Raw genomic sequence first — 52,020 nt, 5'->3', positions numbered from 1 at the left:
CCTGTTCGGGGAGCCATATGGAGAGGTGTCCGAGCTGGCCGAAGGAGCACGATTGGAAATCGTGTAGGCGTCACAAGCGTCTCGAGGGTTCGAATCCCTCTCTCTCCGCCAGATAATTTTTTTAGCAAGGCCCGTTGGTCAAGGGGTTAAGACACCTCCCTTTCACGGAGGTAACAGGGGTTCGAATCCCCTACGGGTCATAATATGGAGGCTTAGCTCAGCTGGGAGAGCATCTGCCTTACAAGCAGAGGGTCGGGGGTTCGATCCCCTCAGCCTCCACCATATAACTTTATAACGACGCGGGGTGGAGCAGCCCGGTAGCTCGTCGGGCTCATAACCCGAAGGCCGCAGGTTCAAATCCTGCCCCCGCAATTAACTTTCCTTGAGAAAGTACTATGGAACCGTGGTGTAGTTGGCCTAACATGCCTGCCTGTCACGCAGGAGATCGCGGGTTCGAATCCCGTCGGTTCCGCCATTTTTAATTAAATATACACCGTGCCGGTGTAGCTCAACTGGTAGAGCAACTGACTTGTAATCAGTAGGTTGGGGGTTCAAGTCCTCTCGCCGGCACCATTTTTAGTATTTACATCTGGATTTGTGATAGAATGTATATTATAGATGCAGTTGCTAATACTAAGATACTCTTAGTGGATGAATGGCTTACTCTATGGCGATCGTGGCGAAGTGGTTAACGCACCGGTTTGTGGATCCGGCATTCGGGGGTTCAATTCCCCTCGATCGCCCCATGATTTTTTAATGGGGATTAGCCAAGCGGTAAGGCAACGGACTTTGACTCCGTCATGCATAGGTTCAAATCCTATATCCCCAGCCATTTCATTACGAGTCATTAGCTCAGTTGGTAGAGCACCTGACTTTTAATCAGGGTGTCGAAGGTTCGAGCCCTTCATGACTCACCATTATATTTTGCGGTCGTGGCGGAATTGGCAGACGCGCACGGTTCAGGTCCGTGTGGGCTAACCCCCCGTGGAGGTTCGAGTCCTCTCGACCGCACCATATGTTTTGCGGAAGTGGCTCAGCGGTAGAGCATCGCCTTGCCAAGGCGAGGGTCGCGGGTTCGATTCCCGTCTTCCGCTCCAATATTTGCGCCCTTAGCTCAGCTGGATAGAGCGTTTGACTACGAATCAAAAGGCCGGGAGTTCGAATCTCTCAGGGCGCGCCATTATTTTCATAAGTATCGGGATGTAGCTCAGCTTGGTAGAGCACCTGGTTTGGGACCAGGGGGTCGCATGTTCAAATCGTGTCATCCCGATTTTCTTATTTTGCGGGTGTAGTTCAATGGTAGAACTTTAGCCTTCCAAGCTAATAGCGTGGGTTCGATTCCCATCACCCGCTTCCGAGTAACATACAGAAAAGTCTTTGCTTATAGCAATGGCTTTTTTTTTGCGTTAAAAAGAATATGTATATTCTATTTAAAATAGGGTCAATTGTCATTTGATTAAGGATGAAATCTTTGTTTAAATAAATAGAACAATTCGTATCTGATTAACCGCATTTATTTATAAAGGAGGACAAACAGTAATGAAAAGAGCTCTGGTCATTGGTGGAAACGGAACATTAGGTAAAGCCGTTGTTGCGAAACTGAGAGATTATTCCGTTGAGGTTATTACAGCAGGTAGACAATCCGGGGATGTCCAGGTGGATATGACGTCGACAGAGAGTATTACTACCCTCTTCGAAACGGTGAAAAATATTGATTACGTCATTGTGGCGGCGGGCCAGACCCATTATGCGAAACTCGAAGAACTGACACCTGAGAACAATATGATTAGTGTGCAGGGTAAACTGCTTGGACAGGTCAATATCGTATTGATTGGACAGCACTATATTAACGACAAGGGGAGTTTCACGCTGGTCAGTGGCATTATACAAGACCACCCTATTGAGCAAGGTGCATCAAGTGCTATGGTCAATGGGGCTATTGATTCGTTTGCCAGAGCGGCAGCGTTTGAGTTACCAAGAGGCATTCGTTTGAATTCGGTTAGTCCTAATCTGTTTGTAGAGTCGGCGGAAAAATATAAGGATTTCTTTATTGGATTTAATCCCGTACCTGTAGAGAAAGTAGCTAATACGTTTATCCAGAGTGCACTTGGGATCGAAACAGCCCAGAACTTTAAGATTTATTAAAAGCCTGATGTGAATGAAGAACTGCTGAATGAAGCCATCTGAAATATAAAATTAAAGGAGAACAACAGAATAATCCTGTTGTTCTCCTTTTGTTTTCCATGAAACGGACTGGTGTGTGGAATTAGGGAGCAGATGCTCCAAGAACTTCGAGCATTTCTTTACGTTTGAGCGATTCGGCAATGGGGCCGTCAATGAGCCATTTCTTAGCATTGAGGACATAGACATGACCATTTTGGACAGCGGGCAGGCTTTTCCACACTTGGAGTTGCTGGATTTCGTTGAGTTCATCTTTTGTTTTTTTGCAATGCTTCAGCTGACCCATCTGAGCTAATGGACACGATAAACAGATAGTCTGCTTTGATTTCAGGCAAAAGCTCTAGTAAAGGATTAACCTCATCCGGTGTATATTCTATCGCTGTTCGTGGCAGGATCAGATACATTTTGCCGAGTGCGGCATGATTATGCCTATGCCCAATACGGATATCGGCTTCACCGCCAGTGCAAATGAGCAGAAGATGTGTATCCGTTAATACAAATGGTGGAAAAAACGACGCTTGATCGATCATTTCAGATGTCTTGAATCTTGCATATAGGTCACGGGTATGGTCACCGTTAGATATCAGTGGAAAGACTTGCAAAGTCACCAGAATCCCTCCTTAACTTGCAATAGTAACATTACATATGATGTATTTGAGAATCATTATCAATTATCACATATTGTCATACAAATAAGAAGTCCATATGATAATATGAAATGATATACAGAAGAGAAAGCGAGGGGGGGATATAGAATGTGGTTTATACTTGGTTTTATTATCTTAGTTTCGATATTTGGTATTCGCACGACGGGTCGATCTAATAAACTAAAACAGCAGTTCCAATCAAGGTTACATGCAGTAGGGATTCATCAGTCAGGGCTTCCACAAGTTGCGGAAGGCAGGCGGGTGGATGTGCTGTTAGGTAATGGGAACTTATATATTCAAAGTGGTCAGCAAACGTTTGAACTCTCATTAAGAAAAATTGGGAGTGCAGGATATCCAAAAAGAACAGGTAGCTCAAATTCGAGAAATTATCTCGTAATACACTACGAGATGAATGGTAGGGTACGTCCGATAGTATTAAGATTTATGAAGCCTGCGCACGCTAAAGCATTTCTATGGGAAATCGAGGGCCAGCTATTCGCGCGAAACTCAAGTGATGGAATTGTAAGACTTTAGAAACTCTGATCATTGAACCGCGTAACTCTCCACTATAAATTGAATTGAAATAGGTTACGAGTTGGAAAATAGCCAATACATAGTTCCCATCATCTAAACCATTGAGCGAATAACCAGTAAAATCGCAACCGATGTTAATCGTAGAATTACTCAAATAACAGATCATTTAATTCACTACGCAAAAAAAGACAAGCCCTCTCCTACGATGTCCGCAGGAAGAGGAGCTTGCCTTTTTATTAAGAGCCAGCGATTAGTATCTTTCAAGAATCGTCTGTGTCTTCAAGCCATCAGCCGGAATCAGCCAGTTGTTGTTCTCCAGCAATTGCAGCAGTTGGGTACGCAGTCCGGATACGGCTACAGTATCATCGGTTTTGAAAGAAACCTCTACGATATTCCCAATACCTGTACCTGCTGCGTCACGGATCGGCCATACTTCGAGTGTAAGCTCTTGACCATTCCATGTACCTTCATATCGTTGGAATGTGATAGGGCCATATGCACGGGATTGAGTCAGTTGCTGCTTGCCCCAGTTGGAGGCAGACCAGTTTTTCAATTTGCCAGGGAGCTTGTCCAGTAACATGTTCAAGGCTTCTTGCTCCGAAGGAAGTTCAACACCTGTCGTTTTGGTATCGACTTTTTTGGTGTTGGAGAAGCTCAGGGTCTGTTTTTCGTATCCCCAATCAATCTCAGCCTCGTAATTATCATCAGACTTATCAAATCCTTCTTGGTTAGCCAGTGTCAGCGCTGCATTGATGTCACCATTGATGACAGAGTACCGTTTTTTATAGGTCAGTTCATAATTATTTTTGTCATCCTTTTTGCGAAAACGAACATTCCATCCTTGCTCATCCAGTCCGAGCGCATTGGTGTCAAAGTACTCTACGTTAATGTTTTTTGGCGTGGAACTTAGGCCGAGGGTCTGAATCACTTCACTGCGTGGTGTCCCATCTGTATTCAATACCAGTTCCGGTTTGGCCAGAAACTTTACTTCATAAGCAGGAACGGCATTGGCAGCTGCTGAAGCCTGGGGTGCTCCCAGAAACGTCAGTCCACTTCCCAATGTTACGATGCTCAGCATGAATGAGGCGGTTACCTTTTTCCACTTTTTCAAAACCAATCACTCTCCTAATCTGGATTAACGTACAGATCTCACTTTATCGCCCGAGTATCTGAAAGCGATTAACGGGGAGCGCACATTGCGTTAACCCTGCATAGATTTGATGAATGGCAAACGATAGTTTATAGAGGATGAGGGCAATCAGCCATGGGAAATGGGGAAGCCGTGACTCACCTCTCGCAGCACTTCTTTGAAGCGGTTTACCTGAACTGAAGGGTGGCGGTCCTTGTTATGTACCGTATAGATATGGCGCGGTGCCTGCTCTCCCGGAATGGGAAGAACTTGAATGAGCCCGTGCTGTTCCTCCCACTGTACTGCCATCCGAGACATGAATGAGACATGCCCCCCGATTAACACGAGCTGTTTGATCGCTTCCAGAGAATCCATCTCCACCGTGCTTCGCAAACGAATGTCATGTTGCGCGAGCCATTGGTTGGTTAGCCGCCGAGTACTGGATTCATTGCCATGTAAGGCAAAAGGAATTTGCGCGATATGATCGGGTGTTAATGTATCCTTCTGGGCCAACCCATGCTGCGGAGAACAGATCAGTACCAGGTCGTCTTCACATAACGTCTCAGCTTGCAGCGCGGGTCCAACAAATGGCTCAGAAGAGATCACACCCAGATCAATCTGATGCCGAATTAACATCTCGCGAATAACAGGTGATGGTTTGACGGATAAGACGATTCGAATGCCTGGAAATTCCTGAGAAAAGGTGTTGAGTATGGCGGGCAGCAGATATGTAGCCGGTACATAGCTTGCCCCAATGTGCAGGGTGCCCCGATAGAGACTGTCATATTCCTTCACTACCCGCCTTGCCTCTTGGGTAAGAGCATTAATTTTGACAGAATAGTGCAGCAGAGCTTGTCCCGCCTCGGTTAGAAAGGTCTTTCCACTGCGCGATTCGAATAATCGCACGCCCATCTCTTCCTCCAATGACTTCATATGAAATGTAACGGTTGGTTGTTTGATCCCCAGTAACTCGGCCACACTGGTCATGTGATGATGCTTGTCGATCAGCTCAACAATTTGCAGTTTGATCAGATTCAATGACCCAACACTCCTCTCATTTCTACTAGCCCAATATATAAGATGATCTAATATTTTTCATAAAGACGGAGAGTACAGAACCAATCTGAAGAAGCGGAGCGTTCGCCTTTATCCCCGGATTTCTCCCTTTATAAAGGGAATATAAGAAATCTGGGGATAACAGCGATCGGAAGATGGTGCTGTAATCGGAGCGACAACATGAAAATTAATTTAGTTCACCTACTATAGATTTAATCTATGAACATCAACAGAATTCATCTAAAAAGTTAATTCCAATTTTACATACAAGACATACAACTCGCGAAAGCGGACGTTAAACTGAGAACAGTGCAAGAGATCAAGTAACAGAAGACAGGCAGGGATGCTTATGAAATTAGAGATAACAGGAATTCAAAAATCATTTAATCAAACACCCGCACTGCTGCCAACAGATCTAACGCTTGAACATGGAAAGTTCACGACACTGCTCGGCCCATCGGGCTGTGGCAAAACAACACTGCTCCGTATGTTGGCCGGGCTGGAACAGCCGGACGCGGGGGAGATTCGTGCAGATGGTCAGTGTATCTACTCTGCGGCGAAGCGGATTGATATACCAACACACAAGCGTAATCTGGGCATGGTGTTTCAGGATTTTGCATTATGGCCGCATATGACCGTATACGAAAATGTAGCGTTTGGCCTGAAGGCCGGAAAACAGAAATCTGATCTCCGGCAAAAGGTGAACGAGGCGCTTGGTATGGTTCGCCTGCAAGGCATGGAAGATCGATATCCTCATCAGCTGTCTGGTGGACAGCAGCAAAGGGTTGCTTTTGCCAGAGCCGTAGCGGTCAGACCTGGTGTGATCCTGTTCGATGAGCCACTAAGTGCATTGGATGCTGTACTCCGGGAAGAGATGCGGATTGAGATGATGTCCTTGGTACGGGATATGGGACTGACTGCGCTGTATGTCACACATGATCAGATTGAGGCGATGTCGATGTCGGATGAGATTGTGGTGATGCAGAAGGGGCGGATATTGCAAAAAGGAAGTCCGGAAACGATCTACTCGGCGCCAAGTGATCCGTATGTCGCTTCGTTTATCGGAAAGTCCAACTGGCTCACGCCTAATCAATCGATGGTGCGTCCAGAGCATGTCACCTGGAACAAAACAGGTCATGACGATCTGTGTTATCCAGGGACGGTACTTAGTGTCAGCTATGTAGGTGAGCGCTATGAAGTACGAGTGCAGATGGAAGGGCTTGGCGTATGGACAGCCTATATGAACCAAAGAGTGCGCGTAGGGGAGCGGGTGCAGCTCTATGTAACACCTGAGCGGATATGCCGAATGGACGGGTATGACCACCCGAGTATGAAGCAGAACGAAGCGATCGCAGTGGCATATTAAATTGTTAAACGAGCACGCAGTTGAAAGCAGGAGTACACATTTTATAAGAAACCAGGGGAGATGGACGAATATGTTGGGTATGAAAACACGGAAAAAGAGCGCAATGCTGTTATTAACAGCGGTCATGAGTATCAGTTTGTTCGGATGTAGTACAGGGAACACAACCACAGGCAATGCGGCACAACCCGCAGGTGAAGGAAACACAGCAGCAGCGGCGGAAACAACGAAACCGGCTGGCGGCAAGCTGGTTTTGTACAGTGCTGGCCCACAGAAGCTGGCGGATAACATCGTGAGCGGATTTACGGACAAAACGGGGATTGAAGTCGAGATGTTCCAGGGAACGACAGGCAAAATTCTGGCTCGTATGGAAGCAGAGAAGTCCAATCCGGTTGCAGACGTTGTAATTCTAGCCTCGCTGCCTTCAGCACAGGCTTTGAAAGCAGACGGACTGACCATGCCTTACCCTGAAGCAGCCAATGCAGACAAGCTGAACAAGGATTGGTCGGATGCAGAGGGCAACTATTTTAGCAGCAGTGCTTCCGCACTGGGTATTGTGTATAACACCAAACTGGTATCTACACCACCAACAAGTTGGGCAGAGCTGGCTACGCCTGCGTGGAAAGATGCAGTGAACATTCCCGACCCTACATTATCAGGTTCAGCACTCGACTTCATCACAGGATACCTGAGTGCGAAAGGTGAAAAATGGGATATGCTGAGTGCCTACAAAGCCAATGGTGTAGCGATGGCAGGCGCCAATCAGGAAGCACTTGATCCTGTCATTACGGGTGCCAAAAGCATCGTAGCAGCAGGTGTGGATTACATGGCGTATTCCTCAAAAGCAAAAGGTGAGCCACTGGATATCGTATATCCTGAGGAAGGCACGGTAATCAGCCCAAGACCGGCAGCGATTCTGAAATCCAGTCCAAATGTAGAGAACGCCAAAGCGTTCATTGACTACCTGTTATCCGATGAAGCACAGAAACTCGTTGCAGATGCTTATCTGATCCCGGGCCGCGAAGACATTGAAGCGACTAACCGTGCCAATGTGAAGGATATTCCACAGCTTAAAGTGGATTGGAACTGGATGAGCGAACATGGCGAAGAGACAGCAGCACGTTTTTCCGAGACTTTTAAGTAAGAAGAACAAGTATAGAGACAACTAGGCAAAAGGAATACCTGCTGTCTGTGGAAAGTCATGTGAGGTGAACGTAGTGAAACCTGTTGTATTGGACAACAACCGAATTTTTCGGAGAGTGGGCGTGATTCTGGCCCTCTTTCTGCTGACCATAAGCATTGGCGTGCCGCTCTTGCTGATCTTCTGGCAAAGTGTGTATCCGGACGGACAATGGGACTGGATGGCTCCGATTCGCACGATTACAGGTCATCATCTATCGGGTGTGTTGCTGAATTCCGTCTGGCTTGGTATCTGCGTTGTAGCAGTAACCACGCTGCTGGCGCTACCGCTGGCCTGGATGATGGCGAAGACTCGGATGGGCGAGCATCGCTGGGTGGATGTAATCCTGATGATTCCGTTCATGACCCCGCCGTATATCGGATCGATGGGCTGGATTCTGTTTATGCAAAAAGGGGGATACCTTCAGCAATGGGTGCCATCATCTGCGGGCTGGAGTGAGCTGTTCTTCAGCTTCTGGGGCATGGTGCTCATTATGAGCTTGCACCTGTTCCCATTCCTGTATCTGCTGCTTCGGGATGCATTGATCCGAATCGGTGGCAATCTGGAAGAAGCGGGAGCTGTGCACGGTGCACGTGCGGGGTATCGTTTCAGACGTATTATTTTACCCTTATTGTTGTCGTCCTACGGCATGGGGATCATGCTGGTCTTTGTCAAAACGATTGCGGAATTCGGAACACCGGCGACCTTTGGGCGCAAGATTGGCTATTATGTCATGACCTCCGAGATCCATAAGTACATCTCCAGTTGGCCGATTGACTTCGGCAAGGCGACTTCGCTGGCATCGGTGCTGTTGTCCGTCTGTCTGGTGATGTGGTATATGCAGTCTGCCATGAGTCGAAAGTTCACGTATCGTTTGGTTGGTGGCAAAGGGCAACGTTCGAAGCGATATTCTCTTCGTGGCGGAGCAGGATGGTTGTGCGGGGTGTATCTTGCAATCCTGTTGATCCTGTCGATAGGTATTCCGTATTTCTCCATCATCGCCGCTTCGACCATGAAGTTACGGGGATCGGGAATTGCTTTTGATAATCTGACCTTGGATCATTACAAGGAGCTGTTATCATGGGGATCAGTGAGTATGAAGGCGATCGGTAACAGTCTGGGATTATCCCTCGCGGCTTCAACCGTTGCTGTTATTATCGGTACGGGTTTTGCGCTCGCGATCGGCAGATCATCTTCATTCATGCAGCGTGTGATTGACTTGTTCAGTTTGTTGCCTAATACGGTGCCGGGTATCGTGATGGTCGTGGGTCTGATTCTGTTCTGGAACTCACCCTGGATGCCAGTCACGTTGTATAACACCTACGGCATGGTTGTTCTCACGTACGTTGTTCTCTTCTTGCCTTACACCGTGCAGTATGTAAAATCGAGCTTTACCCAGATTGACGGAACATTGTTCCAGGCTGGGCAAGTATTTGGCGGGAAGCCGCTGTATATTCTGCGGCGTATCCTGATCCCGCTGATCCTACGCGGCATGTTGGCGGGTTGGATGATGACCTTTACGATTGCAACAAGGGAACTGGTCGGATCGTTGTTGATTCTTCCGCCGTCGATGCAGACGTCGGCTACGTATATTTTTGCCCAGTTTGAACAAGGTCAGGTATCACTGGGAATGGCGATGGCCGTGGTGACTGTAGGTATGACGGTACTGATGCTGCTGGGAATCGAACTGCTGAATTCAAAGAGAAAGTGGAATGCATCATGATCAAACTGAACGTATGGGGCGGTGCAGGGGAACATGGGCGTTCCGCCTATCTCCTGAGCGGGAGCCAGTTTCGCCTTTTGCTGGATTGTGGTATCAAAAAAGAAGGCACGGGCCAGTATCCGCTGATTGACCCGGAGATTGTCCCGCAACTGGATGCGGTGTTTTTGTCCCATGCCCATGAGGATCATTCGGTCGCCATCCCTTTGCTGTATAAGATGGGCTACCAGGGTGAAGTTTGGACGACGAGGGAGACGAGGGCGCAGCTGCGTACGTATTTTGCCAACTGGCGAAGATTTGCAGAACGTGTCGGAGAGAAGCTCCCTTATGATGAAGCAGATGAGCAGGCTATTCGTTATCGGTATCTGGAGGATGAGGTCGTATCCCAAACTTGGTTCGAACCGATTCCCGAAGTAAAAGTGATGTGGGGCCGGAGTGGACATCTGGCTGGATCGGTGTGGTTTGGGGTTGAAATGGAAGGTAAGCGGATTTTCTACTCCGGGGACTATACGTCCGAATCGATGCTTTTACAGGAGGATTGTCCAGCGGAGGGGTTCTGGCAGATAAGCATGCTTCGTGAGAATCCTGTGTCAGATGCTCTGAGCAGTGAACAGTGGGGCGCGGAGGAATTAATTGTTATGAACAGTGGGCAAAAGGCTGGAGAAATCATAACGTCACAAGATCAGACATCTGTTGCATCAGAAGCATCGTCAAGAACACTTGTATCCATGGAGATACCCATAAAGCAGGGAAATTTCACATCCAACGGAGCAGATGGAGCAGTCAGAGTAGGCAGAGCAAACGTAGCAGACGCTGCGCCAATATCTTCCGTCGGGCTGGTGGATCTGGCAATTGTTGATGCGGCCTATGGTACGGACCAGGATACACAGGCCGACAAACTGGAACAGCTTGAACGAGCCATTCGCCAGACGATGGCTCAAGGTGGAAAGGTGCTCTTACCCATGCCTGTCGTAGGGCGTGGACAGGAGATCATATTGTGGGCACAGCAACAATTCCCGGATATCCCAATTGTAGTGGAACAAGGACTTGTGGACGGCATGCAGCAGCTTATGCATGTTCCATATTGGTTGAGGGAGAAGGGAGAGCATGTCATCGGAAGTTCGTTGAGAGACAAAATTGATGGCTTTCTGACCGGACGAGGATGGGATCTGCCTACGACCACCCTAGAGCGGGAACAACTGTTGGAACATCATGCTGCTTCGCTATGGTTTATTCCGGACGGCATGATGCAGTCATCGCTTGCTCGTTGGTACTATAGTCAATTATCGGACAGGGAGGAGAATCTGATACTGCTCACCGGGCATGTTGCTCACGGCACATTTGCTGATAAGTTGCTACGGGTTCCTGACAAGTGTGGAGTGTGTGTGGTGCGGAAAATACGTTATAAAGTGCATCAGGGCTGGAAGGATGTTGAACGGATGCTGCATCAGATTCCAGCAAGGCATACGGTCCTTGTGCATGCTGACCAGGCAGAGACGGACCGATTAAAAGAAGGTTTGCTCATAAATAGCCCGTCACCGGGAACAGTTATACATTCACTGTCTGCTGGTGACGAGCTGTATGTGTGAATTGTGCAAGAAACGAAGTGTTGCGTTCGTTATCTGAGAACGTCCATGGGGACGTTCTTTTTCCATTGTTGTCTGATCATTTAGGGTTCGCGATGAATGGGGTGCTCCAGTTCGGCATGACCCATCAAACTATCAACGGCTTCACCATCCACCAATATATCCAGGCTGTTCACTTCATCAAATTGAAACATCGTTGTTGTTAAAGCTTCCAATGCGAGCAATTCTCCACTGGTACCGAGATTGGCTTCAGCGGGGATATGAACATCCAAAGTCACCGTGCCCTCAGCATATTGGATAGAGAGCAGTTCCACCTGCTCCCAGAGGGAAACAAGCTCCGAATCGGTGTTCGTTTGCAACGCTGCAAATGTTTTTTCATATTTTTCGGAATCATCCTTGTATTCAATTTCCTGCTCTGTTTTCTCCAGCTTAAGGACCTGAGAATCTGCCAAATATACATCGACGACTTGTGTATTCATTGTGCCCAGATCCACCTCCGTTTTGGCTGGGTTTGGCGCCTGCGTCTGTCCTCCCTGAACAGCAGGTTCATTTGAACCGGATTGGCTCACTGGCTTCTGAGCGCATCCAACTCCGATAAGGATCAAGCATGATAATATCAGTGCGCAACCTAGCTTCTTATTCAAAGAATCACTTCCTTCATCTGATTTATTTGATGATTTACAGGCCCAAATACTCCTTGATTCCATCGGCTATCGCTTGAGCGGCTCTCATCTGAACGTCATCGGACGACATCAGTTCTTCATCAAGCACATTACTCAGGAATCCCACTTCCAAAAGCACCGCAGGCATGGTCGTGTCTCGGATCACTTCCAAGTTGCCATTTTTCACACCACGATCTCTAAGCCCCATGGCTTTCAACAAACGTTGATGAATGATATTAGCTAATTCCTTACTGTTACTGCGTTGGTAATAATATGTCTCCGTACCTGTGGCTTGGGGGGCGGACTTCACACTATTACCATGGATAGATACGAATACATCCGCATTTAATTGATTGGCGAGTTGAACACGCTCAGGGCGGGTCGGATAGGTATCACCTTCACGAGTCATCACCAATTCGATATTAGGTTCATTAAGCAGCAGGGCTTGTACTTTGTGAGCTAATGCCAGATTGTATTCCTTTTCGGGTTTGTTCGTGATGCTGATCGTCCCTGGATCACTGCCACCGTGTCCTGGATCGATGACCACGACCTTGCGTCCTGAACCGCCTACTGGAGTGACTGGAGCAGGTGTGACATTGTCTCCCGCAACATTCAGATCAATAATCAGTTTGTCGGCAATCACATTGTGGCTATACTGGACATTCTTCACATTATTCAATTCTACGACAATGCGAACTTGTGCCGGTTCTCGTTTGAACAGCGAATATCTCACTTCTGTCACATTGGGATAACCGCTCACATCCAACTTGCCATTGAGTCCTTGATCCAGCGGTTGGGAGATGTCACCAAAGGTGGCTCCGGGCAAGTCCACAACCAGACGATCAGGGTACTTGAGGGTCGTTACTACCGGCTGAACGGCCCCGTCGGTGGATAAAACGAGCTGATTATTCGCAAATTGGATATCGGTAACCTGGGCGTTAGACGTTGAATCCCCTTTTCCAGAACTGTTGCCTGGATCGATAACAGGTTCCTTACTGGTGTTTGTTAAGTAAACGATCTTGTCTTGATTGTTCCATCTTACCTTAAGCCCCATTTGTTCACTGACAAATCGAATGGGCACCACCAGCGTTTTATTCAAAATCTGCGGTGCTGTGTTCAAAGTGACTTGTTTGTCAGCAACCATGGCTTGCTTTTGATCCACGGTTAGGGAAATCGTCTGTTGATCTTGCTGAATTTTTACAGTGCGTGCTTGTTGGTTCCAATCGACTTTGAATTTCAAATTTTCGGCAACGACACGAATCGGAATCATCACGTTTTTATTGATAATCTTCACCTGTACATCACTTGGGAGGACTAATTCCTCTCCATCCATAAAGATTTTCGACGTACTTGCAGCGGCATTTCCCTGATTAGGGAGCAAAAAGAGTAAGAACAGGCTCAAAAACAGTAGTAAAATGGTTTTCTTCATTATGCACCTCGACTAGTATTAGATCTATATCTCGCTTCCAAAATATACCTACATAGTATAAACGGTAAAAATGTAAAAATGTTTCTCTTCTGATATCTAATTATCAATTGATGGAAGAAAACATGATGTGTGATCGCAAATGCGATGAATATATCTCTTTTTATTTTCAATGATGTAATTAAATTTCATATAATGTTTGACTTGTGAAATTTAATATCATATACTGGGTGAAATTATGGCAGGATGACGTGTTCATCGGGTCTTGCAGGAGGTTGGAAGTGGATGGATACAGGCAGCTATCCGATGTGGGAGAAGTATCGCTTGAAGCAGGAGCATCTGGTCATCGGACTAATGTCAGGAACGTCACTTGATGGAACTGACGCGGCACTGGTGCATATCCAAACGGATGAGAGCGGGGCATTACAGCAGATCGAGCTGGTTGATTTCGTCTGTGTGCCGTATTCGAATGGATTGAGAGACGTACTGATCCGGTTATGTTCACCGGGTACGGCGCGTGTCGACGAGCTGACAGCCGCGCATTTTGGTGTATCAGAGTGGTATGCGCATAGTGTTACGGAACTGATGCAGTCTGCCGGTATCTCAACGCAGCAGGTGGATGTGATTAGCATGCATGGGCAGACGGTATGGCATGCGCCTGTAGCATCTGCATTTCCAGGGCCAACGGGAGCAAGTATTGATGTGGTATCGACATTGCAGATCGGTGAATGTGCTGTCGTTCGAGAACGGACAGGACTGCCAGTGATTGGCAACCTGCGGGCAAGGGATATGGCCGCTGGTGGGGAAGGTGCCCCGCTTACGCCTTATGCGGATGCTCTGATGTTCCGAAGCCCGACGGAAGGGCGGCTGGTGCAGAATATCGGTGGCATTGGCAATGTGACGGTGCTTCCCTCCGAGTCATCTACCGAAAGTATTTCGGCATTTGATACGGGACCGGGTAATATGGTGATGGACGCCATTGTGCGACAGGCAACGGATGGGCGGCAGCATTATGATCCGAATGGAAGTATTGCCGCACAGGGGAAGGTCGATCAGCGTCTGGTAGAACTGTGTTTGGAGGATGAGTATTTCAAAAGACTTCCACCGAAAAGTACCGGGCGAGAAGTATATGGAGCCGCGTATGCAGTGAGACTGATGGAGATGGCCGCAGCGCGTTCCTTAACGCTTGAAGATACGCTGGCTACTGCCACCTGTCTGACCGCGGAAACTATCGTGCGTGCAGTGAAGGATTTTATTCTGCCCAAGGTGCAAATATCGGCCATGCTCGCGTGCGGTGGTGGCACATCCAATGCCACGTTAATGGAGATGATCCGTCAGAGACTACCGAAGGATATCCGTTTGGAGCGAACGGAAGATTATGGTATACCCGATGATGCTCGGGAAGCCATTGGATTTGCTTTACTTGGCCATGAGGCACTTATGGGAAGAACCAATACACTTCCGGCCGTAACCGGCGCGAAACACGCCGTAATCTCTGGCAATCTCACACTTTAGTGAGACCTGACTTTAATATGAGTTCAGTTATGGAAGGGCGAGGAATTCGATTAGACGCGAGTGGAATTATAAGATAAAATGCTTGTACATGAATGCAGTATGGAAAGGAGGAGCGAATGGAAGGCATGAAAGGTGGACTTGTACGTTTACGCGCATTAATGGATGACTTGACCCCGTCCGAACGGAAGATCGGAGCTTATATTCTCGATCACCCGCAAGAAACTGTTCAATCCTCGGTGGCCCAGTTGTCTGAACGGAGTGGAGGCAGCCCAGCTGCCATTATCCGTCTCTGCAAATCCCTGGGTGTAACAGGTTTTCAGGAGCTGAAGCTGAAGATTGCCGGAGATTTGCAGACGAGTGAGCCATATCAATATACGGAGATTCGTCCCCAGGACTCCATGGAGAGCATTATTCAGCATGTGTCCGCAAACAATATTCAGTCGGTGAAGGATACGGTTCATATTCTGGACCCACGTCTGGTAGAAAAAGCCGTGGACGTGCTTCATCAGGCGAACCGGATCTTTTTCTATGGAGTAGGGGCCTCCAACCTGATTGCGCTGGATGCACATTACAAGTTCATGCGAATCAATCGTACAAGCTTTTCGTTCGCCGATCCGCATATGCAGATTTCGTCCGCAACGACGCTTCGTGAAGATGATGCGGTGGTATGTATCTCGTATTCAGGGGAGACGTCAAACGTAATCTCCTGTCTCAAGCATGCTCATGATGGTGGTGCAGCGACAATCAGCATTACCAAGTGGGGCAACAACACACTCAGTAGTATGGCGGATGTGCCCCTGATGATTACTTCCACCGAAAGTGATATTCGGAGCGGAGCCACATCGTCACGGATTGCTCAGTTGAACGTGATCGACATTTTGTATCTGGCGATTGCCAGTCGGGATTACAACCAGTCGGTGGAGTATTTGGAGAAGAGCCGACAGGCTATTCTGGAGCACAAGTGAAGTAGAACCATATGAATCCCTTTCTTTTATACAGGAGGGGATTTTTTGACGGATTATATCCGCTTTTAGAATAAAAAAAATAAAAAAAGAGCCCATACTAATGTTGGGCTCCTCTCTTACCACCTATAATGATATCCCTGTACGGCTCAGGAAGGCCCCGCAATGGCGCTGCGGACAAATCCGTCAGCCAAATCAAGCCTGTGCTGGGCTTCTGTTACGTCCACGCCTGCCATCAGCATGACGATTGCCGTTTTTACATGACCGTCTGCACCGGTAAAAGCCTCTTCAATATCCGCTTCATTTGCTCCGGTTGCCAGATGGATCATGCGTTTGGCCCGATGGACAAGCTTCTCGTTCGAAGGGTTCAGATCGACCATGAAATTACGGTAAACCTTGCCCAGACGAATCATTGCGGTAGTGGTGAGCATGTTCAGAATCATTTTCTGGGCGCTGCCTGCCTTCATACGTGTTGAACCCATGACAACCTCTGGGCCGACAACAGCCTCAATGCTTACATCAGCCAACAGGGTCATCGGCGTGCCTGCATTATTGCTCAGGCTGATCACCGTAGCCCCGATCTCCTTGGCGTGTCTCATCGCACCCAGCACATACGGCGTTCGTCCACTGGCTGCAATGCCAACCACGACATCGTTTTTGTCTAAGCCATGTTCATCAAGGTCCGCAGCTCCCAACTCCTCACTATCTTCAGCACCTTCAACCGGGTCCTTCACTGCCCGGAATCCCCCTGCAATAATACCCTGCACCATGGAGGGCGGGGTTCCGTAGGTAGGCGGGCATTCCGAAGCGTCAAGTATTCCTAATCGTCCACTGGTACCTGCGCCTACATAAAAAAGCCTGCCGCCAGACTGAAAGGCCTCCAAGATCCGATCTGCAGCCTGAGCAATGACCGGAATTAGGGGCTGAATGAGCTCCGCAATCCGTTGATCTTCCTTATTAATGAGCTCCATAATTTCTGCCGAAGGCAATTCATCTATATGATCCGTTAGTGGATGGGGTTGTTCTGTTATTAGTGAATTCAGCATGTGATTCATCCGTATGGCCTCCTTCTCTCTTTTAAAATGATTCATTCAGGGAACGGCGTTTTCTTGCCAGTTGTGCTGCACCAACCGCTGGAGCGGGGGCATCTTCACGATATACAAAGTCCAACTCTCCATAATATCCCGATAACTTCTGAATAAATGTATTTCGGAAAAGTGTAGCGTATCGAAACATTGATCCGGACAGGACAACCGGAGTGGATGCAAATTCGGGATGACGGGCAATCAGCGCCTTGGCGGTATCCGCCAATTGTGAGGCTTCGTCAATGATCAGTGCCCGGGCGGCCTCATCTCCGAGTTCAGCTGCTTCTATAGCTAAGCGGGCGATGGATGCGGTCTCGGTTTTGCCCCAATCCGTCTGATACACTCGCGTCTTTAGCTCCGATATATCCCGAAGGCTCAGATTCTTTAGAAGAAGCGGGGTTAAACAGGTTGGAAGAAGAACACCGTCATAACTCTGCATAACCACTTGGAGTGCACGCTGCCCAATACGATAGCCGCTCCCCTCATCTCCGAGCAGGTGACCCCAGCCACCTGCACGGTATCGCTCGCCTTTCTGCGTAAATCCGTACACGATGGACCCTGTTCCAGAGATACACAACACACCGTGCGTATGTCCGAGAGAGGCCATCAGAGCAATCTCTCCTTCGGATACAACCCAGACTGGAAAACCTTCTGATGCATGTCGATTACGACTCTTCATATAGTTATTTACTGCTTCGGTTATAAGTTGCCGTTCTTGGATCGTATCTACACCTGACATACCAAGGCATATACCCTCACAATTTGTCGATAAATCACTTATTAGATTAAATAGCTGTTCCAGCACTCGTTGCAGTTCGGAAATGGCCTGTTCAGTTGATACGCTGTGAGGATTCGTGGGACCGCCGCTGAGTCGGGCGAGAATTTCACCAGATTCAGAAATGATTGCTGCATCAGTATTGGTACCGCCTCCATCTACGCCTACATACACTCGCAAAGTGGCTCACCTCGCTTGCTTGGGTTTTCTTTTTACATAGTATAGTTGCATGAAAAGAAAAAGTAAAATTAAATTTTATAATAAAAAATAATGTTGAATTTTTATTTTACAACTCATATAATGAATTCAATCTACAATTTTGGAAGGAATTAATACTGTTAATGTCAATTAAGTTGACGTTAATATTGCATTTAAGAGATTTTGCCTGCGACTGGCAGGCCCAATCTACAGGGGAGGTGCTTTTCCTTACTGCCGCGGTATAGGTGGATGGCGTTTGAAGGCCGAACGATCACAAAGGGGTAGCATGGTTAGGCAATGAAAGAATCGGATGATGACATGCAAAGGAGATGAAGGGATGAAAAAGAAGGGTCTGGTATGGACGATGTTGTTGATGATGGTCTTGGTTACTGCCTGTGGGAATAGCGGAGGTGCTGCTTCGGATGATCCGAATGCCGATGATACGGTAACGGTATGGACCTATCCTGTACATGGCACATATGAAGATGAACTGAAGGATCTAATCTCTGATTTCAATAAAGAACACCCGAACATTACCGTGAAGACGGAAATGCTCTCCTGGGCGGAAGGGCCCAAAAAATTCGATGTCGCTCTGAACGCGGGCAACCCGCCGGATCTTTACTTTCATAGTGTAGACGGCACATATGTGAATACGGGATTGGCACTTGAGCTCGACAGCTACCTGACACCTGAGATCAAGGACGACTACCTGCCGGGTACGCTGGATTTGGGCCAGATTCAGGGGAAACAGTACGGACTGCCGTTGTATCAATTCCAATGGGCTTGGGGTGGTAACAAACGCATTCTGGAGGAAGCAGGCATTGATTGGAAGTCCATTCAGCAAAATGGCTGGACCTGGTCCGAATTCAACGATGCTGCTGCCAAGCTGACCAAAACGCTGGATGGCGGGGCCAAGCAATATGCACTGGTTACCGACGGAACCTCGCTTGACTTCATTGAAATGCTGTCCCGGAACAACGGGATGATCGATGTTCTTGATAAAGACGGCACGTTCCAATGGAATGATGGTCGCATTCTGGATACCCTCTCTTTTATCAAAAACCTGATGGATCAAGGGTATATGCCGAAGGAAACGGCGGCTCTTGCTCCAGCAAAACGGACGGATATGTTCTACGCGGGGGAAACGGCGATTATCTCCAAAGCAATTCCTTATTATGATGTGATGATTCAGAACCGTAACAAGGACATCGACGATGGCAAGGTGCAGGGAGAGAAGATTGATTTTGTCTTGTTGCCTGTACCGCATAATGATGCTCAACCTGCGGCCACAACGATGGGCGGCGAAGGGTATGTAGCCTTCAAACAGAAGAAGGACAAGGGCGAACAACATGCCAAAAATACGTTCCTGGTAATGGAGGCACTTAGTGGTGCCAAAGCAGGGAACTCGGCCAATGAACTGGCGCTTCCATTCGTAAGACAGTCCCAGGTGGATCTGTTTAAAGGGAAAGAACTTGGGCAAGCGGATAATCTGGCTGCTGCAAAAGTCATGGCAGAGAATATCGCGATGCCGGTTGTACTGGAACTGGATATCGACAAAGCATCCCAGCAAAAACAATTCAAGGAACAGGTTGTGAAGCCAAACATCCAGGCGCTGTTCTCGGGTGAGAAAACACCGGAGCAGATCGCAGAAGACTTCAAGAGCAAAGGCCAGCAGATGTTTGGACAATAACTCGGACCATCAAACATAACGTAAAACCACACTGATTAGGAGAGGAGGATTCGCCATGCAGACCGCCCTTGCGCCAAAACCGTCAGTGCCCCGGACTTCCCGGGTTGCCCGGTTTTGGCGAGACTACGGGTGGGCGTATTTGTTTATTTTGGCGCCTGTCCTGCTGTTTCTCATTTTCACACTGTATCCTGTTCTGACGGCTCTTGTGATGAGCTTCCAGAAATACAACATTATGAACTCAACGTGGGTTGGATTGGATAACTACGAGCGACTGGTGAAGGATGAGACGTTCTGGAAGTCGATTAAAAATACGGTCATCTTCACCGTAGGCACAGTCCCGGTCAATATTCTCATTACATTTGTACTGTCCTATTTCATCTATCAAATGAAAAGCAAATGGCAGACATTTTTCAAAGCTACCATGTATCTGCCTGCGGTAGCCTCCGGGGTGACCATCTCCATTGTATGGCTGGCGATCTTTGACCCGACGGATTCAGGACTGCTCAACCGTTTCCTCGGTCTGTTCGGCCTTGACCCGGTAATCTGGCTGGGTCAGTCGGGAACGGCACTCTTTTCCCTCATTCTAATGAACTGGCTCGGATCACACGGAGCGGGCATTATTCTGTATCTGGCAGCCATGGGTGGTATTCCGAAATCGCTGTACGAAGCGGCGGATATTGATCATGCCAGCGGCTGGACCCAGTTCAGCAAGATTACATGGCCGCTGCTCAAACCAACGACGCTGTATCTGCTCGTTACAGGTGTGATCACGTCTTTCCAGGTGTTCATCTCGGTATATCTGATGACACAGGGTGGACCAAACTTTGCGACAACTACAATCGCTTATCTGATCTATGAGACGGCATTTAAGTTCTATGAGTTCGGTTTGGCTTCGGCTCAGTCGTTCGTACTGGCGATTATCATCATTGTCATCTCCGTCATACAGTTCAAATATTTCTCCAGCGATATTGAGTATTAGAGGTAGTTCAAAACACGTACGATTAGAGCACGTTGCATTAAGCATCCGGGGGTGAATGAAATCCATGAAATCAACACAGAAAAAGATACTGCTCGTTGTTGCATCGATTCTGTTGGTGGTCTGGGCGCTGGTGACGGTCATTCCGATGTATTGGATGCTCGTTGGTTCGGTGCAGGATAGCGCGATGTCGGCTTCCTTCAAACCGCAGATGATCCCGGAGCAATTGTCGTTATCACCATATGAGCGCTTTTTTGCCAAAACCGATGCCTGGCGTTGGTTATACAATTCGCTGCTCATCTCGATTATTCTGACCGTCACGAATGTATTCTTCGCCTCCCTGGCGGGATATGCGTTCGCCAAACTAAAGTTTCCGGGTAGTCAGGCGGTATTCTGGACTTTGCTTGGGACAATGATGATTCCGGCACAGGTGACGCTAATTCCTTTGTATATTCTGATGGTCAATGTATTTGATCTGGGGGATACATATACGGCCATTATTCTGCCTGCTGCCGTTAGCGTAGGGAACATATTCTTGATGAAACAGTTCATGTCCACGCTGCCCACATCGCTGATTCATGCGGCACGTATTGATGCATGCAGTGAGTTCGGCATCTTCTGGAAAGTTATTTTGCCGATGGCGAAGCCAGGAATCGCGGTGCTGGCAATATTCACGTTTGTAGCTTCGTGGAATGAATTCTTCTGGCCGTTCCTCATTACCAATTCCAACGAGATGCGTACCATCCAGGTGGGGCTGGCCTCGTTTGTATTTGCCGAATCAACTGATTTCGGCGCAATGATGGCGGGGGCGACAATAGGTGCGCTGCCCATGATCATTCTGTTTTTCTCACTGCAACGTTATTTCCTACAGGGCATTACGATTGGTGCAGTTAAAGGTTAATTCCTATACATGTTCAACTAAACATTTACACCATAACGGAGAGGACAGAAATAACCTGAAGAAGCGAAGGCGTTCGCCTAAAGCTTTCTAAAAGAAAGCTACATCGGAAGCATACGCTATCACCGGATTTCCCCTTTTTATAAAGGAATCAAAGAAATCTGGGGATAACAGCGATCGGAAGGTTGTTCTGTCATCGGAGTGCCCGTGTAAATATTCGTTAGTGGAGCTTATATAGTTCAGGACAAGTGACAACGTAAAGGGGGATCTACCTATGGCACGCGTGGAGTTTCGCCAAGTGCGCAAAGAATTCAAAGACGATCATAAAGGAACGTTCACGGCTGTGGCCGGCTCGGACTTTGTTATAGAAGATAAGGAATTCGTAGTGTTTGTGGGTCCTTCGGGCTGTGGCAAGACAACGTCACTGCGGATGATTGCCGGACTTGAAAAGCAAACGAGCGGTGATATTGTGATCGGGGATCGACTCGTTAACGATCTGCATCCGAAGGATCGCGATATAGCGATGGTATTTCAGGATTATGCGCTTTATCCGCATATGACGATACGTGAAAATCTGTCCTTTGGCCTGAAAAATCTGAAAAAGCCAAAGCCCTATATTGATGAACAGGTACAGAATGCGGCCTCCATTCTGGGACTGGAAGCGATGCTGGAGCGCAAACCACGCGAGCTGTCTGGTGGTCAGCGCCAGCGTGTTGCGGTAGGACGGGCGATCGTCCGTGATCCGCAGGTGTTTTTATTCGACGAACCACTGTCCAATCTGGATGCCAAGTTGCGGGTACAGATGCGGGTGGAGTTGGGAGAGCTGCATAAACGTCTCGGTGCCACGATTGTGTACGTGACGCATGATCAGGTAGAAGCCATGACACTTGGGGAACGCATCGTGGTCATGAATCATGGAGATATTCAGCAGGTGGCTTCACCGAAAGAACTGTATGCGAGTCCGCGGAATATGTTTGTTGCCGGATTTATCGGTTCCCCGGCGATGAACTTTATTGATGCCCGGATTGAAGGCACGCAGGTTGTCGTGGACGGTGCATCATTCACCTTGTCAGAGGATGTACTCGCTCGTCTTCAGAGTTATCAAGGGAAGCCGGTGATTATGGGTCTGCGTCCAGAGCATATTTTTGGTGAGGATGTCGCTCCGAATATCCCGACAGACCACATGCTGCAGGCGCGAGTTCAGGTTGTAGAACATCTGGGCTCCGAGAATTTGGTGTATTTCCATTCTGGTGCTCGTACCGTTACGGCCAAGGTTCATCCGGAAACACATGCTTATGTAGGTATGGACAAGAATTTTGTACTGGACCTGCGTAAGGCTCACTTTTTCGATCCAGAGACGGAGCTTGCGATTGGACGAGAGTAAAAGACGAGGCCTGGTGAAGAAGGAACGGTGAGAAAGGGGAGGTTGAAAATGCGTAAGTTGAGTGAAGTGTTGATCAAGTCGGGCGCGGAAATCTATCGGGATATTATTCCGGTGGCCTTGTACAGTGTCGTTAGCTCCATCGTATTGGTTCCCATTCTGATGTTTGCTCCGCTGCCGATCGCTATACTGCTTCTGGCCTTGATGTATATGCCCATCCTGTTCGGGGTCTGTTATGCCGTGCATCACAGATTGGAACGTAAGGAACGGCGCAATGGACTTAAGGATATCTGGATCGGAACGTTGAAGGGAATAATCCCTGGAGTGTCGGTGGGTGTGCTTTTCGCGGTGCTTGGCTTCATTTTATGGTCAACCTGGTGGTATTACGGCGGACAGGGTGGAATTACAGGTACGGCAGTGAGCGCATTCCAGACGTTCTTTGTTCTCATGGCGCTGATGTCACAGTTCTATACCTGGCAGCTTGTTTTACAAAAAAACATGGGCATCGTTCAGGCAATGGGGGAAAGTGTAAAGTTGTTCTTCCGTCACCCGGGGTACACGATGGGCGCTTGTTTTCAGGCCATGTGCTTAACTGCTTTGCTGATGCTGACTGTCGTTGGTTTCGGAGCGCTGTTTGGAGGTATGTTTGCCATCTATCAGCATAAGGTTGCTCTTAATGTGCTGGAGCCTGAAGAAGAGCCTGTCGTAACAGGTGGTAATGATCACCAGCATACAGGCTGGATCAGCCAAGGGAATGTGTGATGGGTCAGTTAAATGGGACCGAGCAGATCCCTGCTGTAAAAACGGGAGTTGATCTTCTGTCCGGAGGGCTGTCGCATCCATGGATAACGGGTAATCGAATCGGTCTAATTACAAACCCGACTGGTATTACAGCGGATTTTGTATCGACAATAGATGTATGCGCCGGACTGGCTAATGCCGAGCTTACAGCGCTCTATGCTTGTGAGCACGGACTGGATGGAGAGCTTCAGGCGGGTGTCAGATTCGGAGACATGCTTCATCCACGTCTGGACATTCCGGTGTTGAGCCTGTATGGAGATTACAAGAGACCTACGCCTGCAATGCTGGCTGGAGTGGATACGGTGCTGTTTGACATTCAGGATGTGGGCATCCGTTATTACACGTACGCCTCAACCTTGTTCCATATGATGGATGCCTGTGCTGGAGCAGGCAAACGCATGCTGATTCTGGACCGTCCCAATCCGCTGGGTGGAAACGTTGTGGAAGGCGGTGTGCTGAACGCGGGGTATGAATCACTCGTTGGCGCTTGGCGTGTACCTGTACGTACCGGATTGACGGTAGGTGAACTCGCCCTGATGGTAAACAGCGAGATGGATGTACCTTGCGAATTGGACGTGGTTGCCATGGAAGGATGGCAGCGCTCCATGGAGTTTGCGGATTGTGGGCTTCCCTGGATGTTGCCCTCTCCCAATATGCCCACGCTGGACAGTGTGCGAGTGTATGCGGGTACGTGCCTGTTCGAAGGCACTAATGTATCGGAGGGCAGGGGCACGACCCGCCCATTCGAGTGGATTGGGGCCCCCTGGGTTGAGGGTGAACGTTTGGCGGAACGATTTCGGGAATACAAGCTGGAAGGTGTGCATGTGCATCCAGTGTACATGTCGCCAACATTCTCCAAACATGCAGGTGAGCTGTGTGGTGGTGTAAGGATTTTTGTAACGGACAGCAGGAAATTCCGGGCGGTAGAGACAGGGTTGGTGCTTTTGCATGAACTGGTTTCACTCTATCCGGAGCAATTCTTCTGGCTGGAACCACCAGAGCCGGGTTCAAGGTACTTCATCGACCTGCTGGCAGGGGGTAAGGAAGTCAGGGAAACAATTCATGACCGCGCGGAATTCGTTCGTTTAATGGAAGCGTGGAATGTACAGGCAGCGGAATGGAAGGAGCGGCGAAAGCCGTTTTTGTTATATCCATGAATGGATGTTTGTTATCGGAGGGAGGCATGAAATGAGTGGGCCAAAAGAGTTATACCAGTCGAAGCTGAAACAGATGACCTTGCGTGAGAAAATCGGGCAAATGCTGCTTTGTGGCTTTCATGGCACCGAAGCTGCTGGCGATGTGGAACCCTTTCTCCGAAAGTATCCAATCGGTGGCGTAATCTACTTTGCTCGCAACGTTGAGTCGCCAGAGCAGGTAGAGCGGTTATCGTCAGGGCTACAGCAGATTGCCAAAAGCAGCGGTAATGTGCCGCTCTGGATCTCCATTGATCAGGAGGGCGGCATGGTTGCTCGAATTACCGAAGGAATCGCCTTGATGCCTGGACAAATGGCTATTGCCGCTGCGGGTTCCATTGACGATGCGTATCAGGCGGCATATATCAGTGGGTTGGAGCTGAAGTCCATGGGCATTAACATGAACTTTGCTCCGGTATTGGATGTGAACAATAACGCAGCCAATCCGGTCATCGGTGTACGATCATTCGGCGAATCTCCACAATCCGTTGCAGAATATGGAGCCAGAACCATTGCGGGAATACAGGACGCTGGGATTGCAGCCACAGCCAAGCATTTCCCGGGGCATGGGGATACGGATACTGATTCCCATCTGGACCTCCCGATCATCACTCATGATCGGGAACGGGTAGAGCGCCTGGAGTTGATTCCATTCCGAGCGGCTATCGCCGAAGGTGTAGATGCCATGATGTCGGCGCATATTTATTTCCCTGCACTGGAGCCAGAGCGTCTGCCCGTAACGCTATCGCAAACCGTATTAAGCGGTCTGCTTCGCCAGGAACTGGGTTATGGGGGCATGATCGTGACAGATTGCATGGAGATGGATGCCATTGCCGTGAATTATGGCACTGTCGATGCAGCCGTAATGGCGGTAGAGGCCGGGGCAGATCTGGTGTTAATTAGCCATACGGCTAAGCTTCAGGCAGAAGCATTTGAAGCGTTGTTAGCGGCTGTGAAGAGCGGGCGGATTAGCGAGAGACGTATTGATGAGTCGGTGAGTCGCTTGCTGATGTACAAGGCAAAACGTGGTTTACTGGAGAGTGGAATGGGCGGCGCAAGTGATGAGGAAGTGAATATTGTAGTATCGAATGTACCTTCGTCAAAGGCATCAAACGATCCTGCTCATTCCAGTGGGCCTGAACGCAACAGTTTGCTTCATCAGAAGGTTGCCCGCCGTATTAGCGAGAACAGTATCACACTCGTACGGGATCAGCTAAATATGCTGCCTTTGAAGCCTGAACGCACGCTGGTCATAACGGTTGCCACATCCGTAACAACGATTGCAGACGAACAGCTGACTCATACGTTCACCTTGGGCTTAGCCTTATCCAATTATGGTCTGGATGTTGTCGATCTGACGGTCACGCCTGAGGAAGTCGCTATTCGTTCCGCCCGTCTGCTTCAGGCAGCGGAAGCAGATGACATTCGGCAGATTGTGGTGGGAACCTACAATGCAGGAAGCCCGTCCGGCGATCCACAGTGCCGACTGATTGGCTGGTTGCAGCAACTGGGCAAGCCATTGACAGTTGTGGCACTGCGAAGCCCCTATGATCTGCTCGCGATTCCGGATGCCCAAGTCTATGTAGCGGCTTACGAGAGCCGGCCACTTGCCATGGATAGCGTCGCTCAGGCGCTGATGGGGAGCATTCCTTTTGCGGGGAAACTTCCTGTAACATTAAAGCAGACAGATGATGAAAGAGCGGATGTCTCCTAGGCAGTGATAAGAATATGAGTTAATCTGCCTTTTGCAGGATGAAGAAGAGATGGATTGTGGGTTGAGCGAAACGGAAGTGTGAGTCGTTAAAATGAGAACATATACAACACAAAGAGACGATCCTTTAAAGGACCGTCTCTTTGCTCATTATAAGCTATTAATTATAGATTATTGCAATTGCAGTGCTTTGGCTGTCTGTGCCTCAACTTCATCCAAAAGTGAAGTCATGTCCATACCTGCATGGTTGCCGAGCAGGATAATGGTGATATCATCGGACAGATTACGTGAAAAGGCTGTAGCAAACCCGCCACCACTACCGTTGTGGAAGACGGTACGGTTTGTGCCATTCTCTTTGAGAATCCAGGCGTAGCCGTAGTTTTTATCGGAGTAAGGCTCATACATCTGTTCAATCGTATCTTGGCTTAGAATCTTGTCTGTATAGAGCGCACGATCCCATTTCAGCATATCGTCCACCGTGGAATAGATGGTTCCTGACCCGGATTGAGACACATAATAAGGCGCAGTTACCCAGGCGTCATCTTGTTGAACAAAACCACTAATCGTATGCACTTTACGGGAGGCCTCTCCCGAATTCTTCATACCAAGTGGTTTCAGTATAGTCTGCTGTACGTAGTCGGCATAACTCATGCCGGATACCTGTTCAACGACGTATGCAAGTAAAACATACCCGCTGTTGCTGTACAGATAGGCACTCCCCGGTTCAAATTTCAGCATTTTGTGGCGAATCTCCTCTACAGTCTCTTCCATAGAAGTTCCTTCACCCCGACCAAATGCGGATGGCAGACCTGAAGTCTGAGATAAGAGCATGTGCAGTGTGATCTGATCTCCCTTCGGTATACCTGAGATATACTTGGAGATTGGATCTTGCACAGTAATCTTACCCTCCTCCACGAGACTCAGAATGGACGCGGCCGTGAAGGATTTGCTCAGCGATGCGATCCGGGTCTTCTGATCCGGGCGATTTAGCGTCTGTTCATCGGCAAGTCCGTAGCCTTGTCTTAGCAGAACTTCACCATCCCGGGCAATCAGCGCCATACCTGGATAGTTAATCTCGCGCAGATACGTATCTACGCTGGCAACTTCGCTGTTCAGCAGGCTGACCTGATCAGTGACCATATTTACACTCATCTGACCCGTGGCTGTGCGTTGGACCTTGATGTCTGCCTTGATTGCATTAGCCATGGCCCGGACAGGGACCATCAACGTACCGTTAACGGTACGTGAATTCACACCAGTAGCCAGATCGACCTGGTTTACCTTAATGGAGTTGCTGCCAGCCTGATGGATCAGTTTGTCTCTGCCAACAGTAATGGTAGCCGTCTTGGTGTGATTATCCCATTTCAACGTGCCTTTAACCGATGTGACCACATCCCTCAGTGGGACAAACGTTGAGCCTTTGATTATAAGTGGAGCGTTCTTCCAGGATTGCTGCTCACCATTCACTTCAATGTGAACTGCTTGCGTTGCCTGCGCTGCGGATGCCGTGATACCGGCTTGTCCCAGAATCGGGCCTGCGCACAGGATGAGCGCTAACAGGATACGGAACATGGATGAATATACCGTGGAAACAGGTTGTTGCACGTGTGACTTACGTAAGATTTGAATCCTCTCCTTCCAATCGTTTCATGAATAGCCAGCTTATGAGCATTGTAAACGATCTCGCGTAGAGGGTCAAAACGATTAAGCGGATATAATCCATATCATCTGATCAGATAAAGTAAATTAAATTTGTATTAATTTAGTATTGATACATAATATTTTTACAGCGATTGTCCGATAAAAGGATGGGTGAAGATTATGATGGGGGATAGTTAAATGAAGAAAAGGATTCGAAATTGGTTTACTTTAACCGTAAAAAAACGCCTGATCGCTGCATTGCTCCTGTTCCTGATAGTACCGAGCATTACCGTTGGTTGGTTGTCTTATCAAAAAGCTGCTGACCAAGTTAAGCTAGAAATTATTAGTTCCGCACAGGCCAAAACAGAAATGCTTAGTCTGCAGATAAATCAAATGCTGGATATGGAGAAGGATAACGCAGCGCAGATGGCCGCGGGTATTACTTCAAACGATATTATTAATAAATCCCCTGCACTGCAAAGGCAGATGGATCGGATGTCTCAGAACCATAAGGAACTGGGTGTACTCACCGCAGGAGCGGAAGATGGCAGCTGGATGAAATCTCCTGATCCCGGGGAACAGATCTATGATCCACGTGAACGTTCATGGTATACGATGGGTATGTCCCAGGACGAACCTGTAATCTCGGATACGTTCCAGTCGGTCACGACAGGTGAATGGGTTGTAACGGCGGCTGTCAAGCTGGCTGATGGCAAAGGGGTATTCGGGGCCAATGTCAGTCTCAATCATCTGAAAGAATCCGTTGATCAGATACGTATTGGTAAAGAAGGCAAACTGTACATGCTGGATAACGGGGGTAAATTCCTGTTCCACTACAATATTGAATCCGGTACACAGTCGGATGAAAGCTACATTAATGAGATGTATACAAAGGAAAGTGGAACAGTGAAATATACATATGATGGTCACGAAGTGGAAGCTGTGTATTTCACCAATCCGGTGACAGGTTGGAAGATTGTTGGCGAGATGGTTCCTTCCGAAGCAAGTGAAGCCGTAAGGCCTATTTGGATCCGTGCAATTACAATTGTGGCATCTTCATTGGTTATTGGGTTAATTCTGCTTATTTTCATTATCCGCAGCATTCACCGGCCATTGCTACAACTAACACAGGCAGCATCCAAAGTAAGTGCTGGTGATCTCACCGTTCGGGTAGGTTTACAGCGCCGTGATGAGTTCGGACAGCTCGGGGAAAGCTTCGACACGATGACGACTTCACTACGTAGTGTGCTTGGAGAGGTGCATGATACGTCCAGCCAGCTGGCGGCATCTTCTGAAGAGTTGATGGCAAGTTCCGAGCAGACATCCAAAGCCACAGAACAGGTGGCCGAACTGATGCAGGATGCAGCTGCGGGAACGACTTTGCAAAACAATAGTCTTGCTGCTACAGGCCAACTCTTGGGCGAAATGTCCATTGGAGTGAAAGGAATCTCATCAAGTGCTGAAGACACCGCTCGTATCGCTCTTGATGCTTCCACCAAGTCGCAAGCGGGTATGGTTACAGTGGAAGAAGCGGTTACCCATATTCAGCAGGTGAATGACGAGAGCAAAGCCATGTCTGTAGTCATTGAGGATCTGCGCGCGAAAAATGAAGAGATTCTTGTGATTGTGGCCGAGATTACGGCCATTGCCAAGCAGACGAACATTCTGGCTTTGAATGCATCTATTGAAGCTTCAAGAGCTGGCGAGCAAGGGCGCGGATTCGCGGTCGTAGCCAACGAAGTGAAGACACTGGCTCACAGTTCAGGCGCTTCAGCCGAGCGGATTAATGAGCTTATGCATGAGATGCAGGAGAGAACCAATGCGGTGCAATCAACCTTTGCCCGTACAGGAGAAGGTATGATCAAGAGTTCGCAGATGGTTACGGAGGCGGGCGAAGCCTTCCAGAACATTCGTACTGCGGTACAATTGGTGGCTGCACAAGCTGGAGAAGTATCCGCGGCTTCCCGTCAGATTGATGGCGGCATGAGTCATATCAACAAGGCAGTAAGTGATACAATGGTTCTGTCGGACAGGATTGCCTCTGGAACGGAAGATGGATCAGCGGCGGCTCAAGAGCAGTTGGCTACAATGGAAGAGGTTGCAGCTTCTTCGGCAGCATTGTCACGTATGGCTGAAGATCTGCAAAGCATGATTGAACGGTTTAAGTTGTAACAGTGATCGAAATGGGACAATGAGTGAGGATAAACGTTTATGGAAGGAGCTGAAATGCCCTTTCTGCGATGAGACTGCAGGGTTGCGACCCTGCGGTCTTTTTCTGTTGAACAAGGGGTATCCGTTATGTCTTCAAACACAGTCCTTTTCCGTTAAGTTGACATATAATAAACAAAATTATATTATGTCTATAAATAAACAAACATAAATATAAAATATTTGATTAGTGTTCGGTGGAATGACCATAACAATGATAAAAAGGAGCTTTACCATGAAATCATCGGAATCCTGGTTGCAAACAGCTTCATTGGAAGAGATCAAGCGTGGTTATATAGAGGAGGGTCCCGCCTATATATGCGTCTGCTGCGGATACAGGACGGAAACGGGGATTATCTATCCTGAAGAAGGGGTGCTCTATGAGGCAGCCCGCTATATGCGTGTGCATATTGAGAAGGTTCATGGATCGGTATTTGAATATTTGCTGGAGCTGGATAAAAGCGTAACCGGATTGTCCGATGTCCAGCGGGGCTTGCTGGCCCAATTCCATGAAGGCAAGAAAGATGCTGAAGTACAGAAGGCTCTTGGCATCGGGAGTGCCTCCACAATCCGGAATCATCGGTTTGTATTGAAGGAGAAGGAAAGGCAGGCCAAGATATTCCTGGCATTAATGGAACTGCTCAAAAGTAAGGATACCCAGGCTCCAGCCGAATGGGTGTCACCGGTGACAAGGCATGGACATACGATCCGTCGTGATTCATTTGATATTACAGAACAGGATCGGGAGAAGGTGCTGAATAAGTATTTTCCAGAGGGTACCGGCGGTCCACTGACGACGTTTCATATGCAGCAAAAGCATAAATATATTGTGCTCACCGAGATTGCCAAACGATTCGAGACGGAGCGCAAATATACCGAAAAACAGGTCAATGAGCTGCTGAATGAAGTTAATGATGATTACGTGGAAATACGGAGGTATCTCATCGACTATGGTTTGCTGGAACGTGAGCCAGACGGCAGTCAGTATTGGCTGGCAAGCAGCGCAGATCAACAGATCGCCGGAGATGGAAAACAGGAACGCAAAGAAAAGGGGGAGCAGGATAAGATGAATCGTCGCAAAGAATTGCAGGAACAGGCCAAAGAAGTTAAAACGGAAGCGGGCGTCTACCAGATTCGGAATGAACGTAACGGCAAAGTTTATATCGACAGCACACTGAACCTGAAAACCATTAACGGACAACGGTTTATGTTACAGATGGGTAGCCATCTGAATCGAAGATTGCAGGCTGAATGGAATGAATATGGAGAGACTGCGTTTGTGATCGAGGTGCTGGAGACATTGAAACAAGACGATAACCCGTATTACGATTCCAAAGATGCACTCGCCAAATGTCTGAATCGCTGGTTTGAACAGTTAGAGCCCTACGGAGATCAAGGTTACCACGGAGATAAAAAGCAATCTGCTGAATAGGAGAGTCATCTCCTTTATAAGAAGCCTGTTCCTTATAACTCAAATATAACCCCAAAGCCCCTTTGCCAATATGATGGCAAAGGGGCTTTGGGTGTGTAGAGACTTCTTGTTATATAAGTTGAACCAGTCTTTTACACGATAAACGGAGAGGACAGAAAAAACCTGAAAAAGCGAAGCGTGCGCCTTTATCCCCGGATTTCCCCCTATGGAAAAGGGAATCGAAAAATCTGGGGATAACAGCGATTGGAAGGTTGTTCTGTCATCGTAGTGTCAGTGTAACTAATCTTTAGTTCAACGATTACAGCTTGAATTGTTCCACCAGCTTTTGCAGCTTGTGAGCCAGATGTGCGAGTGAGTCAGCAGAGGATGATATCTCCTGCATGGAAGCCACTTGCTCCTCCGTAGCAGCAGAGATGTTCTCTGTTCCATCGGCATTGGTTTCCGATATGGCGTGGATCTGATCAATGGATTGCACCACTTCGGCTGTACTTGCAGACATCTGTTGTGAGGCGGCTGCAATGTTCTCAAGCTGATGATTGACGACCCCGACAGCCTCACTAATCTGGGCAAAAGCTTCATCTGCAAACTGCACGGCACGAATGCCGTTGCTCACATCCTGTTGCCCGATCTGTACATTCTGGTTGGCCATTGAAATCTCCTGTTGGATCGCTCCGACCATCTCTACAATCTTCTGGCCTGAAAGGCTGGATTGTTCCGCGAGCTTGCGGACTTCGCTGGCAACAACGGAGAAGCCACGTCCATGCTCACCTGCACGTGCTGCTTCAATGGAAGCATTGAGAGCAAGCAAATTGGTCTGTGCAGCGATATCTGTAATGACAGATACCATCTCACCAATGGATGTGGAATGCTGTTCAAGTCGTCCAGCAGTATCTGCCATACCTTGCACAAAGCGACTGACGGAACTCATCTCGGATACAGCCGTCTGCATGGTAGCATTCCCTTTATCCGCTAGCTCACTTGCTTGCATGGCGGCTTCGGATACTTGCTGTGTGCTGTTTGTTACCTGTCCCACACCTCCAGCCAGTTCATTCATCTGCTGCGCTGTATGCTTCAGGCTGGTCGTTTGTTTCTCAAGTCCAGCCGCAGACTCTTCTGTGATCAGGGCGACTTGCTCTGTTGCTTTGGTTGTCTCCGATGAGTTGACTGCCAATTGTGTGGAAGAGGCGGTTAACTCGTCAGCTGTGTGCCGCACGTCCTGAATAACGGTTCGCAAGGATTCACTCATTTTATTGAAGCTGGTGCTCAGCTTGCCGAATTCATCCTGTCCCAATACAGCAACCTCGATGGTCAGATTACCATTACTAATTTCGTCAGATGCCTTCACCAAGCGGTTCAGTGGTTTGGTGATGGATTGCACAATCCAGAAAATAATGATGGAGCTTACCGCAATTGCAATCGCTACAACAATAAGTGTGGTGTATAGGATTGGACGGACAGAAGCCGTCACTTCCCCACTGTCAATGACACCAACCACGGTCCAACCCGTCGTTTCATTGGTGGAGAAAAAGGCGTGTTCCTGGTTTCCATTTAGCGTATAAGTCAGACTTCCATTTTTCTGTGCAAAAATATCTTTATAGGGTGCCATGGTTCCTTCGGTCCCCGGTTTTTCGGTAGGATGTACAATGATTTTATTCGCATTATCAATGATATAGATATAACCCTTCTCGCCAATCTTGGTGGAATTAACCGTCTTCGAGAGGGCTTCAAGCGATAGGCTGACAGAGACGACACCATGGCCATCCGCTGAGGTCTGAGCTACCGAAGCAACAACATTGCCGGTATTGCTTGATATGTAGGGGGTGATTACGGTAGGGACATCTTTGTTCTGTGTAGCAGCCTGATACCACGGGCGTTCGCGCGGGTCATATCCTTCTTTGTTCACCGCAGTTACAGGGGAGTTAATATACACGCCCTGATCAGTGCCGATGGAGGCAAGTTCCACGTCATCATGGGTTTCCTTATACGCGTCGAGCAAGGTACGGATGGTCTCCGTTTCGTCACCCTGATTAGGTCCGACATTGCCTGCGTCCAGCTGACTTGCCAGGAAATCAACATTTTTGCGTGTTGCACCAATGATCTGGTCAATGGTCTGGTTGAGCACAGTAACACTGCTAATCGCGTTCTCATACATTTTCTCTTCAACCTTGGCTTCGGCTGTTTGGAATGAGATAATGCCCAGACTGATTGTTGGAATGAGTAGCACGATGGCAAATGACAAAATCAGTTTCTCTCTCATCTGCATCGTTCTCTTGGCCCCTTGTTTACGAATCTTTTTCATACACATTCCCCCTCTGTGTAACTCATCCCCATGTCTAGTGGACAAGTCCATCTGGTAAAAGATATTTCATTCCATCCTTTCCAGAAGTTTCTGGTGCTATCGTATGACAAATTTCGCGTTTATTCAACACAATTTATGAGTTTTACGAAAATATTTTTCGATTTTATAGGTATTTAGGATTACATCTGTTCTATAAAAATTAATCTGTCACTCCATTAGTGCACATCTTGTGGTATATTTCTGAATTAATGTGAAGTGAATTTTGCAGATTGCGAAATCCATAAGGCATGTACCTGTTCATGTTGAATACATACAGAAGTTGTTTTCATGGAGAATGTACCTGGATGGATCTACATCCATATATATCGGTTTATGGAGACAGAAATTGGAGAGGGGTTGTACCGCAGTTGGACCAAAGTACACTACAGATATCTGGACAGGAGAACATGAAAGAGGTCCAGGATCAGGCTACATTCATGCAGGGGGTCAAAGATTGTATCCCAACCCTGCTTGGTTATTTGAGTATTGGCTTTGCGGCGGGTGTCATTGAAATGACCGCAGGTCTGAGTCTGGCGGAAACGGCCCTGCTCAGCCTGATTTTATATGCAGGATCGGCTCAGTTCATTGCAGCAGGCATGCTCGCATCGAATGGATCAGCAGTAGCGATCATGTTCACCATATTTTTCGTGAATCTTCGTCATTTGTTGCTCAGTGCAGCTGTATCACCTTATTTTCGGCATCTGACCCCGCTTAAAAATATGTGGATTGGTTCATTGCTTACGGATGAGTCTTTTGGCGTAGCGATGACACGTGCGATTGGCAGGGAAAGACTCAGTGAACGGTGGATGCACGGTCTGAATATTACGGCGTACCTGAACTGGTTCGTGGCTAATATGGCGGGAGCGTACTTTGGACGCTGGATTACCAACCCGGAACGGCTGGGTCTGGATTATGCCCTGCCAGCGATGTTTATTGGACTGGTTGTACTCCAGTTGGTGCATCGCAAAAACAAAAAAATACACATTAATGTGGCTATTATCGCCGTTGTCTGTGTAATCTTCGCCAGCATGGCTTCACTTGGCAGCATGAGTGTCATTGTGGCTGCGGTCATTGCGGCAACGATGGGAGTGTTCATGGAACGATGGAAGTAAGATGGGATGTATTCTGGATTATTATGGGATCGGCGCTGTTAACATTTATCCCGCGTGTACTGCCACTGATGCTGTTCAGCAAGATACAGATTCCAATGTGGTTGTTACGCTGGCTGGAGTATGTGCCCGTAGCGGTCATGGCAGCGCTGATTGGTCAGGAACTGTTCATGTCGGACAACCAGTTAGTGCCGATTACGCATAATGCAGCTCTGTGGGCATCCCTACCTACGATTGCAGTAGCGATCTGGACACGCAGTCTACTGGGAACCGTATTGGTCGGTATTGTGGCTATGATGATACTGCGATACTGGATTGGATAATTGCTAGGAGACTCATAAGATGGCGACACTCAGTGATGAAAACGCTATTTTCTATTGCGACCGAAAGGGATAAAATGGAGACTGAGGTGTTCAGTGTTTCCATTTTGCACAAGAGGAAGGAACGATTTCAATCATGAGTACTAGTCCATCCGTTATATTGTTTCAGGGAGACTCGATTACAGATGGGGGAAGATCTCGCAATGATGATCCGAATCATTTTCTCGGACACGGATATGCGTATCTGATCTCCAGCAAACTGGGTATGGAACTGGCGGGCAAGGATAAGACGTTTTATAACAGAGGCATTAGCGGGGATCGGGCATCGGATCTGTACGCCCGCTGGAATGAGGATACAATTAGTCTGAAACCGGACCTGATCAGCATCCTGATTGGGGTTAATGATGCCTGGCGCACGATGAATGGTGAACCTAGCGGGGTAACGGATCGTTTCGGACGGGCGTATCGCCATTTGCTCGAAGAAACACGGGAAGTGATGCCACATACGGGGCTGATTCTGATGGAGCCGTTTATTCTGAGAACCGGAGCGACCGCGGAGAAATGGGAAGCCTGGGAAGAGTATATCGGTCAATATCAGAAACTGGCTCAAGGTCTTGCTGAAGAATTTGGAGCTGTGTGGGTGCCATTACAACAGACGTTTAATGACGCTCTGAAACAGGCGGATGCAGCGTACTGGTTATGGGATGGTGTACATCCAACCGCAGCAGGTCATGAGCTGATTGCACGCCAATGGTTGTCTGTGGTACAGAATTCTCCGCTTGCGATTGTGTAATAACAACAGCGGACAGTTGCGATATGAGCAGCAGCATTAAAGGTGTTCAGGATCAGTTGAGGACATAAGATAGTTAAGAATATGAGATAGCCATAAAAAACCTGTGGTGACAGGCTGAATACAACGGAGGACCTGACGAAGGTTCTTCGTTTTTTTGTGTTGGGAAGGAAAAGGAAGTAACGTCGTGGAAAGGGTTCTAATGGATAATTCTTCAAAAGTGCTATCATATCCGGTAAAATGAAATCGATTACATTATAATTTTGGTATGACAATCCATTAACGAAGAGTGGTGAATCCAGTGGAAGATTCCATTCACGAAGTCGAAAATGAAAATATAAACCAATGTGAAAATGAGAGCAAAGCATTGAGCTATCTAAGTGCCGACGGACTTCGAGAGAAGTTGTTCCGGCCTGAATTGGCTTCGTTATACACGGACCTGAAGGCTTATGGTGAACGCGCCTTGAACGAACCCTTGCCCACCTTATCGTTCCGTTTATATCGCCAGTTCGGTGAGACGGGGGAGCGGAAAACCTATGAAGAGGCTTATTTCGATCGAAGAGGCAGACTTGCTGCTGTGGCGATGCTCGCCTTGGACACGGCTAGGCCGGATGCACTGCAAGCGCTGGAAGAAATGTTGTGGGACGTGTGTGGTGAGTATACGTGGTGTTTGCCCGCGCATCTGGGTACGGGCGAGATCAACCAGGTGGATGGAAACATCGATCTGTTCGCCGCAGAGACGGTACATATGCTGGCCGAGATTGTGAACATTCACACCGAGCGGCTGGATCGCCTTGTCATAGAACGGATCAGGTCTGAAGCAGAACGGCGAATCTTCACCCCGCTTTATCGGGAGCAACGGAAGTTCCACTGGCAGACAGCGGATCACAACTGGTCGGCGGTCTGTGGTGGGTGCTGCGGCATGGCCGCATTGCTGCTGCTTGAGGATGAGTCCACATTACAGGAATCGATCTCCCATACGGTCAGCTGTATGAACGCATTCTTGATCGGATATGGCCAGGATGGCGGCTGTGCCGAAGGTATTGGCTATTGGGTATATGGCTTTGGTTATTACACCTATTATGCCGAAATGCTTCGTGAGTATAGTAACGGTGAATTAAATCTGCTGACGGGTTCCAAAATAGCAGCCATCGCAGCCTTCCCGCTGCGAGTTCATCTGTCGGGCGGCACATATGTGAATTATTCGGACAGTGCCGAGCAGGAAGAGATTCCTTCCGGATTACTCTCCTTGCTCGCATCCCGTTTCGGGTTACAGGTGGATCTGCCGCTTCATATTCCGCTGTTTACCGATGATCCCTGTCATCGCTGGGCCCATCTATTGCGGAACGTGATGTGGAGCGATCCGGCGGTGTACGGTGATGAAGGAGCCTTTAGGCAGGCTGAACGTGGATTTATTTTTCAAAATCTGGGCTGGATGATTGCAAAAGGATCACTCGATACTCCGGATACAAAACGTTCAAACGGCGAACCTCTTCAGGTGGCGATTTCCGTCAAAGGCGGACATAACGATGAACCTCACAACCATAATGATCTCGGGCAGTTCATTATCCATTGCGGTGGTGAGAATATTCTGTGTGATCCAGGAGCGGGGTTGTATACCCAAGCGTATTTTGCGCCTGGCAGAGAGCAGCTGTTCCACATCTCGTCATCCGGGCATAACGTTCCGCTCATTGAAGGCCAGGAGCAAAACTCGGGTCGGCAAGCGCAAGCCCATGTGTTAGAGGCAAAGCTGGCAGAGGGTGGCGGTGAGCTGAATACAACATTGGATCTGACATCCGCTTACTCTGGAGCTGCTTCACTGGCTCGTTATACGCGCCAATTCCATTGGAAGATGGTTTCTGGAGGTAGCAGGAATGGAGCAGAATTGCGTCTGATTGACCGTTTTCAATGGAAGAGCAGGATTGTGCCTTCGGCTGAACGGTTCTCTTCTGTGGGCGATTCAAATGCAGGGTGTTCGAGCGTTGTGGAGCGATGGATGAGCAGAGTACAACCTGAGGTGGTGAAGAGTGGTAATCTTCGCTGGCAAGGTGTACATGGAACGGTCCATATGACGTATGATGCGAACCAGTGGCAGGTATTTACGGAGGCTATGAACACAGTTGATCATGACAATGTTCCGGTCACATTCTATCGGACGTCACTATCATGGACAGGTGTGATTAATGAGACGGATGTTCGGACAGAAAGTCCTAATCCGCTTGAAACGGTATGTGAGGTGCGCTTCATTATTGAACCTGAACCGAAAATGGAAGAAACCGAGGTGAGCATGCGTGAGTAAATATACATCCGCGTCCACGTATTCATGGAAAGATGAACTCGAACAATACCGTACATTGGCAGAACAAGCGGGCTCCCCTCCGGCAGACGGCTGGAATAGGGATCGCAAGTTGGCACTTGTTGAAAGTGTTGTTCGCGCTTACACACCATATCAGGACAGCCAGGGGGCAATTATCGACCCGTTCTCGGGTGTGGAGAGATATTATTCTACACCGGCCTATGCGATGGCGGCGGCAGTTCTGGTTGATGCAGGGCGTACAGATTTGCTCCAATCGGCAGCAATAGCCCTGTCACAGAGCATTGATGCCGTAGTCAATGGTAGCGCACCAGACAATCACCCTGATTTTTTTCCGGTGCTCATGATGAGAGCCTATATGTTGTTGAAATCACACCTGCCTGAACAAGCACAGATCTGGGCTGAGGCACTCAAGAAGATCAGTCCTGAACAAGATTATGTATTTACGATGAGCAAGATGAACAATCCCAATCGCATGATTAACTGGAACGCCATTATGATCTCTGGCGAATATCTACGGTGGCATGAACAGCTGGCGAATGAGGGTACAGCGTGGATGGATCGTTATCTGGAAGCCTATCATGTGCCCCGATTTACGGCCCTTGGGTTGTATCAGGATGGACCGCTGGACCGTCCGAATTGTCCATTTTCCTATGATATTGCCACCCGTTATCACCTTGGGGTGATGCTTGAAGCTGGTTACGAAGGAGCCACTGCCGATACGTTACGTGAGCAGCTGCGCCATGGTGCCTTCAGCTCGCTACTGACGCTCTCGCCGTTAGGTGAGATTCCACCGCGTGGTCGCAGCTCCCAGCACCAGTGGAATGAAGCAGCGGCGGCTTATGTATGTTCTACACATGCAACACTAGCTTTGCAGGCGGGAGATCGGGTGATGGCGGGTGCTTTTTCACGTGCGGCTAATCGGTGTTTTGCTGCTGTTGAGCGCTGGAAGATGGAAGATGGACGCTTGAAAATTGTACGCAATGAATACAAGCCAGAAGATCGGCACGGGTATGAGATCTATACCAACCATACCTGTTACAATCTGTGGACGGCAGCGGCGCTGGCCCATGCTTGTCTCAGTGATCCGGGAGACGATGTGAGCGAAGTGTACCTTCCTTCCGAGTTAGGCAGCAGGGTTTTGCAGACTGATGGGTGGTTCGAAACCGTCATTGCATCCGTACCTGGTCAGCAACTGGTGTTACACACGGCGATGAATGATCCGTATACGATCCCTGGTTTGGTACGGATTCAGCAGATGGGGTTACCTGGTCTGATTGGTCCGTCCGCTGCCAGCCATATGCAGGCCGGATTTACGGAATTTGCCGAAGGGGCGGTCCGTCCGCTCAGCTACTGTCCTGCCTGGAAGACACCAGATGGGGTATGGCACAGTCTTGCAGAGGGAATTCCATCCGGTGGTGCATATGATCGTGACGTTGGATTGGACCCAGCACAGGGAGGAGGGTCAATAGTGTACGAGAAGGTGGACCATGATACGCGGAATCAAGTGGAGCAGCAACTGGCGGCAAGAGCGGAAGAAGATGGCATAACTGCCTTGGAGAATGCTTTTGCCGTGACATGGGTCGGTCCATTACCCGGAATTGAAACATTGTGTACTCATTATGTGCAACAGGCAGACTTGCTGACCATAACGTATGAATTCCAAGGTGAGATCGCGGCGGCAGGTGCACTCATTCCGTTGATGTTCCATGATGGCCGTGAACAGGCGGTGATTACCCACACGGATCATAGTGTACGAACGGAGTATCGGGGGGCCTATGTAGAATCTACAGCGTTGGATCAGGAAGCCATTATTCATCTGGAGGAACAGGCCGTGGCCTCCCGTAATGGATTGCTGAAAGAAGCGCGGATTGAAGTGAGTGGAGCACGAAGTCTGTCATTTGCGATCCGATTGGGCGAGGTTAGCGATATTAACTGATAGATATTGCAGTTGCTGCATACGACGCTATAGATAAGTTGAGGATGAGCTGGAGCATCAAGCATAGGTGTCTGGTATTGAATCGAGGAGGGATATGTTCATGAACACATCAACGTCGGTAAAATGGCTCGAGGAAGCGTGGCAACAGGGGGCTGCCAAAACGATTCGGAATGCAAAGCGAATCAAGGATACATTTCCACACATTGCCCCTCAGGGGACATATGACCGGAATGATCCGGAATGGTGGACAGCTGGTTTCTGGCCTGGATTGTTATGGCTGGTCTATGGGGATGCGCCGGAAAGTGAAGCGGTCGCTCCGCTACATCGCATTGCCGAAAGCTGTGAGCGGCAACTGGAAGGGTGTCTGCGTGATCCCGAATCGGTGGATCACGATCTGGGGTTCATCTGGCTGCTTAGTGGCGTAGCCAACTACCGCCAGACGGGCAGCATGGATGGACGGCGGCGCGGCATGCTTGCCGCCAACCTGCTCGCTGCCCGCTTCCACGTGCGCGGTGAGTTCATCCGCGCATGGAACTTCAGCTCGTCAGCAATGGATACGCGCGGCGTAGCCATCATTGACAGCATGATGAACCTGCCGCTGCTCTACTGGGCATCCGAGCAGAGCGGCGATCCTCGCTTCCGCTGGCTGGCGGAAGCACATGCGGACACCGTGGCGCGCGAATTCATCCGCGCTGACGGGTCCATCTGCCACGTGGTGGAGTTCGATCCACACACGGGGCAGAAGCTGCGAGAGCATGGCGGACAGGGCCATGCTCCAGGTTCCGCCTGGGCGCGGGGCACCGCCTGGGCGTTGCACGGGTTTGTGCTGTCTTTCCGGTATACGGGCGAAGCCCGATATCTGGAGACAGCGGAGCGTGCGGCCGATTTCTTCCTCGCCATGCTTGGCGAAGAGATCGTGCCGGTGTGGGATTTCCGCGCACCTGCGGAGCATCAGGTGGCGTGGGACTCGTCCGCTGCGGCGATTGCCGCGAGCGGGTTACTCGAGCTGGCGAAGCTGTCGCCACGCGGGGAGACCTATGCCGCCGCGGGAGAACGTATCGTGCGCGGCTTGCATGAGCACTATAGCTCCGGCGACTCGGCAGCGGAAGAAGGTCTGATCATGCAGGGAACGGTGCATTACCCGGAAGGGCGAGGGCTGAATGTGCCGATTATATACGGCGATTATTTCTATATGGAAGCGCTGGCGAAGCTGCGTGGACGTGAGGGGTTATTTTAAAGGAAGAATTGAGAACTGCGGGCTGGAGGAACTGAAGGTGAGAACTGATCAGTAGCAAACCATCATCACCTGTCCGCGTGCGGCTGTCTCCAGTATTAGGAACAATATCCCTTCTATTGGAGGCAGAGCACACCTAAGGGTAATCTTGAAATAGACGAGTCAAGCGCGGCGGACAGGCAGATGATGTACATAAGTGAAGGAAGACGAAAGAAGAACCTAACATATGAATATCGCATTCTTACGGTTCCAGTTGGGGTGCAGACATGGCTATGCTTTACTGAAAGAATCGCTTTTCACTTCGAAGGCGTACGTCTCAGGATAACAAAGTCGGCAGAAGATTGATCTGGATAGCGCTGTGGAATAATCTCATGAACTTTGAAATCAGGGTAGTCGAAGAGATAATCGAACAGATTCCGATCCTGGATTGTATCAATCCCCGGGTTGCCTTTTTCTTTCAAACGGGTGTAAAGCACCACCCATGCTTTTGAAGAGTGCAGAACATCATAGAGGGTATTGCAAAAATCTGTTTCATCCGTGATGTGATATAACACATCCAGACAAACCGTTAGATCTGCTTGCAGGAAACCTCGGTTAATCCACAGCCCGGGTGTATACAGCATGAAGCTCTTGGACGAATCTTTGGCAAACTGGGAAGCACAACGTTTTATCGAAGATGCGGCGACATCAACGCCCAGGTAGTCCTCATAATTCATGTATTGCAACTGGTTGCCATCCCCGCATCCAAACTCAATGACACGATGAATACCTTCACGTTGAATCAGTCCGTTCACGACCTCGGCCTTGAATTCAGCCAATACCCCGTATGAACCCCTCCCAGAAGTTTCACCCGAACGATATGTTTTCTCCCAATATCCGATGTAATCAAAAGGCTGACGCATATGTTTCCTCCAATCCTGTTAAAAGAAGTTCAAGATAGTCAATATACATAGGTTATGCGCAATATCCGCAGGTATGATCGGTTGAAACAGGAATAGAAGATGAATTAATTTCCATAGAATTCCCTGAAAATTTCCTGAAAGTCTAAACATCTGGAAAGGACTTGCCGACATAAAACATAAGGAAAAAAATGATGATTATCGGGGGGAAATGATGTTAAAGCCAAGATTGACCAAGTACATGGTGATGATGCTGGTGTTGATGCTGAGTATTTCCAACGTAGGCTTGGCCGCTGCGGCAGATAAAGAACTGTCCAAAATTGTGGTTTCCAAGAATGAGATGTCGCTCGAAGTTGGTGATTCCAGTTCCGTTACGGTGACAGGTGTATATTCTGATAATACATCGGCAAACGTAACGATCAGTTCATCCTGGAGTACCAGTGATGCTTCGATAGCAACTGTATATAATGGCGCAATTACAGCCAAAAAGGAAGGTACAGCGACGATTACCGCAGCTTACCAGGGTCAAAGTCAAACTGTTCAAGTGAAAGTGACAAAGAAGGTCAAAGCGCTTTCGAAGAACGTGCAAAGTCTGGATTTGCGCACGGGAGATACGAAAGAAATTATTTTGACAGCAACGTATAGTGACAATGAAACAAATAATGCAGCAGCAAGTACTGCAGAGTGGTCTACCAGTGATGAGAAGGTTGCAACCGTTGTGAATGGTAAAGTAACTGGACAAAGCGCGGGTACGGCCGTCATCACAGCCAAAGTTGGCAGCCAAAGCGTAACGGTGGATGTTAACGTTGAAGTGGTTAAACGTGTAGATGTAGATAAACAGCAGGTTAACCTGTTGTTGAACAAAAGTGAAAGTGTGAAAGTGACGGCTACGTATCCAGATGGCACAACCAAGGATGTAACCGATCTGGCGGAGTGGACATCCAGCAATGAGAAGGTCGCAGACGTTCTTAAAGGCGAAATTACAGGATACTCGGCAGGTTCTGCCAAGATCACAGCCAAATATGGTACGAAATCAGTTTCCGTTGACGTGGATGTGGATCTGACTAGCAAGTTGAGTGTGGAGAAACAAAGTATTTTCTTCCGTTTGAGTGAGACAACCAAAACGGCTAATGTCGTTGTAACGGCTTCTTATCCAAACAGCAGCGATGTGAATGTAACGGATCAGGCAACATGGACATCCAGCAACGAGAAGGTTGCAACGGTGTTTAAGGGACAGATCACAGCCATTAGCGCAGGTTCAACAACGATCAAGGCAACCTATAGTGGCAAAACCGTAGAAATTGCTGTGGATGTAGATACGGCAAGATATTTGGATATCAAAGATGTAAATGACAAAATCGCCATGAGTGTTACGGGTGATAACAAGTCTAAGACATTGGTAGCCAATGCAGAGTATATTGATGCCAGTACAGAAAATGTAACTTCCAAAGCAACATGGACTTCAAGCAATCCAGATGTCGTATATGTATCAAACGGTGATCTGATCGCATACAAATCCGGTACGGCTACGATTACTGTAGCTTATGGCGGTAAAACGGTTAAATTCACAGTGAATGTAGACGTAGCAGACAAGTATGAGATGGATAAGAAAAAAGCATCAGTAGCCGTTGGTGGAACGACTTCGGCCAAAGTGCTGGCGTTGTATGGTGAAACATCCAAAGATGTATCCGAAGATGCAACCTGGAGCAGCAGCAGCGACAAAATCGCTGAGGTAGATAGCAAAGGGGTTATCACAGGTGTTGCTACAGGTAAAGTAACCATCACAGCGAAGATTGAAGGCAAAACACTGACTCTGCCTGTTGAAGTAGGTATGGCTAGTGGACTGGAAGCAGATGTGAACTTCGTTGTTCTGTCCGCCAAAGAAACACAAACCATTCTTTTGACAGGTACGGATGAAGATGGAAACACGCTGGATGTTACATCCGAAGCAACCTGGAAATCCAGCAACTCACGTGTAGCGGATGTGAAAAAAGGCGTGATCACAGGTAACAGCAGTGGTAAAGCCAACATCACAGCAGAATACGGCTCCAAAAAAGTGACGATCCAAGTTGAAGTGGATGTCATCACACGTATTGAAGCTTCCGAGCCGGTTCTTTCCCTGAAATCAGGCGATACAGCTGATCTGACGGTAACTGCCTTCTTGAGCGACGGTAGCGAGCGTGATGTTACGGACAAAGCTGAATGGAAAACGAACAGCTACAAAGTAGCTCAAGTGACCAAAGGTAAAGTCAAAGCTACAGGTTCAGGTAAAGCCAAAATCACAGCCAAATACGGTAGCAAGTCTGTAACGATTGCTCTAGATGTGGATACACTGAAATATTTGCAGACGGATAAAGTAACGTTGACCATGAAACCTGGTGAAAAGGTAACTGTGGCAGCAACTGCAACGTATGCGGATGGCAGTGAAGCCAATGTATCCAAACCGGCTCTCTGGAAATCTTCCCGTATTGCAACAGCATCGGTGAAAGATGGAATTATTCAGGCGAACGGCAAAGGTAAAGCAACGATTACAGTAACATTTGCAGGCGTGAAAACCAAAGTGACCGTAGTGGTTGAAGCGAAGTAATTGCTTTTCCAAATGTGAGCTTGAAACGCACAAATAAAAACGGTGATGCCAGCTAATAGCTGGTATCACCGTTTTTTTTGTCTATAAACTAGGTGTGTCTTCAAGCGCTGACGAATCTGAAACGTCTTATTCAGGGATCGTTCCCTGAATGTTCTATAACTACATCGTGTGAGACAGTACCAGTGCACCATAGGCAAAAGCGATCACGATTAGAATGGCTGGATGCAGCTTGGTCTTGGTCATGACCCAGAGCGAGATGCCTGCAATGATTAACGTCTGCCAGATGCCGATAGAATCGGTGGATAGCTGCCCGAATTCCCACGTAAGCAGAATCATGAGTACAGCGATAACAGGCTGTACGAGTAGGGTCATGCCTTTGACTTTGGGTGACGTGCGATGTTTGTTCAATAGACGAAGTAATAAAATTAATGCGGTTGCGGAAGGCACGATTGTGGCAAAACTTGCGATAAATGCCCCGAACCAGCCTGCCACGTGATACCCGACAAATGCAGCAATTTTGGTTGCAATGGGACCGGGAAGGGCGTTACCAATCGCCAGTACATCCCCGAATTGCTCCGTGGTCATCCATTGATAATGGTTCACAATCTCTTCCTGCATGAGCGGAATGGATGCCGGGCCGCCCCCATATCCCAAGATGTTTGCTACGAAAAATCCCCAAAATAATTCCCACCATGTCTGGAGCATCCTTAGGACACCCCCTTATCGGACTCGCTTTTGGACTTGAAGCGCTGAACCAGATCCAGATGGAAGACACCATATCCAAGGAAAACGGCGATCACAATCCCCGGATGGATATCCAGCAGCTGCAATAGTACAAAGGCAATTACGCCGAATAGGGCGGCAAAAACTTTGCCGAGTCCCTTCCAGGCTTTCATGGCAAATTCATAAGCCATCATACCCAGCATGACAAAAATAACCGGCCGAACAGCGGCTACCATGCCTGCAACCACTTTTGACTCGCGTAGCGCGTACATGGAACCGAGCAGAGCAATAATGGCGATACTTGTCGGCAAAATATGAGCGAGTACGGACACTATCGCGCCGAGCACGCCTTTGGTTTTATAACCAAGATATGCGGCCATCTTGGTCGCGATGGGACCCGGCAAGGCGTTGGCGATAGCCAAAATCTCGCCGAACTCCTCATCACTGACCCATTTGTAACGCGTGACGGCTTCGTAACGGATTAACGGGATCACCGAAGGGCCACCGCCATATCCGAGAATTCCGGTCCGTACCATTCCGATCACGAGACCGTTGTAATCTTTCCAACCCATGCTGATTTCCTCCTAGAGTCTCATGCCCATCCGGCTTTTATAACGTTTCAACAATAGCTGTGATTCCACTTTGACGATACCCGGCATCTTATAGAGCTTCTCCAGCAAGAACTGCTCCATCTCTTCCATATCCGCAAAAATACCGTGCATGTGCAGGGTACTCGGGCCTGTCATATGATAAAGGCTGGTGACGGCTGGCTCTTCATCCAGTTTCTCAGCGACTTCATCCAGGAAGGGCGGTTCGACATCGACATTGAAAAAAGCCGAGACTTGAAGCCCAACCTTGCCAGGGTTGATTACAACGGTGAAGCGTTCGATGATTCCTTTTTCGGATAACGCATTAATGCGTGCCTGAACGGCTACACGGGACAACCCAATCTGTGTACCCAGGTCCGTATAGGATATCCGGCTGTTCTGGTGAAGCGCGGCGATAATTTTGCGATCCATCTCGTCCAGATTGTACATTTGTGGAATTTCTCCTCCTTTGGAGGAGCGTTTCTCTGACATGTTGACCATCCTTTTCTTTCGCTATATGAAATGAACAATGAAATTTTACTGAACATACAATGTGTATGTGGCATTCATAGTTTAATGACGAATCGTAATTGGAGTCAATCTATTTATCGTAATTATTGAATTTAACCGATTTTGAGCCTTCATTTTGTCATTTCGACCAATCGGAAAATAAAAAGACCACTCGCACAGTCCAATAGCGAGCAGCCGTTAAATAATAGATAAGCTGGAGTGAAGCGCAAAGTGTGATACGAAGCATGTCCGGTTATGCTTGGGCTGTCTTGGGCAGTAAAAGGGTAACGGTAGTCCCTTCGCCAGGCTCGGAAGATACTCTTAACGTTCCTCCTGCACCACGGGCACGCTCTTCCATACTGAACAATCCAACGCCATTGCCAGCGGTTACTTCGCTGAATCCGGCACCCTGGTCTTCAATAATAACCATCGTCATGTCCTCAGCGTCTTCTATAGTAACACGTGCCTCGGCAACATCGGCATACTTCGCGACATTGGTTAAGGCTTCCTGAATAATCCGGTAGATGGCTATCTCCCGGTTCATCTCCAGTCGTTTGCGCAAATTACATTCCAGATCAACTTCGATCCCGTAGTGACGGGTGTAATTCTCGATATACGTACGAATCGCCGGAACAACACCCAGATCATCCAGAACGGATGGTCTCAGCTCCCATGCCATACCGCGTACATCTTCCATGATACCCGTGACCTGTTTACGAAGTGCTTCAACCCCCGGTTGAGGCTGGTCTGCCAGCAGTCGGTCCATCTGAATCACCAGAGAGAAGAGACTCTGTCCAATCCCGTCATGCAGTTCACGCGAGATCCGCCGTCGTTCCTCTTCCTGAATATTCATGACCTGGGACATCATCTTTTGCAGTTCGGCTTCGACGGATTTCAGCTTGGTGACCTCACTACGTACAGCCAGGTATTGATATGGCTCGCCGTCGTTATCGAGGAAAGGCACGATGGTGGTGTTGACCCAATAATAACTGCCGTCTCTGGCACGATTGCGAATCTCCCCGTTCCATACTTTACCTGATGATATCGTCTCCCACAGGTTTTTCATAAAGCCTTTGCCATGGTATCCGGAATTAATGATTCGATGATCCTTACCGATCAGATCCTCGCGCTCATACTGCGAGATTTCACAGAATTTATCATTCACATACTGGATTTTACCCTTGCGGTCTGTCAGGGCTACAATGGAGGATTCATCCAGAGCAAATTTCAGATCGCTCAGTTGATGCAGGGAACCCTTCAACCTGCTGCGAAATTCATTATCCGTAATGTGATTATCGATTTCGTTCAGCAGGAGGCGTACGGGCTGGTCTGCGAGTCCACTTAGTCTGTTCTTGCGTGCACTACTCAAAGTTCAGCAACCCCTTTTTCATGGCGAACTTCACCAGTTCCGGGCGTGTACGCAGGCCAAGTTTCTCCATCAGATTGCTTTTGTGGGATTCGACCGTTTTGACACTGATGATCAGATGTTCGGCGATTTCCTTGTTGGCGTATCCCTTGGCAATCCAGGACAAAATCTCTTTCTCCCGCTCGGATAACGTGTCATACGGTCCGGCGTTTTCCTGTTTGGCTTTGTCCAGGTATTCACTCATTAGCCGCTTGGTTGCACTGGGGTACAGATAGGCGCTACCCTCTGCTACGGAACGAATCGCAGCAAGCAATTCTTCATGCGGCGCACTTTTGAGTATATATCCGGATGCTCCCGCATGGATGGCGCGGAACAGATATTCTTCATCGTCATGCATGGTTAGTATCAAAATGGAGACATCTGGCATCAATTTCTTCAATTCAGCGGTAGCGGTCAGACCGTCTTTGCCTGGTGGCATGCTGAAATCCATCAAGACCACATCTGGTTTCAACTCTTGAGCCTTGGCAATGGCTTCATCGCCATCTGCGGCATCTCCAACGATATGTATATCATTCTTTCCTTCAAGTAAGGCGATCAGCCCGGAACGCACCACAACATGGTCGTCTACAACTAATAGTTGAATCACATGATTTCCCCCTGTCCGCTTCCTTAGTTCTATCTATATCATAACAAAAAAAGAAGCCATTCAGAGCTTTAATCTCCGAATAGCTTCTCTTACTCTCTAGTTCAAACTTTTATCCAAACACCTTTGGCTGAAGATGTAGAGCGATTTGCTCCGTCTGCCGGATCATGTCCGATGAGAAGGTGCAGGGCAGTCTGCTGCCAACAAGCAGCACGGCACCAGGCACACTTCCTTCCTGGAACACAGGTACTGCTATGGCACTTACCAGGCGCTCAGCAAGCATTAACGGGCAACGACCGGGTGTATGCTCCCCGGTGGATTGTGCATCAGATCGAGCTGTGCGTCCAGTCCGAAGGGCTGTGCCCACCAGATCTTGTCCGGGGCGCATTTCCATGCGTTTCACCCGTTCATTACTAGCCCCAGAGGTATACTTCCAGCGTAGCATCGTCCCGTTCAGACAGGCAAGTCCACAGAAGTCGCTGGATGTGTTCAGGCGCAGGCCGTCGATCATCTCCTGAATGCCAGATGGCAGTTCATCATGCATGAGAGGACACTTCCTTTTTCGAAATTATAACGTACGTGACGTGTAATTATTATCATTAACCTTTGAACAGGATCATCTTAAAGTAAGGGTATTACAATGTTAATTCTATTGTAGACCCTTTCTCGTACATTGTAATTCAGGGAAAACCCCTATTTCCGTTCCATAATCTACTGAACCTGGGCAGTGAAGGACTCCTGAATCAGGTGCACCAAGGGATTGAAGAAATGCGAAGGATGAGGCATATCGGTGAAATGTGACTTTTCTCACAGCAAATTCAGGGAGTTTCTCGTTAAGGATCAGGTAATCCCCCGATAACCCTGACGCTTCTTTCGCGGTATGATGGATACATAAGGAATCACCGAGGGGGACGAAGGTTATGGGTACAGTATTTGTAGAAAGAACAACCCGAAGAACAGAGCAGAAACAAACGGAGGCGGGCAAAATGACACGAGAAACAGGCGGAATCCTTTCGTTTGTTACATCTGAGCAATGGGGCCTGATTGAAGCAAAAATGCAGCCTAAACGGGTGAAGTCGGGGTATAGTCTCTTTCTCGAAGGCGATGAAGCCGGATATCTGTACTACATTCGTTCGGGACGAGTGAAAATGACCAAGTCGACGGAGGATGGCAAGGAAATTATTTTATCCATTCAGCAAAGCGGCGATCTCATCGGTGAATTCGGCGGCATCGGCGGATTGAATCATAGCTACAGTGCAGAGATGGCGGAAAAAGGGGAACTGGCCATTATCTCGCTTAGCGATCTGGAAAGCATACTCAGCAAACATGGCGACCTTGCCTTGAAATTTTTGCAATGGATGGCGCTGTCGCAGCGGATTACCCAGTCGAGATTCCGTGATTTGCTGCTCTATGGCAAGGCGGGTGCCCTCGCTTCGACACTGATCCGTGCCAGCAATTCGTATGGCAGGGTTACACCGGATGGCATTGTGCTGGAGATGAAGCTGAACCATACCGATCTTGCCGAGATGATTGGAGCTACCCGGGAGAGTGTAACGCGGATGCTGGGGGCATGGAAGGAACAAGGTACGCTGGATATGATGGACGGCAAACTGATGATTCGGGATCTGGCAGCCCTGCGCTGTATGTGTGGATGTCCGACATTCCCGAGCTGCCCGGTAGAGCTGTGCCGACTGTAAAATAGCTTGTTCAGAGGCTTCACCTCCATTGGCGATTGGGGTCGTTACGGAGAAAAAGAAAAGCTGGCGTCCCATATATGGGAGTCAGCTTTTTGTGTTTCCGTGAAATTGTTCATGTGCATATTCCTTTGCAAGAATCGAATATAGACACGAATCATGATACTCCCCTTTGTAGAACCAATGCTCTCGCATCAGACCTTCACGCTGCATACCTATCTTCTGCATAACGTTCTCGGAAGCCTTGTTGTTTGGGCGACATTTCGCATAAATGCGGTGTACGCCAAGTGTATTGAAGCCAAAGCCAAGCATGGCTCGGGCTGCTTCGGCAGCATACCCTTTTCCCTGATATACGGGATTGAGCACATAACCGATCTCAGCGTTCGTCTTTTCGATGTGAAGGCCAACACCGCCGATCAGAATGCCCTCTTTTTTCAAGCATATTGCCAGTTCGAAGCCCTCTCGTGGTTGTGTTTGCTGTGAATTCAGCACAAATTCCACATAAGCTCGCGTATCTTCTTCCGTATTCGGTCCCCATGCCGTATGCTGAGTAACTTCTGTCATGGATGTGTAGCTATGTATACTTTTCCAGTCTGTCTCCAGAATATCCCTGATGATGAGTCGTTCGGTCTCCAATTGCATAGCTATCCCCTCCTAATAAAACAAAAATAGCCCAATAACCGATTCGTGTAAAGAATGGGTTATGAGCTATGTAAGTATAAGGCATGTTATTGTGGTTGTTTACATTGAACTGCGGGATAAGTATAAGCCAGCTTGCGGATAATTTCCTTTTGCCATCTCGTATCACCCAGATTGGTTGCCAGGTTCAGAAGATCCAAATAATCGTCAAGCTGCAGATCAGCCTTTTGCAGAGTTGTATTCATTCGATGTTCGTTCCCCTTTATCTATAAAATCGTAATATCATATGCAGTAGAAAATTACATTGAGACAAGTTCAAGAATGATAATCATTATCACGTTTATATACTCATTATGCAATGAACGCTGGCAAAATGCA

General features: G+C 48.4%; 43 protein-coding genes and 14 tRNA genes. 39 read left to right on the top strand and 18 right to left on the bottom strand.

Features of this window, described 5'->3' with window-relative positions:
- Nucleotides 1-19 precede the first annotated feature (19 nt).
- The 15 genes from QVE09_RS27505 (at nt 20) to QVE09_RS27435 (ending at nt 2,145) form a co-directional block, all read left to right on the top strand.
- Nucleotides 20-111 (top strand) — tRNA-Ser (locus QVE09_RS27505).
- A gap of 17 nt (nt 112-128) precedes the next feature.
- Nucleotides 129-200: transfer RNA gene (locus QVE09_RS27500), tRNA-Glu, on the top strand.
- Between the two features lie 6 nt (nt 201-206).
- Nucleotides 207-282 (top strand) — tRNA-Val (locus tag QVE09_RS27495).
- Between the two features lie 16 nt (nt 283-298).
- Nucleotides 299-372, top strand: a tRNA-Met gene (locus QVE09_RS27490).
- A gap of 25 nt (nt 373-397) precedes the next feature.
- Nucleotides 398-475 (top strand) — tRNA-Asp (locus tag QVE09_RS27485).
- Between the two features lie 22 nt (nt 476-497).
- A tRNA-Thr gene (locus tag QVE09_RS27480) sits at nt 498-573 on the top strand.
- A 97-nt stretch (nt 574-670) separates the two neighbouring features.
- Nucleotides 671-746: transfer RNA gene (locus tag QVE09_RS27475), tRNA-His, on the top strand.
- A gap of 11 nt (nt 747-757) precedes the next feature.
- A tRNA-Gln gene (locus tag QVE09_RS27470) sits at nt 758-832 on the top strand.
- Nucleotides 833-841: 9 nt separating this feature from the next.
- A tRNA-Lys gene (locus tag QVE09_RS27465) sits at nt 842-917 on the top strand.
- Nucleotides 918-926: 9 nt separating this feature from the next.
- A tRNA-Leu gene (locus tag QVE09_RS27460) sits at nt 927-1,014 on the top strand.
- 8 nt (nt 1,015-1,022) lie between these two features.
- Nucleotides 1,023-1,097, top strand: a tRNA-Gly gene (locus tag QVE09_RS27455).
- A 6-nt stretch (nt 1,098-1,103) separates the two neighbouring features.
- A tRNA-Arg gene (locus tag QVE09_RS27450) sits at nt 1,104-1,180 on the top strand.
- A 16-nt stretch (nt 1,181-1,196) separates the two neighbouring features.
- Nucleotides 1,197-1,270, top strand: a tRNA-Pro gene (locus QVE09_RS27445).
- A gap of 12 nt (nt 1,271-1,282) precedes the next feature.
- Nucleotides 1,283-1,353, top strand: a tRNA-Gly gene (locus QVE09_RS27440).
- A gap of 186 nt (nt 1,354-1,539) precedes the next feature.
- The gene (locus QVE09_RS27435) at nt 1,540-2,145 is read left to right on the top strand and encodes a short chain dehydrogenase (protein WP_315939370.1); all 606 of its coding nucleotides are present in this window, start codon (nt 1,540-1,542) and stop codon (nt 2,143-2,145) included.
- A gap of 284 nt (nt 2,146-2,429) precedes the next feature.
- Here the strand turns inward: QVE09_RS27435 and QVE09_RS27430 are convergent, their stop codons facing one another.
- Nucleotides 2,430-2,789, bottom strand: a complete 360-nt coding sequence (locus tag QVE09_RS27430) for a cupin domain-containing protein (protein ID WP_315939369.1) — start codon at nt 2,787-2,789, stop codon at nt 2,430-2,432.
- Between the two features lie 147 nt (nt 2,790-2,936).
- On the opposite strand from QVE09_RS27430, the gene QVE09_RS27425 reads away from it, so the two are divergent.
- A complete protein-coding gene (locus QVE09_RS27425; protein WP_315939368.1) occupies nt 2,937-3,362 on the top strand; it encodes a hypothetical protein in 426 nt (141 codons plus the stop codon).
- A gap of 250 nt (nt 3,363-3,612) precedes the next feature.
- On the opposite strand, the gene QVE09_RS27420 is transcribed toward QVE09_RS27425, so the two are convergent.
- Both QVE09_RS27420 and QVE09_RS27415 read right to left on the bottom strand, forming a co-directional pair.
- Nucleotides 3,613-4,473: a CYTH domain-containing protein gene (locus QVE09_RS27420; protein ID WP_315939367.1), complete on the bottom strand. Its 861-nt coding sequence runs from the start codon at nt 4,471-4,473 to the stop codon at nt 3,613-3,615.
- Nucleotides 4,474-4,620: 147 nt separating this feature from the next.
- Entirely contained in the window at nt 4,621-5,529 is a 909-nt protein-coding gene (locus tag QVE09_RS27415; protein ID WP_315939366.1) for a LysR family transcriptional regulator, read from the bottom strand.
- Nucleotides 5,530-5,896: 367 nt separating this feature from the next.
- Between QVE09_RS27415 and QVE09_RS27410 the strand changes: the two genes are divergently transcribed.
- The 4 genes from QVE09_RS27410 (at nt 5,897) to QVE09_RS27395 (ending at nt 11,399) form a co-directional block, all read left to right on the top strand.
- Nucleotides 5,897-6,913 carry an ABC transporter ATP-binding protein gene (locus tag QVE09_RS27410; RefSeq protein WP_076329907.1) on the top strand — a complete coding sequence of 339 codons (1,017 nt, stop codon included), beginning with the start codon at nt 5,897-5,899 and terminating at the stop codon, nt 6,911-6,913.
- Nucleotides 6,914-6,983: 70 nt separating this feature from the next.
- Nucleotides 6,984-8,054 carry an ABC transporter substrate-binding protein gene (locus QVE09_RS27405; RefSeq protein WP_315939365.1) on the top strand — a complete coding sequence of 357 codons (1,071 nt, stop codon included), beginning with the start codon at nt 6,984-6,986 and terminating at the stop codon, nt 8,052-8,054.
- Between the two features lie 73 nt (nt 8,055-8,127).
- Nucleotides 8,128-9,813, top strand: coding sequence for an ABC transporter permease (locus QVE09_RS27400; RefSeq protein ID WP_315939376.1), 1,686 nt, complete (start codon nt 8,128-8,130; stop codon nt 9,811-9,813).
- A complete protein-coding gene (locus QVE09_RS27395; protein WP_315939364.1) occupies nt 9,810-11,399 on the top strand; it encodes an MBL fold metallo-hydrolase in 1,590 nt (529 codons plus the stop codon). Before QVE09_RS27400 ends, QVE09_RS27395 begins: the two co-directional genes overlap by 4 nt.
- Before the next feature lie 80 nt (nt 11,400-11,479).
- Here QVE09_RS27395 and QVE09_RS27390 read toward each other — a convergent pair whose 3' ends face one another.
- A complete protein-coding gene (locus QVE09_RS27390; RefSeq protein ID WP_315939363.1) occupies nt 11,480-12,040 on the bottom strand; it encodes a GerMN domain-containing protein in 561 nt (186 codons plus the stop codon).
- A gap of 34 nt (nt 12,041-12,074) precedes the next feature.
- A complete protein-coding gene (locus tag QVE09_RS27385; protein ID WP_315939362.1) occupies nt 12,075-13,487 on the bottom strand; it encodes an N-acetylmuramoyl-L-alanine amidase family protein in 1,413 nt (470 codons plus the stop codon).
- A gap of 282 nt (nt 13,488-13,769) precedes the next feature.
- Here QVE09_RS27385 and QVE09_RS27380 point away from each other — a divergent pair, with 282 nt between their 5' ends.
- The gene (locus QVE09_RS27380) at nt 13,770-14,999 is read left to right on the top strand and encodes an anhydro-N-acetylmuramic acid kinase (protein WP_315939361.1); all 1,230 of its coding nucleotides are present in this window, start codon (nt 13,770-13,772) and stop codon (nt 14,997-14,999) included.
- Between the two features lie 125 nt (nt 15,000-15,124).
- Nucleotides 15,125-15,964, top strand: a complete 840-nt coding sequence (locus QVE09_RS27375; protein ID WP_127548113.1) for a MurR/RpiR family transcriptional regulator — start codon at nt 15,125-15,127, stop codon at nt 15,962-15,964.
- A gap of 146 nt (nt 15,965-16,110) precedes the next feature.
- Here the strand turns inward: QVE09_RS27375 and murQ are convergent, their stop codons facing one another.
- Both murQ and QVE09_RS27365 read right to left on the bottom strand, forming a co-directional pair.
- Nucleotides 16,111-17,016 carry an N-acetylmuramic acid 6-phosphate etherase gene (gene murQ / locus QVE09_RS27370; RefSeq protein WP_315939360.1) on the bottom strand — a complete coding sequence of 302 codons (906 nt, stop codon included), beginning with the start codon at nt 17,014-17,016 and terminating at the stop codon, nt 16,111-16,113.
- Nucleotides 17,017-17,038: 22 nt separating this feature from the next.
- Nucleotides 17,039-17,995 carry a BadF/BadG/BcrA/BcrD ATPase family protein gene (locus QVE09_RS27365; RefSeq protein WP_315939375.1) on the bottom strand — a complete coding sequence of 319 codons (957 nt, stop codon included), beginning with the start codon at nt 17,993-17,995 and terminating at the stop codon, nt 17,039-17,041.
- Between the two features lie 361 nt (nt 17,996-18,356).
- Between QVE09_RS27365 and QVE09_RS27360 the strand changes: the two genes are divergently transcribed.
- The 7 genes from QVE09_RS27360 (at nt 18,357) to nagZ (ending at nt 26,672) form a co-directional block, all read left to right on the top strand.
- On the top strand, nt 18,357-19,709 hold the full coding sequence (locus QVE09_RS27360; protein WP_315939359.1) for an ABC transporter substrate-binding protein: 1,353 nt from the start codon (nt 18,357-18,359) through the stop codon (nt 19,707-19,709).
- Nucleotides 19,710-19,764: 55 nt separating this feature from the next.
- A complete protein-coding gene (locus tag QVE09_RS27355; protein ID WP_017691097.1) occupies nt 19,765-20,688 on the top strand; it encodes a carbohydrate ABC transporter permease in 924 nt (307 codons plus the stop codon).
- A 64-nt stretch (nt 20,689-20,752) separates the two neighbouring features.
- Nucleotides 20,753-21,586, top strand: coding sequence for a carbohydrate ABC transporter permease (locus tag QVE09_RS27350; RefSeq protein ID WP_017691096.1), 834 nt, complete (start codon nt 20,753-20,755; stop codon nt 21,584-21,586).
- A gap of 271 nt (nt 21,587-21,857) precedes the next feature.
- Nucleotides 21,858-22,967 carry an ABC transporter ATP-binding protein gene (locus QVE09_RS27345; protein ID WP_315939358.1) on the top strand — a complete coding sequence of 370 codons (1,110 nt, stop codon included), beginning with the start codon at nt 21,858-21,860 and terminating at the stop codon, nt 22,965-22,967.
- A 48-nt stretch (nt 22,968-23,015) separates the two neighbouring features.
- Nucleotides 23,016-23,726, top strand: coding sequence for a hypothetical protein (locus QVE09_RS27340; RefSeq protein WP_315939357.1), 711 nt, complete (start codon nt 23,016-23,018; stop codon nt 23,724-23,726).
- Nucleotides 23,726-24,922 (top strand): exo-beta-N-acetylmuramidase NamZ family protein, encoded by a 1,197-nt coding sequence (locus QVE09_RS27335; RefSeq protein ID WP_315939356.1) that lies wholly within the window; start codon nt 23,726-23,728, stop codon nt 24,920-24,922. The genes QVE09_RS27340 and QVE09_RS27335 overlap by 1 nt, the downstream gene beginning before the upstream one ends.
- A 31-nt stretch (nt 24,923-24,953) precedes the next feature.
- A complete protein-coding gene (nagZ, locus tag QVE09_RS27330; protein WP_315939355.1) occupies nt 24,954-26,672 on the top strand; it encodes a beta-N-acetylhexosaminidase in 1,719 nt (572 codons plus the stop codon).
- 168 nt (nt 26,673-26,840) lie between these two features.
- Here the strand turns inward: nagZ and QVE09_RS27325 are convergent, their stop codons facing one another.
- The gene (locus QVE09_RS27325) at nt 26,841-28,274 is read right to left on the bottom strand and encodes a serine hydrolase domain-containing protein (protein ID WP_315939354.1); all 1,434 of its coding nucleotides are present in this window, start codon (nt 28,272-28,274) and stop codon (nt 26,841-26,843) included.
- Between the two features lie 234 nt (nt 28,275-28,508).
- Here QVE09_RS27325 and QVE09_RS27320 point away from each other — a divergent pair, with 234 nt between their 5' ends.
- Both QVE09_RS27320 and QVE09_RS27315 read left to right on the top strand, forming a co-directional pair.
- Nucleotides 28,509-30,482, top strand: a complete 1,974-nt coding sequence (locus QVE09_RS27320) for a methyl-accepting chemotaxis protein (protein WP_315939353.1) — start codon at nt 28,509-28,511, stop codon at nt 30,480-30,482.
- A 271-nt stretch (nt 30,483-30,753) separates the two neighbouring features.
- Nucleotides 30,754-31,950 (top strand): DUF2087 domain-containing protein, encoded by a 1,197-nt coding sequence (locus QVE09_RS27315; protein WP_315939352.1) that lies wholly within the window; start codon nt 30,754-30,756, stop codon nt 31,948-31,950.
- 298 nt (nt 31,951-32,248) lie between these two features.
- On the opposite strand, the gene QVE09_RS27310 is transcribed toward QVE09_RS27315, so the two are convergent.
- Nucleotides 32,249-34,249, bottom strand: a complete 2,001-nt coding sequence (locus QVE09_RS27310) for a methyl-accepting chemotaxis protein (RefSeq protein WP_315939351.1) — start codon at nt 34,247-34,249, stop codon at nt 32,249-32,251.
- Nucleotides 34,250-34,695: 446 nt separating this feature from the next.
- Between QVE09_RS27310 and QVE09_RS27305 the strand changes: the two genes are divergently transcribed.
- The 6 genes from QVE09_RS27305 (at nt 34,696) to QVE09_RS27280 (ending at nt 41,997) form a co-directional block, all read left to right on the top strand.
- Complete coding sequence (locus QVE09_RS27305) at nt 34,696-35,400, top strand: AzlC family ABC transporter permease (protein WP_315939374.1); 705 nt, start codon at nt 34,696-34,698, stop codon at nt 35,398-35,400.
- Nucleotides 35,391-35,720 (top strand): AzlD domain-containing protein, encoded by a 330-nt coding sequence (locus QVE09_RS27300; protein WP_062837141.1) that lies wholly within the window; start codon nt 35,391-35,393, stop codon nt 35,718-35,720. Before QVE09_RS27305 ends, QVE09_RS27300 begins: the two co-directional genes overlap by 10 nt.
- Nucleotides 35,721-35,853: 133 nt before the next feature.
- On the top strand, nt 35,854-36,510 hold the full coding sequence (locus QVE09_RS27295) for an SGNH/GDSL hydrolase family protein (protein ID WP_315939350.1): 657 nt from the start codon (nt 35,854-35,856) through the stop codon (nt 36,508-36,510).
- 364 nt (nt 36,511-36,874) lie between these two features.
- Nucleotides 36,875-38,806, top strand: coding sequence for a heparinase II/III domain-containing protein (locus tag QVE09_RS27290; protein WP_315939349.1), 1,932 nt, complete (start codon nt 36,875-36,877; stop codon nt 38,804-38,806).
- Entirely contained in the window at nt 38,799-40,760 is a 1,962-nt protein-coding gene (locus tag QVE09_RS27285) for a glycosyl hydrolase (protein ID WP_315939348.1), read from the top strand. Before QVE09_RS27290 ends, QVE09_RS27285 begins: the two co-directional genes overlap by 8 nt.
- Before the next feature lie 100 nt (nt 40,761-40,860).
- Entirely contained in the window at nt 40,861-41,997 is a 1,137-nt protein-coding gene (locus QVE09_RS27280) for a glycoside hydrolase family 88 protein (RefSeq protein ID WP_315939347.1), read from the top strand.
- A gap of 293 nt (nt 41,998-42,290) precedes the next feature.
- Here the strand turns inward: QVE09_RS27280 and QVE09_RS27275 are convergent, their stop codons facing one another.
- Nucleotides 42,291-42,896 carry a class I SAM-dependent methyltransferase gene (locus tag QVE09_RS27275; protein WP_315939346.1) on the bottom strand — a complete coding sequence of 202 codons (606 nt, stop codon included), beginning with the start codon at nt 42,894-42,896 and terminating at the stop codon, nt 42,291-42,293.
- A gap of 211 nt (nt 42,897-43,107) precedes the next feature.
- Here QVE09_RS27275 and QVE09_RS27270 point away from each other — a divergent pair, with 211 nt between their 5' ends.
- The gene (locus tag QVE09_RS27270; RefSeq protein WP_315939345.1) at nt 43,108-45,480 is read left to right on the top strand and encodes an Ig-like domain-containing protein; all 2,373 of its coding nucleotides are present in this window, start codon (nt 43,108-43,110) and stop codon (nt 45,478-45,480) included.
- Between the two features lie 159 nt (nt 45,481-45,639).
- Here QVE09_RS27270 and chrA read toward each other — a convergent pair whose 3' ends face one another.
- From chrA to QVE09_RS27240, 6 genes are all read right to left on the bottom strand, one after another.
- Entirely contained in the window at nt 45,640-46,185 is a 546-nt protein-coding gene (chrA, locus tag QVE09_RS27265) for a chromate efflux transporter ChrA (RefSeq protein ID WP_145152194.1), read from the bottom strand.
- Between the two features lie 2 nt (nt 46,186-46,187).
- A complete protein-coding gene (gene chrB, locus QVE09_RS27260) occupies nt 46,188-46,775 on the bottom strand; it encodes a chromate efflux transporter ChrB (RefSeq protein ID WP_315939344.1) in 588 nt (195 codons plus the stop codon).
- A 12-nt stretch (nt 46,776-46,787) separates the two neighbouring features.
- The gene (gene chrS, locus QVE09_RS27255) at nt 46,788-47,282 is read right to left on the bottom strand and encodes a chromate efflux transcriptional regulator ChrS (RefSeq protein WP_105406131.1); all 495 of its coding nucleotides are present in this window, start codon (nt 47,280-47,282) and stop codon (nt 46,788-46,790) included.
- Nucleotides 47,283-47,553: 271 nt separating this feature from the next.
- On the bottom strand, nt 47,554-48,669 hold the full coding sequence (locus QVE09_RS27250; protein ID WP_315939343.1) for a PAS domain-containing sensor histidine kinase: 1,116 nt from the start codon (nt 48,667-48,669) through the stop codon (nt 47,554-47,556).
- Entirely contained in the window at nt 48,662-49,312 is a 651-nt protein-coding gene (locus QVE09_RS27245) for a response regulator (RefSeq protein WP_017691068.1), read from the bottom strand. Before QVE09_RS27245 ends, QVE09_RS27250 begins: the two co-directional genes overlap by 8 nt.
- A 109-nt stretch (nt 49,313-49,421) precedes the next feature.
- Nucleotides 49,422-49,853 carry a GAF domain-containing protein gene (locus QVE09_RS27240; RefSeq protein WP_307415298.1) on the bottom strand — a complete coding sequence of 144 codons (432 nt, stop codon included), beginning with the start codon at nt 49,851-49,853 and terminating at the stop codon, nt 49,422-49,424.
- Nucleotides 49,854-50,229: 376 nt separating this feature from the next.
- Between QVE09_RS27240 and QVE09_RS27235 the strand changes: the two genes are divergently transcribed.
- Nucleotides 50,230-51,006: a Crp/Fnr family transcriptional regulator gene (locus QVE09_RS27235; RefSeq protein ID WP_315939342.1), complete on the top strand. Its 777-nt coding sequence runs from the start codon at nt 50,230-50,232 to the stop codon at nt 51,004-51,006.
- Nucleotides 51,007-51,090: 84 nt separating this feature from the next.
- On the opposite strand, the gene QVE09_RS27230 is transcribed toward QVE09_RS27235, so the two are convergent.
- Both QVE09_RS27230 and QVE09_RS27225 read right to left on the bottom strand, forming a co-directional pair.
- Entirely contained in the window at nt 51,091-51,645 is a 555-nt protein-coding gene (locus QVE09_RS27230; RefSeq protein ID WP_315939341.1) for a GNAT family N-acetyltransferase, read from the bottom strand.
- Nucleotides 51,646-51,731: 86 nt separating this feature from the next.
- Complete coding sequence (locus QVE09_RS27225) at nt 51,732-51,887, bottom strand: hypothetical protein (protein WP_017691064.1); 156 nt, start codon at nt 51,885-51,887, stop codon at nt 51,732-51,734.
- Nucleotides 51,888-52,020 lie beyond the last annotated feature (133 nt).

Source organism: Paenibacillus sp. ClWae2A (assembly GCF_032452295.1).
Taxonomy (GTDB): Bacteria; Bacillota; Bacilli; order Paenibacillales; family Paenibacillaceae; genus Paenibacillus.
This window is presented reverse-complemented; position numbering and strand designations above follow the sequence as displayed.

Excerpts from the sequence above, each read along its gene's own strand:
- QVE09_RS27435 (WP_315939370.1), top strand. The coding sequence starts at position 1,540 with ATGAAAAGAGCTCTGGTCATTGGTGGAAACGGAACATTAGGTAAAGCC.
- QVE09_RS27425 (WP_315939368.1), top strand. The coding sequence starts at position 2,937 with ATGTGGTTTATACTTGGTTTTATTATCTTAGTTTCGATATTTGGTATT.
- QVE09_RS27410 (WP_076329907.1), top strand. The coding sequence starts at position 5,897 with ATGAAATTAGAGATAACAGGAATTCAAAAATCATTTAATCAAACACCC.
- QVE09_RS27405 (WP_315939365.1), top strand. The coding sequence starts at position 6,984 with ATGTTGGGTATGAAAACACGGAAAAAGAGCGCAATGCTGTTATTAACA.
- QVE09_RS27395 (WP_315939364.1), top strand. The coding sequence starts at position 9,810 with ATGATCAAACTGAACGTATGGGGCGGTGCAGGGGAACATGGGCGTTCC.
- QVE09_RS27385 (WP_315939362.1), bottom strand. The coding sequence starts at position 13,487 with ATGAAGAAAACCATTTTACTACTGTTTTTGAGCCTGTTCTTACTCTTT.
- QVE09_RS27380 (WP_315939361.1), top strand. The coding sequence starts at position 13,770 with ATGGATACAGGCAGCTATCCGATGTGGGAGAAGTATCGCTTGAAGCAG.
- QVE09_RS27375 (WP_127548113.1), top strand. The coding sequence starts at position 15,125 with ATGAAAGGTGGACTTGTACGTTTACGCGCATTAATGGATGACTTGACC.
- murQ (WP_315939360.1), bottom strand. The coding sequence starts at position 17,016 with ATGAATCACATGCTGAATTCACTAATAACAGAACAACCCCATCCACTA.
- QVE09_RS27360 (WP_315939359.1), top strand. The coding sequence starts at position 18,357 with ATGAAAAAGAAGGGTCTGGTATGGACGATGTTGTTGATGATGGTCTTG.
- QVE09_RS27355 (WP_017691097.1), top strand. The coding sequence starts at position 19,765 with ATGCAGACCGCCCTTGCGCCAAAACCGTCAGTGCCCCGGACTTCCCGG.
- QVE09_RS27350 (WP_017691096.1), top strand. The coding sequence starts at position 20,753 with ATGAAATCAACACAGAAAAAGATACTGCTCGTTGTTGCATCGATTCTG.
- QVE09_RS27345 (WP_315939358.1), top strand. The coding sequence starts at position 21,858 with ATGGCACGCGTGGAGTTTCGCCAAGTGCGCAAAGAATTCAAAGACGAT.
- QVE09_RS27340 (WP_315939357.1), top strand. The coding sequence starts at position 23,016 with ATGCGTAAGTTGAGTGAAGTGTTGATCAAGTCGGGCGCGGAAATCTAT.
- QVE09_RS27335 (WP_315939356.1), top strand. The coding sequence starts at position 23,726 with ATGGGTCAGTTAAATGGGACCGAGCAGATCCCTGCTGTAAAAACGGGA.
- nagZ (WP_315939355.1), top strand. The coding sequence starts at position 24,954 with ATGAGTGGGCCAAAAGAGTTATACCAGTCGAAGCTGAAACAGATGACC.
- QVE09_RS27320 (WP_315939353.1), top strand. The coding sequence starts at position 28,509 with ATGAAGAAAAGGATTCGAAATTGGTTTACTTTAACCGTAAAAAAACGC.
- QVE09_RS27315 (WP_315939352.1), top strand. The coding sequence starts at position 30,754 with ATGAAATCATCGGAATCCTGGTTGCAAACAGCTTCATTGGAAGAGATC.
- QVE09_RS27310 (WP_315939351.1), bottom strand. The coding sequence starts at position 34,249 with ATGAAAAAGATTCGTAAACAAGGGGCCAAGAGAACGATGCAGATGAGA.
- QVE09_RS27305 (WP_315939374.1), top strand. The coding sequence starts at position 34,696 with ATGAAAGAGGTCCAGGATCAGGCTACATTCATGCAGGGGGTCAAAGAT.
- QVE09_RS27300 (WP_062837141.1), top strand. The coding sequence starts at position 35,391 with ATGGAAGTAAGATGGGATGTATTCTGGATTATTATGGGATCGGCGCTG.
- QVE09_RS27295 (WP_315939350.1), top strand. The coding sequence starts at position 35,854 with ATGAGTACTAGTCCATCCGTTATATTGTTTCAGGGAGACTCGATTACA.
- QVE09_RS27280 (WP_315939347.1), top strand. The coding sequence starts at position 40,861 with ATGAACACATCAACGTCGGTAAAATGGCTCGAGGAAGCGTGGCAACAG.
- QVE09_RS27275 (WP_315939346.1), bottom strand. The coding sequence starts at position 42,896 with ATGCGTCAGCCTTTTGATTACATCGGATATTGGGAGAAAACATATCGT.
- QVE09_RS27270 (WP_315939345.1), top strand. The coding sequence starts at position 43,108 with ATGTTAAAGCCAAGATTGACCAAGTACATGGTGATGATGCTGGTGTTG.
- chrA (WP_145152194.1), bottom strand. The coding sequence starts at position 46,185 with ATGCTCCAGACATGGTGGGAATTATTTTGGGGATTTTTCGTAGCAAAC.
- chrB (WP_315939344.1), bottom strand. The coding sequence starts at position 46,775 with ATGGGTTGGAAAGATTACAACGGTCTCGTGATCGGAATGGTACGGACC.
- chrS (WP_105406131.1), bottom strand. The coding sequence starts at position 47,282 with ATGTCAGAGAAACGCTCCTCCAAAGGAGGAGAAATTCCACAAATGTAC.
- QVE09_RS27240 (WP_307415298.1), bottom strand. The coding sequence starts at position 49,853 with ATGCATGATGAACTGCCATCTGGCATTCAGGAGATGATCGACGGCCTG.
- QVE09_RS27235 (WP_315939342.1), top strand. The coding sequence starts at position 50,230 with ATGGGTACAGTATTTGTAGAAAGAACAACCCGAAGAACAGAGCAGAAA.
- QVE09_RS27230 (WP_315939341.1), bottom strand. The coding sequence starts at position 51,645 with ATGCAATTGGAGACCGAACGACTCATCATCAGGGATATTCTGGAGACA.
- QVE09_RS27225 (WP_017691064.1), bottom strand. The coding sequence starts at position 51,887 with ATGAATACAACTCTGCAAAAGGCTGATCTGCAGCTTGACGATTATTTG.